This window comes from Bariatricus sp. HCP28S3_A4 (assembly GCF_052066395.1).
In the GTDB taxonomy this organism is placed as follows: domain Bacteria; phylum Bacillota; class Clostridia; order Lachnospirales; family Lachnospiraceae; genus Allocoprococcus.
The window spans coordinates 57,672-115,342 of sequence record NZ_JBQHSE010000007.1 but is presented as its reverse complement, the minus strand read 5'-3'; the positions used below and the strand labels follow the sequence as shown (position 1 = coordinate 115,342).

Annotated in this window: 52 protein-coding genes (2 of these 52 cut by a window edge); 39 read left to right on the top strand and 13 right to left on the bottom strand. The window is 44.8% G+C overall.

The window, feature by feature from the left end:
* Both ACTNBF_RS05685 and ACTNBF_RS05680 read left to right on the top strand, forming a co-directional pair.
* A protein-coding gene (locus ACTNBF_RS05685) for a 5-bromo-4-chloroindolyl phosphate hydrolysis family protein (RefSeq protein ID WP_441088886.1) crosses the window boundary here: on the top strand, nt 1-1,243 show its 3' portion. It extends 272 nt beyond the left edge of the window; only the last 1,243 of its 1,515 coding nucleotides appear in the window; its start codon lies beyond the left edge, outside the window; it ends in the stop codon at nt 1,241-1,243.
* 45 nt (nt 1,244-1,288) lie between these two features.
* Nucleotides 1,289-2,422: a toxic anion resistance protein gene (locus ACTNBF_RS05680; protein WP_427818984.1), complete on the top strand. Its 1,134-nt coding sequence runs from the start codon at nt 1,289-1,291 to the stop codon at nt 2,420-2,422.
* A gap of 97 nt (nt 2,423-2,519) precedes the next feature.
* On the opposite strand, the gene arcC is transcribed toward ACTNBF_RS05680, so the two are convergent.
* Both arcC and ACTNBF_RS05670 read right to left on the bottom strand, forming a co-directional pair.
* Nucleotides 2,520-3,449, bottom strand: coding sequence for a carbamate kinase (arcC, locus tag ACTNBF_RS05675; RefSeq protein WP_427818985.1), 930 nt, complete (start codon nt 3,447-3,449; stop codon nt 2,520-2,522).
* Between the two features lie 70 nt (nt 3,450-3,519).
* On the bottom strand, nt 3,520-4,071 hold the full coding sequence (locus ACTNBF_RS05670) for a prolyl-tRNA synthetase associated domain-containing protein (protein ID WP_427818986.1): 552 nt from the start codon (nt 4,069-4,071) through the stop codon (nt 3,520-3,522).
* Nucleotides 4,072-4,289: 218 nt separating this feature from the next.
* On the opposite strand from ACTNBF_RS05670, the gene ACTNBF_RS05665 reads away from it, so the two are divergent.
* From ACTNBF_RS05665 to xth, 7 genes are all read left to right on the top strand, one after another.
* Nucleotides 4,290-4,547, top strand: coding sequence for a PRC-barrel domain-containing protein (locus tag ACTNBF_RS05665; RefSeq protein ID WP_427806819.1), 258 nt, complete (start codon nt 4,290-4,292; stop codon nt 4,545-4,547).
* 29 nt (nt 4,548-4,576) lie between these two features.
* Nucleotides 4,577-5,293, top strand: a complete 717-nt coding sequence (locus ACTNBF_RS05660; RefSeq protein WP_441088885.1) for an NUDIX domain-containing protein — start codon at nt 4,577-4,579, stop codon at nt 5,291-5,293.
* Nucleotides 5,294-5,425: 132 nt separating this feature from the next.
* Nucleotides 5,426-5,875 carry a transcriptional regulator NrdR gene (gene nrdR / locus ACTNBF_RS05655; protein WP_427806761.1) on the top strand — a complete coding sequence of 150 codons (450 nt, stop codon included), beginning with the start codon at nt 5,426-5,428 and terminating at the stop codon, nt 5,873-5,875.
* Between the two features lie 48 nt (nt 5,876-5,923).
* On the top strand, nt 5,924-7,123 hold the full coding sequence (gene coaBC, locus ACTNBF_RS05650; RefSeq protein ID WP_441088884.1) for a bifunctional phosphopantothenoylcysteine decarboxylase/phosphopantothenate--cysteine ligase CoaBC: 1,200 nt from the start codon (nt 5,924-5,926) through the stop codon (nt 7,121-7,123).
* Between the two features lie 204 nt (nt 7,124-7,327).
* Entirely contained in the window at nt 7,328-7,972 is a 645-nt protein-coding gene (locus ACTNBF_RS05645) for an ECF transporter S component (protein ID WP_427806762.1), read from the top strand.
* Nucleotides 7,973-7,990: 18 nt separating this feature from the next.
* Nucleotides 7,991-8,803, top strand: coding sequence for a type III pantothenate kinase (locus ACTNBF_RS05640; protein ID WP_441088883.1), 813 nt, complete (start codon nt 7,991-7,993; stop codon nt 8,801-8,803).
* On the top strand, nt 8,803-9,555 hold the full coding sequence (gene xth / locus ACTNBF_RS05635; protein WP_441088882.1) for an exodeoxyribonuclease III: 753 nt from the start codon (nt 8,803-8,805) through the stop codon (nt 9,553-9,555). Before ACTNBF_RS05640 ends, xth begins: the two co-directional genes overlap by 1 nt.
* Before the next feature lie 68 nt (nt 9,556-9,623).
* On the opposite strand, the gene ymfI is transcribed toward xth, so the two are convergent.
* Entirely contained in the window at nt 9,624-10,358 is a 735-nt protein-coding gene (gene ymfI / locus ACTNBF_RS05630; RefSeq protein WP_441017845.1) for an elongation factor P 5-aminopentanone reductase, read from the bottom strand.
* A gap of 131 nt (nt 10,359-10,489) precedes the next feature.
* On the opposite strand from ymfI, the gene ACTNBF_RS05625 reads away from it, so the two are divergent.
* A complete protein-coding gene (locus ACTNBF_RS05625; RefSeq protein WP_427820287.1) occupies nt 10,490-11,029 on the top strand; it encodes an HD domain-containing protein in 540 nt (179 codons plus the stop codon).
* A 60-nt stretch (nt 11,030-11,089) separates the two neighbouring features.
* Here ACTNBF_RS05625 and ACTNBF_RS05620 read toward each other — a convergent pair whose 3' ends face one another.
* Together ACTNBF_RS05620 and ACTNBF_RS05615 are read right to left on the bottom strand one after the other, a co-directional pair.
* The gene (locus ACTNBF_RS05620) at nt 11,090-11,803 is read right to left on the bottom strand and encodes a GTP pyrophosphokinase (protein ID WP_427806768.1); all 714 of its coding nucleotides are present in this window, start codon (nt 11,801-11,803) and stop codon (nt 11,090-11,092) included.
* A gap of 80 nt (nt 11,804-11,883) precedes the next feature.
* On the bottom strand, nt 11,884-12,726 hold the full coding sequence (locus ACTNBF_RS05615) for a YitT family protein (protein ID WP_427806769.1): 843 nt from the start codon (nt 12,724-12,726) through the stop codon (nt 11,884-11,886).
* Nucleotides 12,727-12,960: 234 nt separating this feature from the next.
* Between ACTNBF_RS05615 and eno the strand changes: the two genes are divergently transcribed.
* On the top strand, nt 12,961-14,268 hold the full coding sequence (eno, locus tag ACTNBF_RS05610) for a phosphopyruvate hydratase (protein ID WP_427820288.1): 1,308 nt from the start codon (nt 12,961-12,963) through the stop codon (nt 14,266-14,268).
* A gap of 106 nt (nt 14,269-14,374) precedes the next feature.
* Here eno and hydF read toward each other — a convergent pair whose 3' ends face one another.
* From hydF to ACTNBF_RS05590, 4 genes are read right to left on the bottom strand one after another with little or no spacing between them, the layout of a single operon-like run.
* Entirely contained in the window at nt 14,375-15,616 is a 1,242-nt protein-coding gene (gene hydF, locus ACTNBF_RS05605; protein ID WP_441088881.1) for a [FeFe] hydrogenase H-cluster maturation GTPase HydF, read from the bottom strand.
* Nucleotides 15,617-15,642: 26 nt separating this feature from the next.
* The gene (gene hydG, locus ACTNBF_RS05600; RefSeq protein WP_427806772.1) at nt 15,643-17,064 is read right to left on the bottom strand and encodes a [FeFe] hydrogenase H-cluster radical SAM maturase HydG; all 1,422 of its coding nucleotides are present in this window, start codon (nt 17,062-17,064) and stop codon (nt 15,643-15,645) included.
* The gene (hydE, locus tag ACTNBF_RS05595) at nt 17,057-18,157 is read right to left on the bottom strand and encodes a [FeFe] hydrogenase H-cluster radical SAM maturase HydE (protein WP_427806773.1); all 1,101 of its coding nucleotides are present in this window, start codon (nt 18,155-18,157) and stop codon (nt 17,057-17,059) included. The genes hydG and hydE overlap by 8 nt, the downstream gene beginning before the upstream one ends.
* 14 nt (nt 18,158-18,171) lie before the next feature.
* A complete protein-coding gene (locus ACTNBF_RS05590) occupies nt 18,172-18,429 on the bottom strand; it encodes a TM1266 family iron-only hydrogenase system putative regulator (RefSeq protein WP_427806774.1) in 258 nt (85 codons plus the stop codon).
* A 252-nt stretch (nt 18,430-18,681) separates the two neighbouring features.
* On the opposite strand from ACTNBF_RS05590, the gene ACTNBF_RS05585 reads away from it, so the two are divergent.
* The 14 genes from ACTNBF_RS05585 to htpG all read left to right on the top strand — a co-directional run bounded on the left by ACTNBF_RS05585 (nt 18,682) and on the right by htpG (nt 39,356).
* Nucleotides 18,682-19,956, top strand: a complete 1,275-nt coding sequence (locus ACTNBF_RS05585; protein WP_441088880.1) for a glycosyl hydrolase family 18 protein — start codon at nt 18,682-18,684, stop codon at nt 19,954-19,956.
* A 105-nt stretch (nt 19,957-20,061) separates the two neighbouring features.
* Nucleotides 20,062-21,330, top strand: a complete 1,269-nt coding sequence (locus ACTNBF_RS05580; RefSeq protein WP_441088879.1) for a chloride channel protein — start codon at nt 20,062-20,064, stop codon at nt 21,328-21,330.
* A gap of 451 nt (nt 21,331-21,781) precedes the next feature.
* Nucleotides 21,782-23,113 carry an aspartate--tRNA(Asn) ligase gene (aspS, locus tag ACTNBF_RS05575; RefSeq protein ID WP_427806777.1) on the top strand — a complete coding sequence of 444 codons (1,332 nt, stop codon included), beginning with the start codon at nt 21,782-21,784 and terminating at the stop codon, nt 23,111-23,113.
* Nucleotides 23,114-23,191: 78 nt separating this feature from the next.
* The gene (gene gatC / locus ACTNBF_RS05570; protein WP_427806778.1) at nt 23,192-23,485 is read left to right on the top strand and encodes an Asp-tRNA(Asn)/Glu-tRNA(Gln) amidotransferase subunit GatC; all 294 of its coding nucleotides are present in this window, start codon (nt 23,192-23,194) and stop codon (nt 23,483-23,485) included.
* 13 nt (nt 23,486-23,498) lie between these two features.
* Complete coding sequence (gene gatA / locus ACTNBF_RS05565; protein WP_441088878.1) at nt 23,499-24,989, top strand: Asp-tRNA(Asn)/Glu-tRNA(Gln) amidotransferase subunit GatA; 1,491 nt, start codon at nt 23,499-23,501, stop codon at nt 24,987-24,989.
* Nucleotides 24,990-26,423: an Asp-tRNA(Asn)/Glu-tRNA(Gln) amidotransferase subunit GatB gene (gene gatB / locus ACTNBF_RS05560; RefSeq protein WP_427820293.1), complete on the top strand. Its 1,434-nt coding sequence runs from the start codon at nt 24,990-24,992 to the stop codon at nt 26,421-26,423.
* Nucleotides 26,424-26,646: 223 nt separating this feature from the next.
* On the top strand, nt 26,647-28,857 hold the full coding sequence (locus tag ACTNBF_RS05555) for a DUF7604 domain-containing protein (RefSeq protein WP_441088877.1): 2,211 nt from the start codon (nt 26,647-26,649) through the stop codon (nt 28,855-28,857).
* Nucleotides 28,857-29,369 carry a signal peptidase I gene (lepB, locus tag ACTNBF_RS05550; protein WP_427820295.1) on the top strand — a complete coding sequence of 171 codons (513 nt, stop codon included), beginning with the start codon at nt 28,857-28,859 and terminating at the stop codon, nt 29,367-29,369. Before ACTNBF_RS05555 ends, lepB begins: the two co-directional genes overlap by 1 nt.
* Nucleotides 29,370-29,577: 208 nt before the next feature.
* Entirely contained in the window at nt 29,578-30,651 is a 1,074-nt protein-coding gene (locus tag ACTNBF_RS05545) for a DUF7601 domain-containing protein (RefSeq protein WP_441088876.1), read from the top strand.
* Nucleotides 30,652-30,673: 22 nt separating this feature from the next.
* Nucleotides 30,674-31,501: a class B sortase gene (gene srtB / locus ACTNBF_RS05540; protein WP_427820297.1), complete on the top strand. Its 828-nt coding sequence runs from the start codon at nt 30,674-30,676 to the stop codon at nt 31,499-31,501.
* Entirely contained in the window at nt 31,485-32,147 is a 663-nt protein-coding gene (locus tag ACTNBF_RS05535; RefSeq protein ID WP_427820298.1) for a Spy0128 family protein, read from the top strand. The genes srtB and ACTNBF_RS05535 overlap by 17 nt, the downstream gene beginning before the upstream one ends.
* A 651-nt stretch (nt 32,148-32,798) precedes the next feature.
* The gene (locus ACTNBF_RS05530; protein ID WP_427806790.1) at nt 32,799-33,503 is read left to right on the top strand and encodes an ABC transporter ATP-binding protein; all 705 of its coding nucleotides are present in this window, start codon (nt 32,799-32,801) and stop codon (nt 33,501-33,503) included.
* Between the two features lie 39 nt (nt 33,504-33,542).
* Nucleotides 33,543-37,142, top strand: coding sequence for an FtsX-like permease family protein (locus tag ACTNBF_RS05525; protein ID WP_441088875.1), 3,600 nt, complete (start codon nt 33,543-33,545; stop codon nt 37,140-37,142).
* Nucleotides 37,143-37,292: 150 nt separating this feature from the next.
* Nucleotides 37,293-39,356 (top strand): molecular chaperone HtpG, encoded by a 2,064-nt coding sequence (gene htpG / locus ACTNBF_RS05520; protein WP_427806793.1) that lies wholly within the window; start codon nt 37,293-37,295, stop codon nt 39,354-39,356.
* Nucleotides 39,357-39,425: 69 nt separating this feature from the next.
* On the opposite strand, the gene ACTNBF_RS05515 is transcribed toward htpG, so the two are convergent.
* Nucleotides 39,426-39,929 (bottom strand): DUF5721 family protein, encoded by a 504-nt coding sequence (locus ACTNBF_RS05515; RefSeq protein WP_427806795.1) that lies wholly within the window; start codon nt 39,927-39,929, stop codon nt 39,426-39,428.
* A gap of 179 nt (nt 39,930-40,108) precedes the next feature.
* Here ACTNBF_RS05515 and rluF point away from each other — a divergent pair, with 179 nt between their 5' ends.
* From rluF to ACTNBF_RS05480, 7 genes are all read left to right on the top strand, one after another.
* Nucleotides 40,109-40,906, top strand: coding sequence for a 23S rRNA pseudouridine(2604) synthase RluF (gene rluF / locus ACTNBF_RS05510; RefSeq protein ID WP_441088874.1), 798 nt, complete (start codon nt 40,109-40,111; stop codon nt 40,904-40,906).
* Nucleotides 40,899-42,851, top strand: coding sequence for an NAD-dependent DNA ligase LigA (gene ligA / locus ACTNBF_RS05505; RefSeq protein ID WP_427820302.1), 1,953 nt, complete (start codon nt 40,899-40,901; stop codon nt 42,849-42,851). The genes rluF and ligA overlap by 8 nt, the downstream gene beginning before the upstream one ends.
* A 31-nt stretch (nt 42,852-42,882) precedes the next feature.
* Nucleotides 42,883-44,307 (top strand): ATP-dependent Clp protease ATP-binding subunit ClpX, encoded by a 1,425-nt coding sequence (gene clpX, locus ACTNBF_RS05500; protein WP_441024000.1) that lies wholly within the window; start codon nt 42,883-42,885, stop codon nt 44,305-44,307.
* Between the two features lie 88 nt (nt 44,308-44,395).
* Nucleotides 44,396-46,087: a S8 family peptidase gene (locus tag ACTNBF_RS05495; RefSeq protein ID WP_427806800.1), complete on the top strand. Its 1,692-nt coding sequence runs from the start codon at nt 44,396-44,398 to the stop codon at nt 46,085-46,087.
* Nucleotides 46,088-46,119: 32 nt separating this feature from the next.
* Nucleotides 46,120-46,407, top strand: a complete 288-nt coding sequence (locus tag ACTNBF_RS05490; RefSeq protein ID WP_427820303.1) for a hypothetical protein — start codon at nt 46,120-46,122, stop codon at nt 46,405-46,407.
* Nucleotides 46,408-46,410: 3 nt separating this feature from the next.
* Nucleotides 46,411-46,887, top strand: a complete 477-nt coding sequence (locus ACTNBF_RS05485; RefSeq protein WP_441017877.1) for a signal peptidase II — start codon at nt 46,411-46,413, stop codon at nt 46,885-46,887.
* Between the two features lie 116 nt (nt 46,888-47,003).
* Nucleotides 47,004-48,554, top strand: a complete 1,551-nt coding sequence (locus ACTNBF_RS05480; protein WP_427806803.1) for an L-glutamate gamma-semialdehyde dehydrogenase — start codon at nt 47,004-47,006, stop codon at nt 48,552-48,554.
* Between the two features lie 654 nt (nt 48,555-49,208).
* Here ACTNBF_RS05480 and ACTNBF_RS05475 read toward each other — a convergent pair.
* A complete protein-coding gene (locus ACTNBF_RS05475; RefSeq protein WP_441088873.1) occupies nt 49,209-50,066 on the bottom strand; it encodes a YitT family protein in 858 nt (285 codons plus the stop codon).
* 245 nt (nt 50,067-50,311) lie between these two features.
* On the opposite strand from ACTNBF_RS05475, the gene ACTNBF_RS05470 reads away from it, so the two are divergent.
* On the top strand, nt 50,312-51,259 hold the full coding sequence (locus tag ACTNBF_RS05470; RefSeq protein ID WP_441088872.1) for a D-2-hydroxyacid dehydrogenase: 948 nt from the start codon (nt 50,312-50,314) through the stop codon (nt 51,257-51,259).
* A 50-nt stretch (nt 51,260-51,309) separates the two neighbouring features.
* Here the strand turns inward: ACTNBF_RS05470 and pepT are convergent, their stop codons facing one another.
* Nucleotides 51,310-52,527 (bottom strand): peptidase T, encoded by a 1,218-nt coding sequence (gene pepT, locus ACTNBF_RS05465; protein WP_427806806.1) that lies wholly within the window; start codon nt 52,525-52,527, stop codon nt 51,310-51,312.
* A 248-nt stretch (nt 52,528-52,775) separates the two neighbouring features.
* Between pepT and ACTNBF_RS05460 the strand changes: the two genes are divergently transcribed.
* From ACTNBF_RS05460 to ACTNBF_RS05440, 5 genes are read left to right on the top strand one after another with little or no spacing between them, the layout of a single operon-like run.
* Nucleotides 52,776-52,928: a hypothetical protein gene (locus ACTNBF_RS05460; protein ID WP_427806807.1), complete on the top strand. Its 153-nt coding sequence runs from the start codon at nt 52,776-52,778 to the stop codon at nt 52,926-52,928.
* Complete coding sequence (locus ACTNBF_RS05455; protein ID WP_427806808.1) at nt 52,925-54,268, top strand: TrkH family potassium uptake protein; 1,344 nt, start codon at nt 52,925-52,927, stop codon at nt 54,266-54,268. Before ACTNBF_RS05460 ends, ACTNBF_RS05455 begins: the two co-directional genes overlap by 4 nt.
* Nucleotides 54,269-54,289: 21 nt before the next feature.
* Nucleotides 54,290-54,946 carry a potassium channel family protein gene (locus ACTNBF_RS05450; RefSeq protein WP_427806810.1) on the top strand — a complete coding sequence of 219 codons (657 nt, stop codon included), beginning with the start codon at nt 54,290-54,292 and terminating at the stop codon, nt 54,944-54,946.
* A 5-nt stretch (nt 54,947-54,951) separates the two neighbouring features.
* On the top strand, nt 54,952-56,025 hold the full coding sequence (locus ACTNBF_RS05445) for a sensor histidine kinase (RefSeq protein ID WP_441088871.1): 1,074 nt from the start codon (nt 54,952-54,954) through the stop codon (nt 56,023-56,025).
* Nucleotides 56,015-56,707, top strand: a complete 693-nt coding sequence (locus ACTNBF_RS05440) for a response regulator (RefSeq protein ID WP_427806812.1) — start codon at nt 56,015-56,017, stop codon at nt 56,705-56,707. The genes ACTNBF_RS05445 and ACTNBF_RS05440 overlap by 11 nt, the downstream gene beginning before the upstream one ends.
* A 219-nt stretch (nt 56,708-56,926) precedes the next feature.
* Here ACTNBF_RS05440 and ACTNBF_RS05435 read toward each other — a convergent pair whose 3' ends face one another.
* Nucleotides 56,927-57,304: a hypothetical protein gene (locus tag ACTNBF_RS05435; protein ID WP_427806813.1), complete on the bottom strand. Its 378-nt coding sequence runs from the start codon at nt 57,302-57,304 to the stop codon at nt 56,927-56,929.
* 273 nt (nt 57,305-57,577) lie between these two features.
* Between ACTNBF_RS05435 and ACTNBF_RS05430 the strand changes: the two genes are divergently transcribed.
* Nucleotides 57,578-57,671 carry the start of a citrate/2-methylcitrate synthase gene (locus ACTNBF_RS05430; protein ID WP_427820308.1) on the top strand. The gene runs 1,289 nt beyond the window's last position, so the window shows 94 of its 1,383 coding nt (coding positions 1-94); the start codon lies at nt 57,578-57,580; the stop codon falls past the right edge of the window.

Here is a 57,671-nt window from a genome sequence, read left to right as displayed (position 1 = left end):
TGATCAGGGTGCCGATTATCGCTATGAGACCGGAAACGCCGGGGCAGATTATCAATATGGTGCCGGAAATGCCGGGACAGGATATCAATATGGAAGTGGAAATGCCGGGACAGATTATCAATATGGGGCCGGAAATGCGGGAACTGAATATAATTATGGCCGTCAGAGCCAGCCATTTGAGACTCAGAACAGCAATGCAATGAAATATGAGAGTCGTTCCAAAAACCAGCCGGCTCTTTATGCATCGATGACCGGTGCACAGGCAGGAGGAATTCTTCTTTGTGCATTTGGGTATCCGGTTGCGGTCATTTCCGGGATTTTACTCCTTCTGGGAATTGCCGGACTGTTTCTGATCAAACCGGGTGAGGCGCTTGCGGTGCTTATCGTTTCACTTGTCTTTACAGGGGTATTTGGCGGGATGGCAGGTGCCGGAACCTCGATTTTGAAACGAATTGGAAGGTTTAAGAAATATATGAGTTTCCTTCAGGACAGAGAATACTGTGATATTAAAGAACTTGCGGAAAAGACGGGGAAAACGGCAAAGTATGTGGCAAAGGATCTCCGGAAGATGATCGAAAGCGGATGGTTCCGTCAGGGACATCTGGATGGTCAGAAGACTTGCCTGATGGTGACTGATCAGGCATATGACCAGTATTTGCAGTTGGAAGAACAGATGCGGGAGAAGGAGCGGGATGAGATTTATCGCGAACAGCAGAAAGAGAAAGAAGCCCGGATGCAAAAGGAAAAGCAGGATCAGGTAAAGCGTGAAACGGAAAAGGCCAGAGAAGGTCTGACTCCGGAGGTACGTGAGATCATTGAGCAGGGTGATGCATATATCCGGAAGATTCATGCGTGCAATGACGCGATTCCGGGTGAGGAGATATCAGCTAAAATCTCCAGAATGGAGATGGTCGTGGATCGGATTTTCGATCGTGTAGAACAAAATCCTGAGACGGTAGGAGATATCCGGAAGCTGATGGAATATTATCTTCCAACGACTGTTAAGCTGCTGGAGGCATATGAAGAGATGGACCGTCAGCCGGTAGGAGGAGAGAACATACAGACAGCAAAAGAGGAGATCGAAGCGACCCTTGATACGTTGAATCTTGCATTTGAGAAGCTGTTGGACAGCCTGTTTCAGGATACGGCATGGGATGTGTCTTCGGACATTTCTGTTTTGCATACCATGCTTGCGCAGGAAGGGCTGACAGAAGAAGAATGGAAACGGAAATCCGGGAAATAGCAAATAGACAAGGCAGAATGCAGAGGAAAATGGAGGTTTAGGAACATGAATGATGAATTCAAAACATTTGCACCGGCACCGGAATTAACGCTGGAGCCGTTTAAAGAAGAAATGCAGACACCGGTACCGGCACCTGAAAAACAAGAAATTATGGATGAATCAATTTTAACGGACGACGAGAGACGTACAGTCGATCAATTCGCAAGCCAGATCGATCTGACGAATTCTACGATGATTCTTCAGTATGGCGCCGGAACCCAGAAAAAGATGGCGGATTTTTCTGAGACTGCAATGGAGAATGTGAAGACGAAAGATCTGGGAGAGGTGGGGGATCTTCTTTCCGGTGTAGTAAAGGAACTTCGAAACTTTGACGAGGAGGAAGAAAAGGGATTTCTCGGAATTTTCAAGAAAACGTCCAATAAGATACAGTCCATGAAAGCGAAATACGCGAAAGCAGAGACGAATATCAATGAGATCTGTAAAGTTTTGGAGAATCATCAGGTCTTACTTCTAAAGGACATTGCGATTCTGGATAAAATGTATGAACTGAATCTTACGTATTTTAAAGAGCTTACCATGTACATCCTTGCGGGAAAGAAAAAGCTGCAGGAGGTTCGCACGACGAAACTGCAGGAGCTTGTTCAGAAAGCACAGATGTCAGGACTTGCGGAAGATGCGCAGGAGGCAAGAGATCTTGAGGCTATGTGCGGACGGTTTGAGAAGAAGATCCATGATCTGGAACTTACTCGGACGATTTCCCTTCAGACTGCTCCGCAGATCCGCCTTGTGCAGGGCAATGACACGTTAATGGTTGAGAAAATCCAATCTACGATCGTGAATACGATTCCGCTTTGGAAGAGTCAGATGGTGCTCGCACTTGGAGTAGAACATTCCGCTCAGGCAGCCGCTGCGCAGCGGGAAGTGACGGATATGACAAATGAGCTTCTCAGAAAGAACGCTGAGAAATTGAAGATGGCGACGATTGATACGGCAAAAGAATCCGAACGTGGAATTGTTGATATGGAAACCCTGAAAGCGACAAATGAATCTCTGATTTCAACGCTGGATGAAGTGATGAAGATTCAGCAGGAGGGACGCCAGAAACGTCATGAAGCGGAGCAGGAGATGCAGAGGCTTGAAAATGAGCTGAAAGGGAAGCTGCTTCAGCTGCAGGGATAGGTTGAAAAGATAACGATGAAAAGAACAGGAGCGCGAAAACGGAAATGAATAATCCGTTTTCGCGCTCCTGTTATAATGTCATGTATACGTGAGTGTTTTATTTGATCACAGTACCGGTACGTTCTTTTAATGCGTCGTTCAATGCTTCCATAGAAGTGATGATCGCACGTCGTCCCTCTCTTTTTTCGATGAAAGAAACAGAGGCCTGGAATTTCGGAAGCATATTGTAGACACCGAAATGTCCCTCGTCCATGTATTTCTTTGCGTCATCCAGAGAAATCACGCCAAGTTCCGTTTCCTTATCGGTACCACGATTGATGCATACTTTCTCTACGCTTGTCAGAATGATCAGCTCATCTGCGTCGATTTGTTCTGCAAGAAGTCCGGCAGTCAGGTCTTTTTCAATGACAGCACTGGCACCTTTTAAATGGTGTCCCTGTTTCAGTACCGGAATGCCACCGCCGCCGCCGGCAACTACGATCTGGCCTGCATCCAGGAGCGCATTTACGGCATCTGCTTCAACTACTTCTACCGGATTAGGAGAAGCAACGACACGCCGGAAGCCCTGACCTGGAACTTCAACGACATAATTTCCTTTCTTTCGCTCGATTGCAGCATCTTCTGCATCCATGATACGTCCGAGTACCTTGGTTGGCGTGTAGAAAGCTTCATCATAAGGATCAACAATGACCTGAGTCAAAACTGTACTGACGGTGCGGTAAATGCCCCGGTTCATCAGTTCTTCGCGGATGCCGTTCTGCAGGTCATATCCGATATATCCCTGAGACATAGCGGAGCAGACTGACATCGGAGAAGGGGTAAAATCTTCGTGGGATTTGCCGAATTCATTCATGGCGGTATGAATCATACCTACCTGTGGTGCATTGCTGTGTGTGATTGCAACATCGTATCCTGCTTCAACAAGAGCAGCAATCGATGCGGCAGCTTTTTTTACTGCAGCCTTCTGTTCCGGAAGTGTATTTCCGAGAGCACGATGACCCAGTGCAACGACAACTTTTTTCTTCATATAATATACCTCGTTTTTCTGAATTAGAGTATGTGAAAATTATAGTATCTTTTTTATTAAATTGCAATCCTTATAATGCGACTATATGATAAGAATGTCCCGTAGCTTTCACGAATTTCTGAAGAATATCGGAGGTTCGGAGCTTCAGACTGGAAGTGTTGATGCAGGGATGGCATCCGAGATATTCTTCTTTCAGTAAATCTTCATCAATCAGAAGATCGACCTGCTCTTCGACATCGTTCATCAGTCCGAGAACGCTGACGCTGCCCGGAGTAATGTCCAGAAATTCTTCCATGTATCGTGATTCCGCGAAGGAAAGGCGGGATACACCGAGCTGATGTGAGAGTACTTTTGTCTCAAAATGCTTGTCACCCGGCATCATCAAAAGAAAGAAAGTTGTTTTCTGGCGGTTGCATAGAAATAAATTCTTGCATACCCCGATCTGCAGTTCCTTCTCGATTTCCCGGCAGTCTTCAATGGTGTTGGCAATATCATGATCGACACCTTCATAGGGAATCTGCAGTTTGTCAAGAAAATCATAGACCCTTTCTTCTTTCGCCAGGCGTTTGGAACAATCCGGTTTGGAGGTGAAATGTATCTTACTGACATGAATGGTTTCCATAGTAAAGTCCTCCTGATGTAAAAATGATGAAATAATTGTATATGTGTAGTAAAATACTAGTGTACCGATAATTAATACTTATATCATAGCATGAAATCTGCAGTTTTCAAGAAAAAGCATGGAAGAATCAGGTCCGGAAGCCGGGAAACATCATATACTGGCAATAAGAAGAGTTCGGAGTGTGTGCCGTGAAAGAAAAATGTGACAAAGAAAACCGGATCCGGTTTTGCGAACTGAGAGAGAAGGAAGTAATCAACACCTGTAATGGGAGACGGCTGGGGTGTGTGACGGATATTATACTGGATAAGTGCTCCGGGACAGTGGAGGCTATCATAGTGCCGGGACCGGGGAAGGTGTGCGGGCTGTTTGGATATGATGCGGAATATATTATTCCGTTTGAATGTATCTGCAGAATCGGGCCCGATATCATTCTGGTAGAAATCTGCGAAGAGAAATTTTTAAAAACGTGTAAATAAGAAAAGAAAAAGAAGGAGAGGAATTGAAAATGGCAGCATTTTTGGAGAACATTGCCCCATTCAGGGGAAACGGAAAGAAGAATGATAAGGGGCAGGATCTGGAAGAATTTCTGGAAGAATATGATCCATATAAATATAAGAACCCCTGTGTGACAACGGATGCGGTTGTATTTTCCTGGTCGGATAAGGGAGAGGAATCGAAAGGGCCGAACCTGGATTCTGTATGGAAGGTTCTGATGATCAGGAGAGGGAATCATCCGTGCATCGGATGGTGGGCTCTCCCGGGAGGGTTCATTAATCTCAGAGAGAATCTGAGAGATACGGCAAAACGGGAGTTAATGGAGGAGACCGGTGTGGACGACCTGCCCATGGAACAGATCGCGGTGTATGGAAATGCGAACCGGGATCCGCGAGCGCGTGTGATCACCTCTGCATATATGTCTGTTGTGGAGGAAACCAAAGTGACGGTGCATGCAGGAGATGATGCGGATGCGGCTCTGTGGTGCGAGATTTACTGTGAAAGCGGCGCCTGGGAAAATGTAGAAGACGGAGGGAGGAAAAGAAGCCATTTCCTCAGATTGGAGAATAAGGCATATGAACTGGAACTTACGGCTGTGGTAGAAGAGGATTTAAAAGGGGACATTGTGCAGGAAAGAGACTTCCAAGTCATGGATACAAATCAGATAGCCTGCGACCATGCGGCAATCATTGTACAGGCATGGCAGATTCTGAAAAGCAGGCTGTAAGTATTTCCTGGAATTTTGTTTGACAAGAAAATAGTCTACATTTATACTATTAATATTGAGGAAAAGGTCGCCACACGGGACCATAGCGTTTTCCGGGGTGTGTGGGGAGAGAAAGAGACAGGAGGATAGAAGATGAAGTGTCCATATTGTGGTAACATTGATACCAGAGTTATTGATTCAAGACCGGCTGATGACGGGACATCGATCAGGAGAAGACGTTCCTGCGATGCCTGCAGCAAGAGGTTTACAACGTATGAGAAAGTGGAGACGATTCCGCTGATCATCATTAAGAAAGACAATACCAGGGAACAGTATGACCGTGCGAAGATTGAAGGCGGTGTTTTAAGGGCATGCTATAAGAGACCGGTGCCGACTTCTGAGATCCAGAAGACGATCGACACGATCGAGACCGATATTTTCAGCCGGGAAGAGAAGGAAATTCCGAGCAGTGTGATCGGCGAGATCGTGATGGGACATCTGAAAGAACTGGATGCGGTTGCTTACGTCAGATTTGCATCTGTTTACAGAGAGTTTAAAGATGTAAATACATTTATGGCGGAACTGAAGAAAATTCTGGAATAATGTGTTCTGGAAGCGGACAAGTAAACAGACGAAGGAGTGTACACTTTGATGGAGCAAAAGAAGACAGTTGTACTTGGAGTGACGGGCGGAATCGCCGCGTATAAGACAGCGTCGCTGGCAAGTATGCTGGTTAAGAACGGGTATGATGTGCAGGTACTCATGACGAGGAATGCAACGAATTTCATCAATCCGATTGTATTTGAGACTTTGACGAAGCATAAGTGTCTGATCGATACATTTGACCGGAACTTCGAGTACAGCGTGGAGCATGTCGCACTCGCCAGTGTGGCAGATTTGGTAATGATTGCCCCGGCGACTGCGAATGTGATCGGGAAACTGGCTCACGGAATTGCAGATGATATGTTGACCACGACTGTGATGGCTTGCCGACGATGCCCGAAATTCATTGCGCCTGCGATGAATTCGGAGATGTATCTGAATCCGGTAGTGCAGGATAATCTCGCGATCCTGAAAAAATACGGATATGAAGTGATCGAGCCTTCCGAGGGACATCTTGCATGTGGAACGAGTGGAATAGGGAAAATGCCAGAACCGGAAGAACTTTATGAATATATTTATCATGAGCTGGCATGGGAAAAGGATATGATTGGGAAGAAGGTTCTTGTTACGGCAGGGCCGACGCAGGAGGCCATTGACCCGGTACGGTATATCACCAACCATTCTTCAGGAAAGATGGGATATGCGGTGGCGAAAGTCTGTGCCGCAAGAGGAGCTGATGTCACACTGGTGAGCGGACCGACTTCTATTCCAAAGCCGATGTTTGTGAACGTGCTTCCGGTCACGACGGCAAAAGAGATGTTTGAAGCAGTCAGGAGAGAATCTGAAGATGCCGATATTGTCTGCAAGGCGGCCGCGGTTGCGGATTATCGCCCGAAGTATGTGAATGATCAAAAAATGAAGAAATCCGGTGAGCAGATGGTTCTGGAACTGGAGAAAACGGATGATATTCTGAAATACCTTGGAGAACATAAAAAACCGGGACAGTTTCTGTGTGGATTTTCTATGGAAACAGAGAACATGGTTGAGAATTCCAGAGCAAAACTGGAAAAGAAAAATCTGGATATGATAGCGGCAAACAATCTCAGGGATGCCGGAGCCGGTTTTCAAGGTGACACGAACAGGATGACTCTGATTACCAGAGAAAACGAGACTGCACTGCCTCTTCTGAGTAAGGAAGAGACGGCGGCGCGGATTCTGGATATGATTCTGGATCAGATGAATTCATAAATAAAAATCATGGTAACTGTTCAGAGCCAACCTCGAAAACACTTCGTGTTTCCTCAGTGTGGCGTATCCGCCAAATAGATTTGTACAAAAAAGTGCTCACGAATGCAAGCATTCATAGCCCTTTTTTGACAAATCTGCTTGGCTCTGAACAGTTACAAATCATGTATTGTATCTCAAAATGAGAATAATAACAGGAGGAAAACAATGAAAAACAACAAAGAAAAAAAGGGTACTCGTTGGATGGTAAGTGTTGCACTGATGGCTGCAATCATAATTGTGTTGGCAAATACGCCGCTTGGTATGATTCAGCTTCCTATTATAAAGGCAACAACCGTACATATACCGGTGATTATCGGGGCGATTCTTTTCGGACCGCTTGCAGGAGCGATTCTGGGCGGTGTTTTCGGGATTTGTTCGCTGATCAGCAATACAATGGCACCGACACTGCTGTCGTTTGCGTTTTCACCGTTTCTTGCCTCGAATCTGGCAGGAGTGCTTAAAGCACTCTGGATTTCTGTCGGATGCCGTATTTTGATCGGTGTTGCGGCAGGATGGCTTTGGATTCTTTTCAGAAAAATCAAATTAAACACATATGTGGCTCTTGCCATTACGGGATTTGCTGGATCTATGGTAAATACGATCATGGTGATGGGGAGTATCTACTTCCTGTTGGCGCAGCAGTATGCTGAAGCGAAAGAAGTAGCGGTTACGGCGGTATTTGGGCTGATTATGGGAACGGTGACTGCATCGGGAATTCCGGAGGCACTTGCTGCTGCTGTCCTTGTCGCTGTCATCGGAAAGGTATTGATGCGCTTGACGGCATCTTCTCAGACACAGAGTGGAAGATAGTAAAGGGGATACACAAAAATGATTCTTGCAATAGATATTGGAAATACAAATATTGTTCTGGGATGTATTGACAACAATAAGACATATTTTATTGAGAGACTTTCTACAATCAAGACGAAGATGGAGCTGGAATATGCGATTGATATCAAGATGGTTCTGGATCTTCATGGAATTGATGCAAGGAAGCTGGAAGGCGCTATTGTCAGTTCCGTTGTGCCCCAGATAACAAATGTAGTTAAAGAAGCAACAGAAAAGATTCTCAAGAAAAAAACATTGGTCGTTGGTCCTGGAGTAAAAACAGGACTCAATATTATGATGGACAATCCGGCTCAGCTTGGAAGTGACCTCGTCGCGGATGCGGTTGCCGGAATAGACGGGTATGAGCCGCCGCTGATTATTTTCGATCTTGGAACGGCGAACACGGTCTGTGTTGTGGATTCGAATAAGAATTATATCGGGGGTATGATCTACCCCGGAATTTATACATCATTAAATGCGTTGACTGCAAATGCATCACAGCTCAGTGGAATCAGTCTGGAAGCTCCGAAACGGATCATTGGAAAAAATACAGTGGAGTGTATGAAAAGTGGTGTGATCTATTCCAATGCCGCATGTATGGACGGTATCATTGAACGACTGGAAGAGGAACTCGGGCAGCCTGCAACGGTCATTGCAACGGGAGGACTTGCAAAGAAGATCGTTCCGCATTGCAGAAAAAAGATTATACTGGATGATGAGCTCCTTCTGAAAGGATTACTCGTTATTTATAATAAAAATTCTCAGGGAGAATTTGCGTGGAAAACTGAGGAAAAAGGGAAGAGGAGACAGTAATGAAATTTATCTCTTGGAATGTGAATGGAATCCGTGCATGCGTACAGAAGGGGTTCATGGATTTTTTTAAGGAGGCAGATGCGGATATCTTCTGCCTTCAGGAAACGAAGATGCAGGAAGGACAGCTGGAGTTGGAACTGCCGGGATATCATCAGTATTGGAATTATGCTATGCGCAAAGGGTATTCGGGGACAGCTGTTTTTACGAAAAAAGAGCCGATCAGCGTCTCTTACGGAATTGGAATTGAGAAACACGATCAGGAAGGACGTGTTATTACACTGGAATTTGAGGATTATTATTTTATAACTGTGTACACGCCGAATTCTCAGAATGAGCTAGCGAGACTCCCCTATCGAATGGAGTGGGAGGACGCTTTTCTAACATATCTGAAGAAACTGGAAGAGAAGAAGCCGGTTGTGTTTTGCGGAGACTTGAACGTGGCGCATCAGGAGATTGATTTGAAAAATCCGAAGACAAACCGGAAAAATGCCGGCTTTACGGATGAGGAAAGAGCAAAATTTTCAGCACTTCTTGAGAATGGTTTTGTAGATACATTCCGTTATTTTTATCCGGAGGTGGAGGGAATTTATTCCTGGTGGTCCTACCGGTTTAAAGCAAGAGAGAAGAATGCAGGATGGCGTATTGATTATTTTTGTGTATCGGATTGCCTGAAAGAGCGGCTTAGGGATGCAAAGATATTGACTGATGTTTTTGGATCAGATCATTGTCCGATTGAACTGGATATGGAATAAATGATGATAAGATAAAACGGGTTGTGAACACGATTGGTGTTTCAACCCGTTTTACATATGCAGATCTTTTAGATATATCCGCCGTCCAGACCGATGATCTGGCCGGTCATGTATTCCGGTGCGTGGGCAATATCCCATGCGAGCTGAGCCACTTCTTCCGGAGAGCCAAAACGTCCGGCGGGAATTTCCTCAGCAAATGCAAGCTTTTCTTCTTCGCTTAAAAGATCATTCATGGAAGTGTCAATTGCACCGCAGGCAATGGCATTGACCTGAATGTTGCTCGGTGCGAGTTCCTTTGCAAGTGCTCGGGTCAGACCGTTTACACCTGATTTCGCGGCAGAATAGGCGGCTTCGCATGATGCACCAACGGTTCCCCACATGGAGGAAATATTGATGATACGTCCATGCTTCACTGAGATCATATGCGGAAGTGCGCCACGGCAGCAATAGAATACAGAAGAAAGGTCTGTCTGAATCATGTGATTCCATTCTTCGTTTGTCATATCAGAAAGCAATCCCATGTAAGCAATTCCGGCATTGTTGATCAGAACATCAAGACCGTCGCAGGACAGGGAGACGGCATCGAAGATTCCTTTGACATCGTCGGGATTTCCGACATCTCCGGTTACAATTTCACAGGAACCATAAGGCATCTCTTCGATTTGGGCACGTACCTGATGAAGAGCTTTCCATGATTTTCGGCAATTTAAGAAAACATGATATCCACCGGCGGCAAATCGGAGTGCACATGCTCTGCCGATTCCACGTGAAGCACCGGTTACAAGAACAGTTTTTTTGGTCATAAATTAGCGCTCCTTTGTAACATTTATAAAAAAAGGTTATTATAATTATACACGTTATTTCTTGTTATTTAAAGTGCAAGATGATATGATAAAGAAAAGATCGTAATATTGTGATATGCGAGGAGGAGAATATGGTAGACAGAGCCATTGAATTCGCAACGAAAGTACATGACGGGCAGTTTCGAAAGGGGACGAAACGCCCGTATATCGTGCATCCGATCGAAGTGGGGGATATCGTTTCGTCTATGACGCGCGATGAAGAGGTTATCAGTGCAGCAATTTTGCATGATACGGTTGAAGACTGCAAGGATGTAACGGTGGAGAAGATTGCGGAGATGTTTTCGGCCCGAGTTGCATTTTTTGTAGCACAGGAGAGTGAGGACAAATCCCGTTCCTGGGAAGAAAGAAAGGGAGCAACGATTGAGCGTATCCGAACAGCTCCGAGAGAAGTTCAGATGATCGGACTTGCGGACAAGCTCTCCAATATGCGTGATATTGACAGGGATTATCCGCTCTGTGGTGAGGAACTATGGAACAGGTTTCGTATGAAAGACAAGCAGATGATCGGATGGTATTATAAGGGAATTCGAGATGCGCTGAAAGAACAGTTTGAGGGGGAACCGGTTTATATGGAGTATTGTAGGTTGATCGATAAGAATTTTGGATCATAATAGTAATCTGAGAAAAAGGCATTCCGTAGAGGAGTGCCTTTTTCCATGGAAAATGTGTGCTTAAATGTCTTTGACATCGCCAATTAAATCCTTGATCTCTTCCATATGCCGGTCTGTCAGATTGACAGTCTCTGCACATCTGCGCAGTTCGTCCTCAATGGAGGCGATATCTACCAAAGAACTGATATCCTTTTTGTAGTGAAGCTGGTGATCGAGACTTGCCCAGAAATCCATTCCAATGGTACGGATCTGAATCTCAGCACGCATTGCAGCCTTTCCTTCTGAGAAGAACACCGGGATCTCCACGATCATGTGGTAGCTTCGGTAACCGTTATCCTTTGGCTTTTGTATGTAGTCCTTGATCTTAAGAACTGTGATATCATCCTGTGATGAAATCAGATTGGCCATCGTATAAATATCGCCGATGAATGGACAAATCACTCGAATACCGGCAACATCATCCAGATTTTTCACGATGCTTTCTTCCGTAAACGGAAGGTTTTTCCGACGCAGCTTTTCATAGATACTTGCCGGAGTTTTGATGCGGGATTTAATAGAAGAAATCGGATTTCTCTGATTTGCAACGGAAAATTCATCATTCAGGACTTCAAGTTTTGTCTGAATTTCCCGGATCGCACAACGATATTTCATCATCAAAGAATTGAAATTCTTATTGTTGCGGATAAAATCTTCCGGACTTACTGCATTCAGCCATTGCTTCTCCAGTGTTGTCGGATGGGAAGACACTGGAATTGTTTCTGTCGCTTTTTCCATAAAACAACCCTCTTTATAAATTTCTAGTGGGAACCCCCGTCAGGTCTTTTGACCTTTCCCATCTATATTCTAACATATTTTTAAATGGCATGAAAGCCTTTTCCTATGATTTCACTGGTATTGGAAATCAGGATAAATGCAGATGGATCTTCTTTCTTGATAAAATTCCTCAGTTTAATTGCCTGCTGGCGATTCAGTGCAGTAAGAATAATGTATTTTTCTGAACCAGAAAATGCACCCCGCGCATCACAGATTGTTGCGCCGCGGTGAAGTTGATTGACAATAAAATCGCAGATCGGATCCGGCTTAGCGCAGACAACGTTAAAATATTTTGAAAGATTCAGACTTTCGATAAAGTTGTCCACCAGGAATGACCGGATCGAAAGACCGAAAAGGGAGTAAAGTCCGGTTTTCATACCAAAGACAAAGAAACCGAGTACTGTTATGGCAATATCGGAAACGATCAGAGCTTTGCCGATATTGATGCTGGAATACTTCTTAACGATCATTGCAATGATATCTGTGCCTCCGCTTGAAGCACCGATATTAAAGAGAATAGCTGAGCCGAATGCCGGCAGTGCGATCGCGAACATAACTTCGAGCATCGGTTCATCCGTAAAGGGGTGTGACATAGGATAGACCCTTTCTAACAGTGACAACGTAACAGAAAGAAGAATACTGCAATAGGCAGTTTTCGCAACAAATTGTTTTCCGAGGATCACTGCACCCAGAACCAGAAGCAGCATATTAGTTATAAAAGAAAAATCGGCAGCTGAAATTAGTCCGGTTTTCGCGACCAGTACAGCGAGACCGGTGATTCCGCCAAAAGTGAAATTGTTGGTAAATTTAAAGAAATAGGTCCCCACTGCCATGATTAGTGTAGCGCCTGTCATCATGGCAAAATTTTTAAAACTCTTATCCATTTGCTCATTCCCCAAGATTATAATATTTGAAAGACCGCGTAAAATCAGCATTACGGCTCATTCCAAACGAATTGTAACGCGGCAAATTTTGAAAGTCAACTGTTTTGAATCAAGTTTATGAAGTATACAATTATACATAAAAACAAAGAAAAATCAGGTATTTTCTGGGAATAAAATGCGGGCATGAGATGAATCCACAGCGGATATACTATCTTTCAAAAGGAGGAAAAAAACATGGATCAGTATTTACCTATTACGGATGTATACGCCAGAGAAATTCTGGATTCGCGTGGGAATCCGACTGTTGAGGTGGAAGTACTTGCAGGGGAACAGTTTCACGGCAGGGCATCGGTACCTTCCGGTGCATCAACGGGAAAATATGAGGCAATCGAGCTGCGGGACGGACAGAGAAGATATCAGGGACTTGGAGTTAAGAAAGCTGTGGAGCATGTCAATGACAGAATCGCCCGTGAAGTAGAAGGAATGAATGTGTTTGAACAGGCGAGAATCGATCAGGTCCTTTTGAAACTGGATGGGACAGATAACAAGATTAATCTGGGCGCAAATGCAATGCTGGGGGTATCACTTGCGGTGGCAAGGGCTGCTTCAAAGGCCTTAAGGATTCCGCTGTTTCGTTATCTTGGAGGAGTGGGTGCTAAACAGATGCCGGTGCCTATGATGAATATTCTGAACGGGGGACGCCACGCAGATAATACGATCGACATCCAGGAATTTATGATCATGCCGGTGGGAGCATATAGTTTTGAACAAGGACTTCAGATGTGTTCGGAAATATATCAGGCGCTTAGATCTTTGCTAAATAAGCAGGGATATCAGACATCGGTCGGGGATGAAGGTGGATTTGCGCCCAATCTTCCGGATGCCGGTGATGCACTGCAATTTATTATAGAGGCGATTGACAAAGCCGGATATAAACCAAAAGAAGAGATTGTGATTGCTTTGGACGCAGCGGCCAGTGAGTTATATGACAAAAAGAGAAAACGTTATGTTTTTGAAGGAGAAGGAAAAATGCACGGACATCGTGTGGAACGTTCTTCTGAGGAAATGATTGAGTATTTTGAAGAACTGGCTGATCGGTTCCCGATCCTTTCAATCGAAGATGCACTGGACGAGGAAGATTGGGAAGGCTGGGAACTTTTGACTACAAGGCTGGGGCTGGAGATGCAGCTTGTAGGAGATGATCTTTTTGTTACAAACGTAAAAAGACTGAATGCGGGAATCCTCAAAGAGATTGCCAATGCGATTCTTATTAAAGTGAATCAGATTGGTACTTTGACAGAGGCAGTTGATGCGATTGAGATGGCAAAAAGGTCGGGATATCAGGCAATTATTTCACACAGATCCGGGGAAACTGAAGATCCCTTCATTGCGGATCTTGCTGTTGCCTTTAACACAGGGCAGATTAAGACTGGCGCACCGTGCCGATCTGAGCGTGTGGCAAAATATAATCAGCTTCTCAGAATCGAAGAAAGGCTGGGAGAAATCGCAAAATATGAAAATCCCTTTGTGAGATTCTCGTAGAAGGAATATTGTGAATAAAAAAGTTTCGGAAGAATGTATATAACAACATGTCATCCGAAACTTTTATACGTTAGACAGGTGAATCCAAGGTTAGGGTATGCCTTTTTTACACGATATCCGGAAATGGCTCGAGGCTCCTGTCCAGGATTCCATTCATATAGGCGATGGCGATGCCGTAGTTTGTCATTGGAATTTGCTGATCCTCTGCACATTTCAGACGATACTTCATTTCCCTCTCGCTGAGTGTACAGCCACCGCAATGGACGATCAAAGCATAAGGGGACAGATCGGCCGGAAATTCGGTTCCGCTTGTGAAAACGAATTCCAGTTCCTTGCCGGTATAATTCCGGATCCAGCGCGGTAGTTTCACCGTACCGATATCTTCGCACTGCCGATGGTGCGTACAGCCCTCAGAAACCAGTATTTTATCACCATCTTTCAGACGCTCCAGCATGCGGGCACCTTGGACATTGGATTCCAGATTGCCCTTGTATCTTGCAAACAGGATGGAAAATGAAGTAAGATGTATATTTTCCGGGGTGTCCGCCGATACCTGTTTAAATGCCTGACTGTCCGTAATGACCATGCGAGGTTTCTTCCCTAGAGAAGCAAGTGTTTCTTTCAACTCCGTTTCCCTGGTGACAACGGAGACGGCACCGGCTTCCAGAATGTCACGGATTGTCTGCTGCTGAGGAAGAATCAACCTTCCTTTGGGGGCTGCAGAATCAATCGGAACCACCAGAACAACAACATCATTTGGTTTTAACAGATCGCCGACAATTTTCAATGTCATATTCTCGGCAGGCACCTGTTTTGCAATCATTTCCTTCAGCTCATAAATGTTCTTGCCGGTAGCTGCACTGACAGAGATACAGTTCTGTTCGGTCAGCCACCCGTCAGGAATCGGAGTGTCAGCAATCGCTTTGATGAATTCTGATGAACTTAAAGTTTCTATCGTGTCTATTTTGTTTCTTGCAACCACGTATGGAATTCCTTTTTCCCGTATCCGCCTCAGAATTGCAATATCTTCGGCAGTCATTGGAAAGGACGCATCTGTAACCAGAACAGCAATATCTGTTTTGTTCAGAATCTGATAAGATTTCTGGATACGAAGCTGGCCCAGTTCACCTTCGTCATCAAGACCGGGAGTATCGATCATAACAACCGGGCCCAAAGGCAGTAGTTCCATGGCTTTCAGCACCGGATCAGTGGTAGTCCCGGCGATATCAGAGACAATCGCCAGACTCTGACCGGTTATTGCGTTGATCAGGCTGGATTTCCCTGCATTTCGTTTTCCGAAGATCCCGATATGGATCCGCTCAGCTGAAGGAGTTGTATTTAATCCCATAATAGCCTCCTTATTTTCGATTTCAATTAGAATCTAAAGTCATTTCCTGTTCCGTTTTCAATTGCTTCCAGATGTTCGATCACTTTGGCGCGAACTTTGTCGTTTGGAATATTTGCCAGCTCTTTTTGAAGGATTGCATCACCGACTGCTTTGGTTTCAGGTGAAGCGTAGTCTACCAGATATTCTTTTAAGGTCATCAGAGCATTCGGATGGCAGCAGTTCTGAATCTGCTGGCTTTTGCAGAGTGACATGAAGCGGTCGCCGGTACGGCCTTCTCGATAGCAGGCGGTGCAGAAGCTCGGAATATAATCCATGTCCATCAGCCACTTCACGACCTGGTCGAGTGTACGTGTATCGCTGACATCAAACTGCGCGGAAGACTCTTCGTCCGGCTCCGGTTCGGCATAGCCGCCGACGCTGGTCTTGGAACCGCCGCTGATCTGGGAAATGCCAAGATGCAGTACGCGCTCACGACATTTCTGGCTCTCGCGGGTGGATACGATCATGCCGGTGTATGGAACTGCGATGCGGATGCAGGCTACGATCTTGGCGAAGGTATCATCATCGATTCCGTTAGTGAATGCAGAAGCATCAATGTCATCTGCGTTTCTCAGACGAGGAACACTGATGGTATGCGGGCCGACTCCGAAGACCGCTTCCAGATGTTCTGCATGCATCAGAAGACCCGCAAATTCGTAACGATATTTATCGAGACCGAACAGCACGCCGAGCCCTACATCATCAATGCCTCCTTCCATGGCGCGATCCATAGCTTCTGTGTGATAATCGTAATCATGTTTCGGCCCTGTCGGATGAAGCTCCAGATAGCTTTCTTTATGATAGGTTTCCTGGAACAGGATGTAGGTTCCGATTCCTGCTTCCTTAAGTTTGCGGTAGTTTTCAACTGTCGTGGCGGCAATATTTACATTGACGCGGCGGATCGCTCCGTTTTTGTGCTTAATACTGTAAATCGTCTTGATACTTTCCAGAATATATTCGATTGGATTGTTCTTCGGATCTTCACCGGCCTCCAGCGCCAGCCGTTTGTGTCCCATATCCTGAAGCGCGATAACTTCCTTACGGATTTCGTCCTGTGTCAGTTTTTTACGTGGAATATGTTTGTTTTTCATGTGATAAGGGCAATAGGTACATCCGTTAATACAGTAGTTGGAAAGATAGAGCGGAGCAAACATAACAATTCGATTGCCATAAAAATCTTTCTTTATTTGCTCGGCGAGATGGTAGATTTCCTGGTTCTTCTCATCATTCTCGCAGGCGAGAAGAACGGATGCTTCCCGGTGGGAAAGCCCCTTGCGAAGCTTCGCCTTCTCTATGATCCGGTCGATTAATTCAAGATTGTTTTTATTTTCATCAGCGTACTGGAGTGTCTCCATAATTTCCTCATGGCTAATAAATTCATCTGCTTTTTTTGATGCTGGATTATACATTTTCGTTTCCTCCTGTGAAATCTTTTAAATTTAATTCCTGATTATGATCCTGGATCGTGACCAGGGAATCGCCTCTTGTGGTCACGATATGATAGCCGATTTCTTCCATTTCCTGTGTCAAAATGGCAAGGCCTTCTGCTGCTTCATCCCCCATGCAGCGTTTGTTATCATATAGACTGTAATTCTTTCGGTTCTCCTGCGGTGACAGATTCGGCATCACAACATTGGCACCCGCGAGAATCCCCATTTTTCTGCCCTCCGGATGGATGGTTGCGAGTGCTGTTGTAGACGGCAGAAGTGTCTTTGGCAGCATCAGCCGGAGCAGTCCGAGCATAAATAAAGTGAGCTCAAGAGTGCCGGCTTTCTCCATGGCGAATGGTGTGGCATGATGGGGAATAAACGGTCCAATCCCAACCATATGAGGATTCAGTTGCTTTAGAAACAACATATCCTCGGCCAGGTATTCGGCAGTCTGCCCCGGTGAGCCGACCATGAAACCACTCCCTACCTGATAACCTGTTTCCTGCAGTGCGAAAAGACACTTTTGTCTGCGAATGGCGGACAATGAGGCGGGATGGAGCATCCGGTAATGATTGGCATTGTAGGTTTCATGACGGAGCAGATAGCGGTCTGCACCCATGTCATGGAACAGCTTGTAGCTCTCTCGGGATTTTTCACCAATGGAGAGTGTGAGCGCACAGTCCGGAAAACGAGTTTTGATTGCCCGGATGAGTACGGCCATCCGCTTGTCCGTGAACCATGCATCTTCGCCTCCCTGCAGGACAAAGGTACGAAAACCAAGACGGTAACCGGTCTGACAGCAATCCAGTATTTCGTCTTCGGTAAGACGATACCGGGCAACAGAAGCATTGCTGCAGCGAATTCCGCAGTAATAACAGTCATTTCTGCAGTAATTGGTAAATTCAATCAGTCCCCGGATATATACATCATGACCATAATACTGATGGCGTACAGCCCGTGCCCGCTCAAATAGAAACTCTGCAAGCTTTGGGGTACGGCCATTGATCAAAGCGATCCATTCGGTTTGGTTCAGATTCCCGGTTTCTTCTAATTTTGTAATGAGTTCTCTCATGAATGGTTCTCCGGTTATTTTGTTTTTGCATAAATTGTCTTTGTACTGATGCCGGGCAGCATTCCGATCTTTCCGGAAAGTGCGCTGATGATATCATTCGGTGCATCCATGGCGATGCTGATAATGGAAATATTTTTTTCCCGATAGGGAATGCCCATTCTTCCGACAATGTAGGAACCGTATTCGCTTAAAAGTGCGTTCAGTTGTTCTACGGATTCGTGGCTGGAAACAATAATTCCGATCAGAGCGATTCGTGAGTCTGCTTCAGACATATGAGTAAAACCTCCTTTCTCGAGACAAATGTGTGACGATGCTATAAATTGTACACGTTTGGCGATAAAGACAGAAAGAATTTCCTCAAAAATGTTGTCAGAATAAAGAAATGAAAATGTATGAAATAATTCGGATAAATGCGCCTTTTTGCTCAGGTTCAACCCTTTGCAATCAGAACGTGTAACTGGGTATAGTATATCATGTTTCCTGCATAAAATCAAAGGAAACAGAGAGCATTCAGGAAAAAGAGTATGGAAATTTATGTAGTAAAGCCACAGGATACGATTTACAGAATCGCACAAAGATATGGGGTGTCTCCGGCGAGACTTGCGTATGATAACCAGACAGCCGGTCAGGAATATCTGGTGCCGGGGCAGGCACTTCTGATTCTTTATCCGGAGATCATACATACCGTAAGGGCGGGAGAGACGACCGGAACGATTGCCTCCATGTATCAGATCAGTGAAAAGCAGCTGTATAGAAATAATCCGTACCTGTTGGATCGAACCTATCTGATCACAGGTCAGCAGTTGATTATCTCATATGAGGACCAGAACAGTCCGGAAAAAAAGGTCAGCGGATATGTGTACCCGTATGTGGCAGGATATATCCTGAGAGAAACATTATTATATATAGATGAAATTATGATATTTTCATATGGATTTACAGAAGATGGAGAGCTGGTGCCGCCGCAAGTGAAAGAAGACTGGATCCTAAGAGAGACAAAAAAATTCGGGGTTCAGCCGTTTCTGGTGCTGACTCCCTTTTCGGAAGCGGGAGTTTTCAACAATCAGCTGATCAAGATTGTGACTGAAAATGCAGAAATGCAGAACACATTGATTGCAAACATTCTGGTTGTCGTGCAGGAAAAAGGATATGCAGGAGTGGATGTTGACTTTGAATATATTCTGCCGGAAGATAAAGAAGGATATGTTAAGTTCGTGGAACATCTGCAAAATGTAATGGCGGAAAACGGATATTCCGTTTCTGTTGCGCTTGCCCCTAAAACATCTGCTGACCAGAAAGGACTGCTCTATGAAGGTATGGATTACAGACGTCTTGGGGCGGCAGCGGATACGGTTTTTCTCATGACGTATGAATGGGGATACATGTATGGTCCGCCAATGGCGGTTGCACCTTTAAACAAAGTGCGGGAAGTTGTGGAGTATGCAGTCACAGAGATTCCGCGTGAGAAGATCATGATGGGGATTCCGAACTATGGGTACGACTGGGAACACCCTTATAAGCGTGGTGAAACACGGGCGGAACTGATTGGAAATGTGGAAGCGGTACGTATTGCTTCGGAAAATGGGGCTGAGATTCAATATGACGAAAAGGTCCAAAGTCCGTATTTCACATACTGGTCCGGAGGAAAACAGCATGAGGTATGGTTCGAAGATGTGCGCAGTATTCGTGCTAAAATGGAGCTTGTCAGAGAAAAGGGGATAAGAGGGTTCGGATACTGGAATCTGATGCGAAGCTTCAGGGCCAATTGGCTGCTGGTGAATCAGGGGGAGAAAGAATAGAAAAGGGTAAAACAGGATAAAACAGATTTGCAGTAGCCCAATAAAAAGAGTATACTTAATAATTATAGTGAATGGACTGTTACAAAGGAAGAGGGAGAGATAAACATGGGAGAAAAAATGAATGAAATGCTGGAAATCTGGAAAAACCAGCTGACAGTTCTTGTAAAATGGATACTGATGTCGCTCGTGACCGGAGGAGTGGTGGGAACGATCGCCAGTATCTTTTCCTACGCAGTTTCATGGGCGACCGCATTTCGGATGGCGCATTTCTGGGTGATCTTCGGCCTGCCACTTGGAGGACTTTTGATCGTGTGGCTGTATAAAAAGGCCGGAGAAGAGAAAAACACCGGAACAAATCTGGTACTTTCCGTTATCCGTTCGCAGGATGAAGATGTACCGATCCGTGTTGCGCCGTTGATTTTGATTTCAACGGTAATCACACATTTTTTCGGAGGGTCTTCCGGACGAGAAGGAGCGGCTCTTCAGTTCGGCGCCAGTGTGGGCGGCTGGATCGGAAGGCGTCTTCACTTGAATGAAAGTGATGAAAAGATCATCATCCTTTCGGGCATGAGTGCGGCTTTTGCGGCATTATTCGGTACGCCGATGGCAGCCGCAATCTTCCCGATGGAAGTTGTGAGTGTGGGGATTATGTATTACTCAGCACTGGTTCCCTGTATGTTTGCATCATTTACGGCTCAGTATGTTGCACTCCTCTTCAAAGTAAGGACGCTGGCACATCCATATCCCGTCGAAGATGTACCTGATTTTTATAGTTTTCAGACCCTCAAATTTCTCATTCTTGCGATTGCGTTTGCCTTGGCCGGAGTTCTGTTTTGTGTCATGCTCCATACCTGCGAACACAAATTTAAAGAATGGTTTGCGAATCCTTATCTGAGAATCGTGGCAGGTGCGGCAGCGGTCATTGCACTTCGGTTCCTTTTGGGAACAGAGGACTATCTTGGACTTGGTGGAGGCGTGATCCAGGCAAGCTTTAAGGGGGGCGTATCACCGGAGAAATTCCTTCTGAAAATGATCTTTACCTGTCTGACTCTATGTGTGGGATTTAAGGGCGGTGAGATCGTTCCGTCGTTATTCATCGGTGCGACTCTGGGATCGGCCATGTCGGCACTTCTTGCACTTCCTCCGGATATCTGTGCGGCGTGTGGAATGGTCGGCGTATTCTGCGCTGTTACAAATAGCCCGATCAGTTCTATGCTGATTGCTTTTGAAATGTTTGGATTTACTGGAATGCCATTTTACTGTAGCGTAGTGGCTGTGAGCTATCTGGTGTCAGGATATTATAGTCTGTACAAGGAACAGCGGATTGTGTATTCCAAGACAGAAAATAAATATGTGGACAGACATACAAAATAAGAGTGAAAAATAGAGAAAACTCGGTTTTTTTGAAAAATACCCTTGAAAAATGAAAATGATTGTGATATTATTTGAAAAAATTTATTTTGCAATGCGATGAAAGAGACTCTTGCTTCTGGAACTTGACAGGAATACGGCGTCACCGACTGAGAGCGCTGTTTGAGGAATGAGGCGAAGGGAACACTCCGGAGCAGACTGGCTGAATGCGGAATGATCAGTGAATGGAGAAAAGGCTTCATATAAAAAGAATTTCAGTAAGTCAGTACGTAAGTGCACGTTACGCACATGAAGTTGGGCTTCCAAGGAGGGAAGTTAATGCGGGTGGTACCGCGGATATGGATATCCGTCCCGGAATACATTGTATTCCGGGACTTTTTATATGCAAAATCAGGAAAAAGGATCCGGAATATCGCCAGGACGGCAAGAAAAGTGATTGAGGAGGATTTAAACCATGGAATTTATGACAGGTGTAAAAGAAAAAGAAACACTGGAGCTCGGACAGCTTCTGGAAGAAGATATGCTGGGGAAAAAGGTTCGTGTAAATGGCGCAGTTCATACGGTACGTGATATGGGAACCGTTGCATTCGTTGTATTGAGAAAAAGAGACGGGCTTCTTCAATGTGTCTATGAGGAGGGAAGTTCTGATTTTGATTTAAAAGAAATCCGTGAAGCAGCTACAGTGGAAGTGACCGGAACGCTTCAGGCATCCGAGAAGGCACCGAATGGTGTAGAACTTAAGATGGAAGAGATTCGTATTCTGAGTACACCCAAAGAGCCGTTACCACTTCAGGTTTCCAAATGGAAACTGAATACATCTCTGGAGGCAAAGCTGAATTATCGTTCTATTTCACTGAGAAATGTAAGAGAGCGGGCAAAATTTAAAATACAGGAAGGAATCGTAAGAGGTTTCCGCGAATTTTTGTATAAACAAGGGTTTACCGAAATTCATACTCCGAAGATCGGAGCAAAAGGAGCAGAGGGAGGTTCGAACTTGTTCCGGTTGGATTATTTCCACAGACCGGCAGTTCTGGAGCAGAGCCCACAGCTCTATAAACAGATGATGGTCGGTGTATTTGACCGGGTATTTGAAACCGGACCGGTATTCCGCGCGGAGAAGCACAATACGAAGCGGCATTTGAATGAATACACCAGTTTGGACTTTGAGATGGGGTATATTGACAGCTTTGAGGATATCATGGCAATGGAAACAGGTTTCCTTCAGTATACGATGAAGCTTCTGGAAAAAGAATATGCAAAGGAACTGAAGATTCTGGGAGTGGAACTTCCGAATGTAGATCAGATTCCGGCTGTACGTTTCGATGAGGTCAAGCAGCTTGTCTCTGAAAAATATAACCGCCGTATCCGCAATCCGTTCGATCTGGAGCCGGAGGAAGAGCATTTGATCGGACAGTATGCAAAAGAAGAATGGGGAAGTGATTTTGTTTTTGTTACCTATTATCCGTCCAAGAAGCGCCCGTTTTATGCGATGGACGATCCGGAAGATGAGAGATTTACGCTCAGCTTCGATCTCCTGTTCCGTGGTCTTGAGATTACGACAGGAGGACAGAGAATCCATGATTATGATATGCTTCTTGCAAAACTGGAAAAACGTGGAATGACCGAGGAGGGGCTGGAGACATATCTGGATACTTTTAAACACGGCATGCCACCGCATGGAGGACTTGGTATTGGAATGGAACGTTTGACTATGCAGCTTCTGGGAGAGGATAATGTCAGGGAAACCACACTCTTCCCGAGAGATTTGAGCAGACTTACGCCTTAACGGAAGAACGTGTGGCTACAAGATACGCTTCTAAAATGATATAAAATCAGAATTTAATAAGTGAAGGAGAATCAGAAAATGGCAAACAAAATTTCCGACGAGACAATCGAATATGTTGGAATTCTGGCGAAGCTGGAGCTTTCCGAAGAAGAAAAAGAGCAGGCTAAATCCGACATGGAAACAATGCTGGATTATATAGATACTTTAAATGAACTGGATACCGAGGGGATCGAGCCGATGTCCCATGTATTCCCGATCCATAATGTGTTCCGTGAAGATACGGTGGAAAACGGAGACGACCATGAGGCCATGCTGTCAAATGCACCGCAGCAGAAAGAGCAGAGCTACAAAGTACCGAAAACATTTGCATAGGAGGAGAACGTAAATGGATATCTTGAGTATGACAGCACTTGAGCTTGGAAGAAAAATAAAAGCGAAAGAGATCACTGTGAAAGAAGCGGTAGAAGCGTGTCTGAAACAGATTGATAAAGTTGAAGATAAAGTAAATAGTTTTGTGACAATAGATAGAGAAAAAGCATTTAATAGAGCGGAAGAGGTTCAGAGAGGAATCGAGGACGGGACTTACACCGGACCGCTTGCAGGAGTCCCGGTGGCAATCAAGGACAATATGTGTACGAAAGGAATGCTTACCACATGCAGTTCCAGAATCCTGGAGAATTTCAATCCTACCTATACGGCAGAGGCGGTTCTGAATCTGGAGAAGGCGGGGGCAGTCATCATCGGAAAGACCAACATGGATGAATTTGCCATGGGAAGTACAACGGAAACTTCCTATTATGGTGAGACGAAGAATCCATGGAATCTGGAACATGTCCCGGGAGGATCTTCCGGTGGTTCCTGTGCGGCAGTAGCGGCGATGGAGGTTCCCTATGCACTGGGATCTGATACCGGCGGCTCGATCCGTCAGCCAAGTTCTTATTGCGGAGTTGTGGGAATTAAGCCGACATACGGAACGGTTTCTCGTTATGGACTCATTGCTTACGGTTCCTCTCTGGATCAGATCGGACCGATCGCAAGAGACGTAAGTGACTGTGCAGCCATTCTGGAGACGATCGCATCGCATGATGTGAAAGACAGTACTTCTATGGAAAGAACAGATACGGATTTCACCAGTGCACTGGTAAATGATGTAAAAGGGATGAGAATCGGTATCCCACAGGATTATTTCGGTGAAGGACTGGATCCGGAAGTGGCAGAACCGATTCTGGAAGCTGCGAAAGTGCTGGGGGCAGCCGGTGCCAGTGTGGAACGATTTGATCTGGGGCTTGTAAAATATGCAATTCCGGCTTATTATGTCATCGCTTCTGCGGAAGCAAGCTCCAATCTTGCGCGATTTGACGGTGTAAAATACGGATACAGAACGGCAGACTATGAGGAGCTTCATGGAATGTATAAAAAAACCCGGTCTGAAGGGTTTGGACCGGAGGTAAAGCGCCGTATCATGCTGGGGTCTTTCGTATTAAGCTCCGGATATTATGACGCCTACTATTTGAAAGCACTAAAAACAAAAGCACTGATTAAAAAGGCCTTTGATCAGGCATTTACCAAATATGATATGATCCTTGCACCGGCAGCTCCGACTACGGCTCCGAAACTGGGATCGTCTCTTAGCGATCCACTTAAGATGTATCTGGGAGATATTTACACAATTTCGGTCAACCTGGCAGGACTTCCGGGGATCAGTATTCCGGTGGGACGTGATTCCAAAGGACTTCCGGTAGGGATGCAGCTGATCGGGGACTGTTTCCAGGAGAAAAAACTATTCCGTGTGGCGTATACGTATGAATGTCTGACTCAAAAGAAATGGATTTCTGATTATGATAAAACACAGACCGCAGGAAAGGAGGAAGCGTAAATGTCAAAACAATATGAGACAGTGATCGGACTTGAGGTCCATGTAGAATTAGCGACAAAAACAAAAATCTTCTGTTCCTGCAGTACGGAGTTCGGAGGAGCGCCGAATACCCATACATGTCCGGTCTGCACCGGTATGCCGGGGGCACTTCCGGTACTGAACAGACAGGTCGTTGAATATGCGATGGCGGTCGGCCTTGCGGCAAACTGTAAGATCACGCAGGTCTGCAAATTTGACCGGAAGAATTATTTCTATCCGGATAATCCGCAGAATTATCAGATTTCGCAGCTCTATCTCCCGATCGCAAGAGATGGATATGTAGAAATTGAAGTGGGCGATACGAAGAAAAAAGTCCGCATTCATGAAATGCATATGGAAGAAGATGCCGGAAAACTGATCCATGATGAATGGGAGGATTGTTCTCTTGTGGATTATAATCGAAGCGGTGTGCCGCTGATCGAAATCGTATCAGAGCCGGATATGCGTTCAGCAGAAGAAGTCATTGCCTATCTGGAGAAGCTGAGAATGATCTGCCAGTATCTGGGGGCATCGGACTGCAAGCTTCAGGAAGGTTCCATGAGAGCTGATGTAAACTTATCGGTTCGTGAAGTCGGATCAAAAGAATTCGGAACCCGAACCGAGATGAAGAACCTGAATTCCTTCAAAGCAATCAGTCGTGCGATTGAAGGCGAGCGTGCAAGACAGATCGAACTTCTGGAAGAAGGCAAGAAAGTGATTCAGGAAACCAGAAGATGGGATGACAATAAAGAATATTCTTATGCAATGCGATCCAAAGAAGATGCGCAGGATTACCGCTATTTCCCGGAACCGGATCTGGTGCCGATCGTGATCAGTGATGAGTGGATCGAAAATGTGAAAGCTCGTCAGCCGGAACTGCGTACAGAAAAACTGGAGCGTTATAAGAGAGAATATGATATTCCGCAGTATGATGCCGAGATCATTACCGGAAGTAAAAAAATGGCGGATATCTTCGAGGCAACAACCGCGATCTGCGGAAAACCGAAGAAAGTATCCAACTGGCTTATGGTTGAGACCATGCGTCTTCTGAATGAAAACGGACAGGAACCGGCAGATATCCGTTTTTCACCGGAGAATCTGGCGAAACTCATCAACCTTGCAGATGCCGGAACGATTAATAGTTCTGTGGCAAAAGAAGTATTTGAAAAAGTATTTGCCGAAGATGTCGATCCGGAAAAATATGTAGAAGAGAACGGATTAAAAACGGTGAACGATGAAGGTGCACTTCGGGAAATTGCAGCGCAGGTAATTGCAGCGAACCCAAAAGCAGTAGAGGATTACAAGGGTGGAAAAGAAAAGGCACTGGGGGCACTTGTCGGTCAGATCATGAAAGCCATGAAGGGAAAAGCGAATCCGGGAATGGTGAATCAGATGCTTCGGGATATGCTGAAATAAGGGACATAAATTCATATTTTAGAACAAGAAAGAGCAGGAAAGTTACTTTTTGGAGTTACTTTCCTGTTTTTTATTTCTTTTCGTATGCCGATAAATAAAAATTTGTTGTCATATTTTTTGTATTGAAAGAATATATTTCAGATATGGATAATCACTGCAGGAAAATCTTCTGCGGTGGAGAAACAAAAGGTTTCAATGTAAGTGGCAAAAGGAGGATCAGAAAATGGGTAATGGAAGAACCCGTACACATTCCGTACTGGCGAGAGCAGCAGCCGTGCTGTTGGCGTTTCTTATGGGAAGTGGGATCCCGTCGGCATCGGTACATGCTGACGGACAGGAAGCTGCGAAAGAAAAAGAGGTGACATCAGGACAACAATTATCTGGAGAAACGCAGGATTCATCCCCGGAACATCATAAGTTTATCCGATATAACGGTGATGACAGCTACACTCTGACACTTAATGTAAAGGGAATGTATGATTCTGAGAAAGTGACACCGAAACTGGATGTACTTCTGATTGTGGACCGATCCGGAAGTATGGATGAAAAATACGGAAGTGGAAACAGCGCACCTACAAGGATGGAAAAATTGCAGGAGGTTGTGACAGGTACGAAGGGTCTGTCTCAGGCAATTCTTGGGAATGATGAGATCGATGCACGGATGGCGGTTGTTGCCTATAGTGGAAAGAAGGGCAGCAAATATGAAAAAGATGCTGCATATAATGATGCAGTATCCATTATACCGAATGATTGGACAACGGATCAAAATGTGGTAAATGTAAATGTCAACGCGATCGAAGCAGATGGAGGAACGAACTGTCAGGCAGGACTTCTCACCGGAGAGGAAGTATTGGAATATGCAAGAGAGGATGCGCAGAAAATCGTGATTTTCCTATCCGATGGCCTGCCCACATTCCGTTACAATGAAAGCGGCTTAACGGTAGGAGAAGGAAATGCTGACTCAAATGGGGAGAATGCGGAAGCGGCTTATCAACAGGCAGCCCAATTGTCCGGACTGTCCGGATTTTACTCGATCGGTATCTCAACAGACAGTTCGTCCAGTTTCCTGAATACACTGAAAGATAAACCGGGAGCAGAAAAGAAAGCGTATTATTCTGCGGCAAATGCCGATGGCCTGGTGAGCGCGTTTCAATCAATCATTTCAGATATTACGGAATATACCTGCCGTAATGTTACGATTGAAGATACGCTGAGTGTGTATGTAGAAGCGGAGGATCCATTTCAGCCGGTAATCAAAGTGACCGATAAAAATGGCAGTGAAGTAACGGAAGTGGTGTTCAAAGGAGAGCAAATTTCTGTGAGCGATTTAATCCGTGTTTCTTACCAACCGGAAATGAAAAAAGTAACAGCCGTTTTCCGGGAAGGATATGTACTCGACCAGGATTATACCTATTCGGTCAGTTTCGATGTGAAGCCGACACAGCTTGCATATGATACCTATGCAGACATGGGATATAATGCGGTCGGAAGCGCGAGAAGTGACGCACCGGGAAATGATACAAGCTCCGGAAAAGATGGATTCTATTCGAATGCGGAAGGAGAAAACGGGCCGACTCTGATTTATACATTTGGAAAGAGTGATGATGCAGCCGTTTCCTGTGCCTCGTATGTGGAAAAGCCGGTCATTCAGGTAAGTGCGCTTACCATTCCGGTTGAAAAGAAATGGGAAAATGTTTCCGAAGAAGATGTACTGCCTCAGGAAGTGACCGTGAATCTCTATCAGGATGACGGAACAGATGCGTATCGGACGGTAACATTAACCGGGCAGGAAGAATGGAAAGGATCCTTCTGTAATGTGGCAAAGGGCCATACATACACGGTCAAAGAAACCGATGTGACCGGATTTGAGAGCAGGGTCGAAGGAGATGAAAAGAATGGGTTCATTGTCACAAATACCAGACTTCCGGATCTTGTTATAAATAAAGAAGTAACCGGGAAAATGGGAGATAAGACGAAAGCGTTTACCATGGTTATACAGATCAAAGATAAAAACGGAAAAGAGGTAAATGGAACATTCTCTTATATCGGAGGACAGAAAACGGATGTCAAGGATGCCAATACGGCAGTACAGGATGGCTTGCTCACTTTTACAAACGGAACAGCGGCAATCGAATTAAAACACGGTCAGCAGATCACCTTGAAGCAGCTTCCTCTGGGAGGAACATTTACGGTAGAAGAATCAGATGAGGGAGCAGCGGGATATAGTGTTTCTTATAATGGCGACTGGACAGAAGAGGCATCGGGCACTCTGGATAAAGACGCACTTGTAGAAGTGGTCAATCAAAAAGATGCGGTCCCGGTGACCGGTATCGTGGAAACTCAGGGTGGTTCGATTTTGGTCTCCGGAATAGCAGGACTTGCGTTTGTTGAAGGAATCTGTGCGTTGACCCTTCGCAGAAGGAGAAGAAGCTGATGGAGTCGGAGAGCAGGAAACCTTCGCTTTGGGAGGATGTACGGTATCTGTTTGTAAAAATAGGGCTGTTGGCCCTGGTAGTGGTGGTGATGGTTACCTGCTTTTTCGGAATCTTTCGTTCGGGTGATAACTCCATGAAGCCGGCAGTTAAGGACGGAGACCTTGTCATAACATGGCGGATTCAGAAAGACTATCAGGCAGGAGATGTCATTGTTCTGGAGAACGATGATAAAAAAGAAATACGCCGAGTAATCGCAGTTGAAGGAGATACAGTGGATTTTACGGAAGATGGAATGGCAATCAACGGATATCTGCAGGTGGAAAGTGACATTTACACAGAGACCCTTCCATATGCAGAAGGGTTCGCATTCCCGTTAACAGTGCAGGAAGGTGAGGTGTTTGTACTTGCCGATCACCGGGAAAATGCGACGGACAGCCGAATCTATGGACCGGTATCCATTGAGCGGACCTATGGAAAAGTCATGACGGTCATTCGGCAGAGAGGGATATAAACGCAGCCCCTTCATGGCTGTGGTTATATAAAAATTAAAGTAACTGTTCAGAGCCAACCTCGAAAACACTTCGTGTTTCCTCAGTGTGGTGTATCCGCCAAATAGATTTGTGCAAAAAAGTGTACACGAATGCAAGCATTCAACGCCCTTTTTTGACAAATCTGCTTGCCTCTGAACAGTTACAAATAAAAAAGAGGAGGAAAAAGACATGATCAAAATGAAACGATTAAGAGCATTGCTTCTTACAGGTGTGATGACAGTAACGATGGCCTGCGGAGGAACCGTAATGGCTGATGAAGGAAAATCACAGGATACGGTGCCGGAAGTGGAGGCAGAAATCACAAAAGTGTTGGAATTTGCAGAAGGTGTCAGTGTGCCGAATGCAAGATTTCAATTTGAAATTACAAAAGTGACCGAAGATGCACCGGATGCAACAATAGAGGATATTACATATTCATCAGATGATGAGACGGGTGATGTGGCAGGCGGAAAATACAGTATCGCAAAGGATAGTAATATTGTATTTGGAACATTTCCGCATGCAGGAGAGTATGTGTATACTGTGACAGAAAAAGCAGATACTTATAAAGAAGCAGAAAATGAAGATATGATCTACTCAGATGCTTCCTATGAATTACATGTATACGTAATCAATGCTGATGACGGACTTACTGTTGACAAAATCACTGCAGAAAAGAACGGTAAGAAAATAGATTGTATTGAGTTCATCAATACATTTATCAAAAATAATCAGAAGCTTACGATCAGCAAGGAAACGGTCGGCGCATATGCGGATAAGACAAAAGACTTTACATTTAAAATAAAATTCATTAAATCTGCCACAGCTGGAGAAGAGACTTCGTACACCGGAAAAATCGGTAATGAAGAAGTGGTTTGTGTTGTTGATGAGGAAAAAGAGTTTGAGCTTCATGACGGTGAGAGCCTGGTGTTTGAAAATCTGCCGGCCGGAACCAGATATGTGGTAACAGAGGTTGGAGCGGAAGACGGCTATACACCGAGTGTGACCGTAGTAGAAAACGGAGTAAAAACGGTTGATGGCAAAACGGCCAAGGAAACGGATTCCCTGACATCCGTTGCTGGTAATCAGACATCCAATCTGGTAGGTGAGAATACCAATACTGCATCATTTACCAACACATATAAAGATGTTGCAATTACAGGAATTGTGGTAAATTCACTTCCGTTTGCAGTTATGATCGCAGCATTTGCAGCTGTGTTGGGAGTGCTGGCAGTTATGAAGAGTCGCAGGAGCTGCCGTTAAACAGGAGTGATCGTTTCAGAACATGGGGAAGTGTAACAGAAGTGGGACGAACGCGGTGAAAGAAAAAAGTCTTCTATATGATATCGGGAAACGAATTGTCCGGTGGATGGACGGCATGGTGAATCTGACCGTGTTCGTCCTCTTCCTCATGCTGGCAGCATATGGATGTTATGCTATCTGGGATTCGAATCAGATTTATTCAGAGGCCGATAAGAAACAATATGAAACATACAAACCGGAAGGGGACAATTCAGAGTCTTTTGCAGAACTGCAGAAACTGAACCCGGAGGTCATTGCGTGGCTCACGATTTATGGAACAAACATTGATTATCCGGTGGCGCAGACAGATGACAACCAGAAATATGTCAATGTGAATGCCAAAGGAGAATTCTCACTTGCCGGCAGCTTGTTTCTGGATTATCGAAACACATCGGATTTTTCGGATTTCTGCAATATCATTTACGGACATCATATGGAAAAAAAGGCGATGTTCGGAGAACTGGAGAATTTTACGGAGGAAACTTTTTTTAAAGAGCATCGATATGGAAGTCTGTATGTAAACGGAAGGGAGAAAGAGCTTGAGTTTGCTGCAATCTTAAAGGACGATGCATATAATAATGTGATATACAATCCTACGATTGGACAAGAAGAAAAAAAGCAGGAATTTCTTACATATATTAAGTTGCATGCTATGCATTCAAACGATATGGAGCTTTCGGAAAATGATCAGATCCTTTTACTTTCGACATGCACGCCGGAAGGGACAAACGGAAGATTCATCCTGGTGGCAAAGATTGACAACGAAATGAATGCTGGCAAAGGAGAGAAAGAAGATGGAAAAAAGAAATAGAAAGCGGAGAATAAAATTTTGGGTGACATTGTGCTGTGTTCTGGTATTTCAGAACATAACAGTAAGGGCTGCCGAGCAGTCCGCTGAGGTGACGGTTCCGGTGGAACAGGTATTTACGACGGAACAGATAGTTCCCGCAGATTTGAATCGCAGCTTTTCTTATCAAATGCAAGCAGTGGAGCCGTTAGACCCAATGCCGGAAGGAAGTGAAAACGGAAGGCTGGAGTTCAGGCTGAAAGACAATCAGCAGGTTCAGCTCGGACCGATCCGATATCAGCATGGCGGAGTATATGAATATGAAATCCGTCAGATTATTGCAACGAAAGAACAGAACTATTCATATGATGAACAGATCTATCATGTCAGTGTGTATGTGAAGAACACCACTGACGAGAAGATGGTCTGTCAGATCATTGTCGAGAATGAGAAAGGAGAAAAAACAGACGGGGTTATTTTCAGAAACAGTTATCAGGGAAAAACACCCGGAAAACCTTCAAATGTAAAAACGGGAGATGAAAAACAGCGGTTTTGGTGGATGCTTATTGCAGGAATGTCATGGATAAGCGCGTTCGCTGCTGTGGGCTTTGCCAGAAAGAGAAGAGTGAATGTACCGGCAGGAATTCGGAGGGAAAAAAGTGAATTATAAATTGTTAAGGAACTTCCGGAAACGGAACGGATTTACACAACTTGTGGGACGGAAGTAGAGAAAAGGTGTAAAGCTTTTGATTATTCAATAAAGGCTTTACACCTTAGATGTTGTCCGTCATTCATAAATGGTTAAGAAAGTCAAAAATTAGTTGTAATAACGAAAAAACAGCCTGCAGTACATAATCGGGGGAAATACTGCAAACTGTTTTTTCTTAATAATTTCATTAAAGGAGAAATGAAAATAAAAAGTATCAAAATACTGAAAACGTCATATTAAATTATCTGCGTCCCTTTTATGGGTGGGGCAATTGTGACTGACTTAGGATGCCGCCCCGCTCAAGGAACTTTCTAAACTAGTAAGTTATCTTCAAGTTGCTATTATAATACCATGAGGTATTAGAGAAGTAAATTCGCAAAAAAGACAAATGCACTAAAAAAGAGAGAATAAAATTGTGCAAAATCACGTCAAAAAGGCAAAATCCACAAAAGAAAAAGAAGGCGAGAAAAAAATGAAGGAAAAAATGCTGAAGAAGGTATTGGTGAACAATTCTATCTTTATAAAACGTCTCTTTGATTTTTGATATACATGTGGTATCATTAAAGATATTTAAAGCTACATTATAAGCGGATGAAGCAAGAGGAGATTTTTATGAGTGCATTTGTTGAACTGAAGGAAGTGCGGAAGATTTATAAGATGGGGGAAATTGAAATTGCTGCTGCGGACGGGATTGATTTTACGATCAATAAAGGAGAATTTGCAGTTGTTGTAGGACCAAGCGGGGCTGGTAAGACGACGGTTCTTAATATCCTTGGCGGAATGGATACGGCGACAAGCGGTGAAGTGTGGATTGACGGCGCGGATGTGGCATCTTATAATGCGCGTCAGCTCACAGCGTACCGACGGGCTGATATCGGTTTTGTTTTTCAGTTTTATAATCTGATTCCAAACCTGACTGCACTTGAGAATGTAGAGCTGGCTTTACAGATCTGTAAGAATCCTCTTGATGCGGCAACGGTGCTTCAGGATGTGGGATTGGGAGACCGCTTAAACAATTTCCCGGCTCAGTTATCCGGAGGAGAACAACAGAGAGTTTCGATCGCGAGAGCACTTGCGAAGAATCCGAAACTTCTGCTTTGTGATGAGCCGACAGGGGCTTTGGATTATAATACAGGAAAAGCAATTCTGAAGCTTCTGCAGGACACCTGCCGCGAACGGGGAATGACGGTGATCCTGATCACGCACAATTCGGCGATCACACCGATGGCAGATCGGGTTATTAAAATGAAAAACGGAAAGGTAGATTCGATGACCGAGAATCCAAACCCGGTATCGGTAGAAACGATAGAATGGTAGAGTAGAATGAAAAAGAATATATTACGCAAAGATTTTTTCATGGAAATCAGGAAATCGAGGGGGCGTTTTATTTCAATATTTTTCATTGTTGCACTTGGAGTTGCATTTTATTCCGGTATACGTTCATCGCAGCCCAGTATGCTGATTTCCGGAGATGCCTATTTTGATAGAGAAGAACTGATGGACATCAAGGTTATAGGTACGATGGGATTGACGGACGAGGATATTCAGGCGATTTCAGAAGTAAAAGGAATTGCGGAGGCGGAAGGAAGCTACAGTAAGGATGTCCTGTGCCCGACAGGAGAGAATGAGAAGGTCGTACATGTTATGGCGGCACAGGAGAATTTCAACACTGTTCAGGTTGTGGAAGGAAGAATGCCTGAAAAGGAAGGGGAATGTCTTCTGGATGAGGATTTTGTCGCGTATGGAGATTATCAGGTAGGCGATCGAATTACATTTCGCTCCGGAGATGATTCGGAACTTTCGGAATCCCTGACGTGTGATACATTTACGATTGTAGGGATTGGGAACAGTCCGCTTTACATATCATTCGGCAGGGGAAACAGTCTAATCGGAAACGGTGAGGTCAGCGGGTTTGTAGTAGTTGACAAGTCGTCGTTCAATCTGGATGTATATACAGAAGCTTATGTGCGGGTGAGCGATGCGGAGGATGCAGTGGCGTTTACGAAGGAATATGAAGATCTCACGGATGCCGCAAAAGCTGCAATCGAAGAAATTGAAGAAGAGCGCTGTAAGGCACGGCGTGAGGAAGTCCTGGAAGAAGCAAATTCAGAGATTGCAGATGCCGAGAAAGAGTTGGATGACAAATCGGAAGAACTGGATGCGGCAAAGCGGGAACTGGAGGATGCTCGCAGTACAGCCGCGAAGAAGCTGGCTGATGCAAAAAAGGAGCTGGAGGACGGCGAGGCACTTCTTACGCAGTCACGAAAGCAGATCGAAGACGGTAAGAAACAAATCGAAGATGCGAAATCCGAACTGAATCGTCAGCAGAGTACCTTAGATGAGGCAAAGAAGGAATATGAGAGCGGATATGCAGAATTTTCCGAAAAGGAGAAGGAATTAGACGAAGCGGAAGCGGAGTATCAGAAAAACTATGATCAGTATATGCCGCTGATCACTTCCGGGAAGGAAGAGATCGCCAATGGAAAAGAGCAGATTGAAGCCGGACGTGAGCAGATCGAAGAAGGAATCCTGCAGATTGATACCGGTATCGAACAGTTTCAGCAGGCAGCAGATGGTCTGGAGCAGATCGACTCGGCACTTGAAACATTGGATAAGCTGGTACAGATTGGGCAAAGCCTTTATGAAAAGATTTCTGCGGTTCCTGAGGAGGAACGTTCAGAACTGCAGAACAAACTCGTAGAGATTTACGAGGGAATGCTGGAGAAGAAAGAGGCACTGGAAGAACAGAAGAATGAAATTCTTGTTCAGCTGCAGGTGGCCGGAGTAGAAAATGAGGAGCAGATTCCTGCAAAAATAGAGGAGCTGCAGCAGCAGAGAGAGGAACTGATCCAGAAACGAAGTGAGCTGGATGCGACCGAGAAGGAACTCCTGGAAAAAGAAGAAGAACTTCTGAAGCAGGAGCAGCAGCTTATTGAAGCTGGGCAGGCTCTGGAATCGGGGAAAAAGCAGCTCGAGGATGGAAGAAAAGAACTGTTAGATGCAAAGCAGCAGATCGAAGACGGGCAGAGACAGCTGGATGCCGCATGGACACTGATCCGTGAAAAAGAGGAAAGCCTTAATCAGGGAAAAAAAGAAATTGTTTCGGCTGAGAAAGAACTGTCCGAAGGAAAATCCGAGTACGCCAAAGCGGCAGCGGATGCCGTGCAGCAGATTGAAGACGGTGAAAATCAGATCCGTGAAGGCGAAGAAAAATTGATTGAGGCGAAGCAGCAGATTGCGGATGCAAAAGCTGAGATTGCGAAGGTGGAAGAGCCGAAATGGTACATTCAGAACCGGAGTGAAGCAATGGCTGAATATGACGGCTATGGAGAAAATGCGGATCGTATGCGCTCGATCGGAGAGGTTTTCCCATTCTTGTTCTTCCTGGTCGCTGCGTTGATTAGCTTGACAACGATGACCAGGATGGTGGAGGAACAGCGTATCCAGATCGGCACGATGAAAGCACTCGGATACGGGAAATTGGCCATAGCTAAAAAGTATATTTTCTATGCACTTTCCGCGACACTTGGCGGAAGTATCGTGGGCGTCCTGATCGGTGAGAAGGTGTTCCCACTGGTTATCATTTATGCATATAAGATCCTGTATAAACATTTGCCGGATATTCTGCTCCCCTATCATTTGAGCTACGCGGTTCAGGCGACAGGAATTGCTGTGATCTGTACGCTTGCGGCGACGATCGGTTCCTGCTATAAGGAACTCGCATCTCATCCGGCTGCGCTCATGAGACCGCCGGCACCGAAACAGGGCAAACGGATCCTTCTGGAAAGAATCGGATGGTTCTGGAGAAGACTTAGTTTTACATGGAAATCATCGATCAGAAATCTGATCCGCTATAAGAAACGGTTCTTTATGACCATTTTCGGTATCGGAGGATGTATGGCACTTCTTCTGGTCGGCTTTGGCCTTAAGGATTGCATTTACGAGATCGTAGACCTTCAATATGAAAAGATACAGTTTTATGATGCGACTGCATATATGAATGATACGATCGATAAAGAAGAAAAAAATCAGATCCTTGACGAATTGGAAGCAGATTCGGCGCTGGATGATTTTACACAGGTGAGGATGCAGAAACTGAAAGTGAAATCGGAAAGCGCTGAATCAAGCGTGTATCTTGTGGTACCGGAAAGTGAAGAAGAACTGAAAAGCTTTCTTAGCTTCCACAGCAGAACCAGTGATGAAACATATACACTTGCCGAAGATAAAGTGATTCTTACCGAAAAGATGTCTCAGATCCTTGCGGTGAATGTGGGAGATACCATCACGATCAAAGATGACGACAAAGGAGAACGTGAAGTTGTGATCGGCGCTATATGTGAGAACTATATGGGACATTATCTCTATTTGAGCAATGATACCTATGAAGAGCTTTATGGGGCACCGCCGAAATATAATAGCATCCTTCTTCGTATGAAGGACGGACAGGAAGACTCGATCGAGGAAACGGGCAGGACGCTGCTGGAATTTGATGATGTGTTAAATGTGAGTTACAGCAAGAGCATCGAAAGCAGGCTGGATGATATGCTTCGAAGTCTGAATCTGGTCATCATCGTGTTGATCGTTTCTGCGGGAATGCTTGCGTTTGTGGTGCTGTATAATCTGAATAATATCAATATCACAGAGCGAAGGCGTGAACTGGCTACACTGAAAGTTTTGGGATTTTATGATATCGAAGTCGCATCTTATGTATACAGAGAGAATGTGATGCTGACCTTCTTGGGAGCATTGGTGGGAATGGGACTTGGAAATCTCATGCACAGATTTGTGATCGTAACCGTTGAAGTCAATGAAGCGATGTTCGGAAGAGAAATTCACCCAATCAGCTATCTGTACAGCTTCCTGTTTACCGTGGCATTCTCTATGTTCGTGAACTGGATCATGTTCTACAAACTGAAAAAGATTGATATGGTGGAATCTTTGAAGAGCGTAGAATAGAAAGTTTAGAAAAAGTTTATATTTTTCACAAAATTATTAGCACTCATTCAAAATGAGTGCTAATTTTCTATTGACATTTGGATTTTAGGGTATTAAGATATCTGATAGATGTGAAAAAGAAAAAAATATTTAACATAAGGAGTGGTACAAATGGCAGCAAAAAAAGGCAGTCTTTCAATTAGCAGCGAAAATATTTTCCCGATCATTAAGAAATGGGTGTATTCCGATCATGATATTTTCGCACGTGAACTTGTTTCCAACGGATGTGATGCGATTACTAAACTGAAAAAACTGGATATGATGGGCGAATATGAAATGCCGGAAGATTATAAAGCAAAGATCCAGGTTATCGTAAATCCGGAAGAGAAAACATTGAAATTCATCGATAACGGACTTGGTATGACCGCGGATGAGGTGGAAGAGTATATCACACAGATCGCTTTCTCCGGCGCAACGCAGTTCCTTGAAAAGTATAAGGACAAGACGACAGAGGATGACATGATCGGTCACTTTGGCCTTGGATTCTATTCCGCATTCATGGTTGCGGACGAAGTACAAATCGATACACTTTCTTATAAAGAAGGCGCAGTACCGGTACACTGGGTAAGTGATGGCGGAACAGAGTATGAGATGGAAGACGGCAATAAAGAGGGAGTTGGAACGGAGATTACCTTATTGCTTAATGAAGACAGCCTTCAGTTTGCCAATGAATACCGTATGCGTGAAGTGCTGGAGAAATATTGCTCCTTCATGCCGGTAGAGATCTATCTTTCAAAAGAAAATGCAGAGACAGAATATGAGACGATTCCGGAAGAAGAACTTCTGGATACCGATGAGGTCGTTGAACATATCCATGAAGATGCAAAGATGGAAGAAAAAGAAAATGAGAACGGCGAAAAAGAAATGGTAGAAGTTTCACCGGCAAAGGATAAAGTTAAGATTGTGAAGCGTCCGGTTCCGATAAATGATACACAGCCGCTCTGGACCAAACATCCGAATGAATGCACGAAAGATGATTATATCGAATTCTACCGCAAAGTATTTATGGATTACAAGGAGCCTCTGTTCTGGATCCATCTGAACATGGACTATCCGTTTAATCTGAAAGGTATTCTGTACTTCCCGAAGATCAATACAGAATATGATTCCATCGAAGGAACCATCAAACTGTATAACAACCAGGTATTTATCGCAGACAATATCAAGGAAGTGATTCCGGAATTCCTGATGGTATTAAAGGGCGTGATCGATTGCCCGGATCTTCCGCTGAACGTATCAAGAAGTGCACTGCAGAATGATGGATTTGTACAGAAGATCGCAGAATACATTTCCAAGAAAGTGGCAGACAAATTGTCCGGAATGTGCAAGACTGATAAGGAAACTTATGAAAAATACTGGGATGATATCAGTCCGTTCATCAAATTCGGCTGCCTGAAGGATGAGAAATTCTGTGATAAGATGAAAGATTACATCCTCTTCAAGAATCTGGATCACAACTATCTGACACTCAAAGAATGTATTGAGAAGAACGGCGGCACGATTGTAGAGCCGAATGAGAATAAAGAAGATGAGAACGAGGATGCAAACACCGTTACAGAGGATATGAAGACAACCATCTACTATGTAACGGATGAACAGCAGCAGAGCCAGTATATCAACATGTTCAAGAAAGAAGGACTGGATGCAGTGATTCTGTCCCACAACATTGATTCTCCGTTCATCACACAGCTGGAGCAGAGAAATGAGCATGTGCGGTTCCAGAGAATCGATGCAGAACTGACCGATCATTTCAAAGAAGAAGTGGCAGAAGACGAAAAGGATGCATTTAAGGAAAAAACGGACAGCCTGATGGAAATCTTCCGGAAAGCGCTTGGAAAAGATAAACTGAATGTGAAAGTGGAAAAGATGAAAGATGAAAATGTCGCTTCCATGATCACCCTTTCTGAGCAGTCACGCCGTATGCAGGAAATGATGAAGATGTATGGCATGGCAGGAATGGATCCGTCCATGTTCGGAGATGATTCTACATTGATCCTGAATGCAAATCATCCGCTGGTTCAGTATGTGGTGGATCATAAAGACGGTGAAAATACAGAACTGTTCTGCAAACAGCTTTACGATCTGGCGATGATTGCGCATAAACCACTGAATCCGGAGGAAATGACGGAATTTGTAAAACGAAGCAATGAGATAATGTTAATGCTTACAAAATAGAATACTGCAGATCATAAAAACGGGGGTCTCCTGATGTGCGATGTCATTTAGGGACCCCTTTCTTATGTGTTAAGACAAGATTTCAAAGGGGATATCCTGTTTTGTAAAGATACGCTGGACCATTTTGTCCCAGGCCTGCTCCAGCGATTTGTCCATCGTGAACAGCTTCATAGAGGTGCCTGTCGTACAGGTAAGGGATGTGCCGTTGAATTTGAAATTGAGATACAGTCCCTGTACATCAGCCGGGGAAAAAGGAAGCTCTTCCCGCTCAAGAAGATGGGCGATATTCGGTGAAGAAAGCGATAATACAAGCTTGAAGCCAAGCGGAGTTCGCTTCCCTTTGATCAAGGAAAAACAAAATTCCCTTACTTCTTTCCAGAGCGCAAAATTCCGTTCGATCTGAACAGGTTCGTCGGTTATGTCCTGATGGAAAAAATCTTTTTTCAGATGTCCGTCAAACTGAAATGTACAGAATGTGACGATCTCACCCTCAATGAAGAGAAACGAATCGAAACCGGAATGCAGAAGCAGTCCATTCATGCATTTTTTAGTGTCAAGTGAAAAGATCAGCATGAAATACCTCCTGAAATGTGTAATGATATCATTATGTATAGCTAAGTATAGCATACCGGAATGGGAAATGCATCAATTGACTTTTCTTAATAAAGACAGTACAATGAGAATGCTAAGGTTTCGGGAGCACGAAAGGTACACCGATCCGTAAGTATTTGTATGACCTCCTGGGTCAGAAAATGGGGTTAAAAGTGACAAATAAGATCGAACAGCAATTTAAGAACAGGGAAAATGCAGGTGCTGTGCGCCTGAATAAATACTTGAGTGAATCCGGCGTATGTTCCAGAAGAGAAGCGGACAAGCTGATAGAACAGGGGCGTGTGACCGTAGACGGGAAAAGAGCGGTTCCGGGTACGAAGGTGATGCAAGGACAGGAAGTGAGAATCGGGAAGAAGGTCATCTCCCGTCAGGAAGAAATGGTCGTTCTGGCCGTCAATAAGCCGCGAGGCATCGTATGCACGGAGGAGCGAAGAGAGAGAGACAGTATCGTCCGTTTTTTGAACTATCCCATCCGAATCACCTACGTCGGAAGATTGGATAAGGATTCGGAGGGTCTGCTCCTGATGACCAATAACGGCGATATCATCAATAAGATGATGCGTGCGGGAAATCATCATGAAAAGGAATATAAGGTTACGGTGAATAAGCCGGTGACGGAGGAGTTTTTGAGAAAGATGGCCTCTGGAGTCCCGATCCTGGATACGGTGACAAGACCTTGCGTGGTGGACAAGATTGGAAAGTATAAATTCCGGATTATCCTGACCCAGGGCCTGAACCGGCAGATCCGGAGGATGTGCGAAGCGCTGGGATACGAAGTGAAAGAACTAATCCGAACCCGTGTCATGAATATTGAGCTGGGAGACTTAAAACCCGGTCAGTATCGTAAGGTGACGGATCAGGAGCTGAATGAACTCTATGAACAGATCAGAAACTCATCCAATGTGACGGTGCACCAGGAGGATAGAATAGATGGATAAAAAGAAAAGAATGCAGGAATTGGTAGAACTGCTGAATCGGGCAGGGAAAGCGTATTATCAGGAATCCCGCGAAATCATGAGCAATTTTGAATATGATGCACTGTATGATGAGCTGAAAGGCCTGGAAGAAGAACTGGGCATCGTGCTTGCTTCCAGTCCGACGATCCATGTGGGATATGAGGTGCTCAGTGAGCTCCCGAAAGAACGCCACGAGTCACCGATGCTTTCACTGGACAAGACAAAAGAGGTCTCCAGACTGAAGGAATTTGTGGGAAACCAGAAAGCGGTGATCTCCTGGAAGATGGACGGGTTGACGATTGTTCTGACCTATCGCGGCGGAACACTTTATAAAGCAGTTACCCGGGGAAATGGAGAGATCGGAGAGGTTATTACCAACAATGCCCGTGTCTTTAAAAATATCCCGCTTCATATTTCCTATAAGGGGGAATTGATCCTGAGAGGGGAGGCTGTAATCGGCTACCGGGATTTTGAAAGGATCAATGAGACAATTGAAGATGTGGATGCGAAATATAAGAATCCGAGGAATCTCTGCAGTGGTTCAGTGAGACAGCTTAATAATGAGATTACAGCTAAGAGAAATGTGAAGTTTTACGCATTTACGCTGGTGAAAGCCGAGGGAGTGGATTTCCATAATTCCAGAGCATACCAGCTTGACTGGCTGGCGGATCAGGGATTTGAAGTGGTAGAACACTATCCGGTGACTGCGGACGAACTGGAAGAAAGAGTGGCTTATTTTGCAGAGAAAATCAAAGAAAATGATTTTCCATCGGATGGTCTGGTTCTGGTATATGATGACATTGCATATGGACAGTCTCTGGGAAGAACAGCGAAGTTCCCGAGGGATTCCTTTGCATTCAAATGGGCGGATGAGATCAAAGAGACCCATCTGCTTGAAATCGAGTGGAGCCCGTCGAGAACAGGGCTGATCAACCCGGTTGCGATCTTTGAACCGGTGGAACTGGAAGGAACCACGGTAAGCCGGGCCAGTGTCCATAATTTGAGCATTATGGAGGAACTGGAGCTGGGAATCGGAGATACGATCGAAGTGTACAAGGCCAATATGATCATTCCGCAGATTGCACGGAACCTGACGAGGAGCGGCAGGATCGAAATCCCACGGACTTGTCCGGTCTGTGGAGGAGAGACGAGGGTACGGCAGATGAATGATGCCAAGTCACTTTATTGCACGAATCCGGAATGTCAGGCAAAACGGATCAAAGCGTTTGCACTTCTTACAAGCAGGGACGCACTGAATGTAGAAGGACTTTCCGAGGCAACACTGGAGAAATTCATCGCCAGAGGGTTCATTCATAAATATACGGATATTTTCCATCTGGACCGGTATCAGGAAGAGATTCAGTCGATGGAGGGATTTGGAGAAAAATCCTACGCGAATCTGATACAGAGTATCGAAAAAGCAAGGGAAACAACGCTTCCTAAGGTGATCTACTCATTGGGGATCGCGGGAGTAGGACTTGCGAATGCGAAACTGATCTGCCGGGAATCGGACTACGATGTCACAAAACTGATGAATGCGACAGAAGAGGAACTTTCTGAGATTGCGGGTGTGGGGCCTGTGATCGCGAAGGCGTTTACGGAGTATTTTTCATCGGAAGAGAAGAAACAGGCGTTTCTGGAACTTATGCAGGAGTTGAAGATTCAGGAAGAACCAAGAAATGAAGAACAGCAGTTTGCCGGAATGAATTTTGTAATCACCGGAAGTGTGAATCACTTTGCAAATAGAAATGAAGTGAAGGAACTGATTGAACAGAGGGGCGGGAAGGTTACCGGTTCGGTAACAGGAAAGACAAATTATCTGATCAACAATGATGTGAATTCGACATCTTCCAAGAATAAAAAAGCGAGGGAGCTGAAAGTTCCGATCATTTCGGAAGAAGAATTCATGAAGCTTGCAGGACTGTAAGACGACGTCAGAAGCAAAGGAGGACAAGAAAATGTCAGAACATGATGATTTGAATAAGAACAACCTGGAACAGGCTTCTGGTTCGAATGATAATAAAAAGAAGAACGACGGATACGAAAGGTATTGTTTTATCTGCCGCCGTCCTGAGAGTGTTGCCGGGAAAATGATCGATCTGCCGACGAATATCTGTGTCTGTGCAGACTGTATGCAGAAGAGCTTTGATGCGATGAACAACAGTGGCTTCGATTACACGCAGTTTATGAATATGCCGGGAGGACCGATGATGGGATTCGGCGATTTGGAAAATCAGATGCCGAAGCAGCAGAAAGTGAAAAAGAAAAAGCCGGAGGAGAAGCGGGAACCGATCCTGAACATCCGGGATATTCCGGCTCCCCATAAGATCAAAGCAAAACTGGATGAATATGTGGTCGGACAAGAGCATGCAAAGAAAGCAATCTCGGTTGCAGTTTACAATCACTACAAACGGGTTGCGACGGATACCATGGACGAGATTGAGATTGAAAAATCCAACATGCTGATGATCGGACCGACCGGTTCCGGGAAAACCTATCTGGTCAAAACACTGGCAAAGCTGCTGGATGTGCCGCTTGCGATCACCGATGCGACTTCGCTGACTGAAGCGGGATATATCGGAGATGATATTGAGAGCGTGGTATCCAAGCTTCTCGCGGCAGCGGACAATGATGTGGATAAGGCGGAACAGGGAATTATTTTCATTGATGAGATTGATAAAATCGCGAAAAAGAAGAATACCAGCCAGAGGGATGTCAGCGGAGAATCTGTACAGCAGGGAATGCTGAAACTCCTGGAAGGCAGTGAGGTCGAAGTCCCGGTCGGGGCAAACAGTAAAAATGCCATGGTACCGCTGACTACGGTGAATACAAAGAATATTTTATTCATCTGCGGAGGGGCATTCCCGGATCTTGAGAAGATTATTAAAGAACGCTTGACGAAGAATTCTTCAATCGGATTCGGGGCGGACTTGAAAGACAAATATGACCAGGATAAGACTATTCTGGAAAAGGTGACGACGGATGATCTGCGGAATTTCGGCATGATCCCGGAATTTCTGGGACGTCTTCCGATTGTGTTCACGCTTCAGGGACTTAATGAAGAAATGCTGGTGAAAATTCTGAAAGAACCGAAAAATGCCATTCTGAAACAATATCAGAAGCTGCTCGCGCTGGATGAGGTGAAGCTGGATTTTGATGAAGATTCGCTTCATGCTATTGCAAGAAAGGCAATGAAGAAGGATACAGGAGCCAGGGCGCTGAGGGCGATCATTGAAGAATTTATGCTGGACATCATGTATGAGATTCCGAAGGATGACAGCATCGGCCAGGTGACGATCACACAGGCATACATAGAAGGAACGGGCGGGCCGATCATCCGGCTGCGTGGTCAGGAGGTGCCTCTTCTGGAGTCACAGGCGTAGAGTAACGCAATAATCGGCAGAATATTCTGCGGCATATCTGAGAATCATACCTCATATATTTTGAAAAAAGTATATGAGGTATTGTTATATGCCGGATCGGGAAATCTGCAGAAGGCGGGTGCTGTCGGAGGATTACAGAGATTTCATTCTCAGCGGGAGTAAGGGATTCCGGGAAGAATTCTCTGAGGAGGACCTCTGCCGGATTCCGCTTGAATATACGTTCCAGATTGCATTTCTGGAAAATGAAGGAGAAAACGGAAGATCCCTTTACCGTTTCCCTTATTATTCTATCCCCAAGTGCTATACGCTTCTGGATATGGAAGTGCTGGAACAGGTGGGCGTGTCACGGGTGCAGAGCCTTCCGGGGCTGGAACTGTATGGTGAAGGGGTTCTGATCGGATTTATTGATACCGGGATCCGGTATGAAGATATGGTGTTCCGTAATCTGGACGGTTCGACGAGAATCATTGCAATCTGGGATCAGACGATACAAAGCGGAAAATTGCCGGAATATCTCCCATACGGCAGTGAATATACGAGAGATATGATCGATGAAGCACTTCGGTCAGAACATCCGCTGGAAATCGTTCCGACAATGGATACAAACGGACACGGCACCTTTGTGGCCAGTGTGGCGTGCGGCAGTGCCGATGCAGAAAATGTATTTATGGGGATGGCTCCGGAAGCGGATATTGCAGTGGTGAAATTAAAAGAGGCCAAGCAGTATTTGCGGGATTTTTACTTTATTCATTCCGATGCGCCGTGCTATCAGGAGAACGATATTATGGCGGCGGTCTATTATCTCAGAATGCTTGCCGCAGGCAGGCGGCAGCCACTGATCCTTTGCATTCCGCTCGGAACCAATCTGGGAGGACACAGTGGTGCCACACCACTTGCATCTTATCTGGAAGTGCTTTCAAGCGCTTCTTTGACGGCTATCGTGACGGGAGGTGGAAATGAGGCGGATAAACGGCATCATTTTCTGGGGACTCTGAGCGATGAACGGGCAGAAGATGTAGAAGTCAGTGTGGGAGAGGGAGTACGCGGATTCGTCATGGAGATATGGACGGAGATTCCCAATATTCTGGCGGTCACGATTCTTTCTCCAACCGGGGATCAGAGTGGGCGGATACCGGTCAGAAGCGGGATTGGAAGTTACAATTTTGTGTTTGAGAAGACGAGACTGAATGTAAGCTACCGTATTTTGGCGGAAAATACGAATTCTGAATTGATTTTCCTGCAATTTGAACAGCCTCTGACCGGAATTTGGAGGATTCGAATCGAGGCAGTTCAGGCAGGTGACGGACGTTTTCACATCTGGCTTCCGGTGGAGGAATTTCTGGAAGGCGAAGTGTTCTTTCTTCGCTCCAATCCGGATTATACGATCACATCACCGGGAGATGCGGTTTCTGTGGCGACTGTGGCATACTATAATGGAAATGAGAATGGTGTTGCGGTCAGTTCGGGAAGAGGATATACTAGACTTGAACGGGTAAAACCTGATTTTGCGGCACCGGGAATCCGTGTGCCGGGAGTGAATCTGAGAGGACAGATCTCACTGCGGTCCGGTTCCAGCGTGGCGGTCGGCATCACCGCCGGTGTGGAGGCACTTCTGATGGAATGGCTTGTGAGAATCGGAGAAATACCGGATTCCATGCAGATCAGGAACCTTTTGATCCTTGGAGCAGACCGCGAGGAAGGAAGAACGTATCCGAACAGAGAATGGGGATACGGAACATTGAATCTGTATCATACCTTTGAACAGATACGGAGATTTTAGATGAATTGAAAATCGGGAAAGGAGAACAAAAGATGGATGATTTTTTTAGTACTTTAGGAAAGCGTATTTCCGACACGGTTGATGAATTTGGAAAGAAAGCGGAGGATACTCTGGAGATCCAGAAGCTGAAAGGAGATATCTATTCGCTGAAACGTGAGAACAGCCGGGATTTTGCGGATATCGGGAAAAAGGTGTATGAGCATTTTAAAAATGCAGAAGAAGTTGGAGAAGAATATCTTTCTTTTTGTGAAGAAATCGAAAAACGGGAAGAAAAGATTCAGGAATTGAATCGAACTATTTCACGTATCAAAGGAGAGTAGAGCATGGCAGTCTTGTGTTTTCTTATTATCGTGACTGTTGCAGGGGTGGACCTGGGGGTGAAACAGTATATAGAAAAACATGTAAAGTCAAATGAAGAACGGAATATTCTGCAGAAAAGAGGGATACTCCGGAAGGTTCATAACAAAGGAATGATCATGAATCGTCTGGAGCGTTATCCGCTGTTCGTTCAGCTCGCATCTGTTTTTGCTCTGGGAATCATGATGCTCTGGCAGGCATTTCTGCTCAAGAAACCGGGATGCCGGATGGAAAAAGCGGGTGTTGCGCTTATGCTCGGAGGGGCAGTAAGCAACACATACGACCGCGTGAAAAGACGGTATGTGGTCGATTATCTGGCAATCAGGACACCACATAAAAAACTGACGGATATTACGTTCAATCTTGCAGATCTCGCAATTGTCGGCGGCGCGCTCGTAATGCTTATAGGATTTTTGACCTCTGAAAAGCAATCATCATTCTGAAAAAATTCATTTTTGAACATATTTCAGAATAATTTCATAATATATTTGATTGACGCGAGAAATATTTATTGCTACAATGATTTGTATAATAGTATACAATCAGGAGGTATGAAAGAATGCTGAAAGGATTTAAGAATGCCGCAGAATTAGATTTCTCACTTGAAGAAAATAAAAAGAAAATGGAAGAGGCATTTCAGCAGATTGATGCTGAAAAGGGCAGTGTATATCCGCTGATCATCGGTGGAGAAAGAATTGAGACAGAGAAGAAGATTACTTCTTTATCTCCTGCAACGAAAGAAGTGCTTGGATACGCATGTTCCTGCAGCCAGGAGCTTGCAGAAAAAGCGATTCTTGCAGCGAACGAAGCGTTTAAGACATGGAGTGTGACTCCGGTAGAAGAGAGAATCCGCTGCCTGAGAAGACTTGCTGTATTATTGGATGAGAACCGTTTCATCATTGACGCATGGAATGTGGAAGAAAGTGGAAAGAACTGGGGCGAAGCTGACGGAGAGCTCTGTGAACAGCTTGATTTCATTAATTCTTATGTAATGCATATGGCAGAACTGGATAAAGGTCTGGAACTTGTACCGACCGATGAATATACAAAATGTATCTACATCCCGATCGGTGTCGGTGTGGCTGTTCCGCCGTGGAACTTCCCGTTATCACTTCTCGGGGGTATGGTTGCGGCGGCAGTTGTGACAGGTAATACGATCGTATGTAAGCCGTCTTCCGACACACCGATCGTTGCTTACAAGTTTATCGAGCTTTGCGAAAAAGCAGGAATTCCGGCAGGCGTTGTGAACTATATCCCCGGATCAGGATCTGAGATCGGAGATTACATTGTAGAACATCCGCTGACCAGATTTATTAATTTCACAGGATCCAAAGCAGTAGGATGCCGTATCAACGAACATGCAGCAAAGATTTCCGAAGGACAGAAATGGATCAAACGTGTCGTTGCCGAGATGGGCGGAAAGAACGCTATTATCGTTGACTCAACAGCAAATATCAAGAAAGCTGCAAAGGGAATTGCAAACGCGGCATTCTCTTTCCAGGGACAGAAGTGTTCTGCGTGCTCAAGAGCAATCGTTATGAGCGATGTATACGATGAACTTGTTGATGCAGTAGTAGAAGAAGCAAAAGCACTCAAAGAAGCTCAGGCTTCCGGAAGAAGCAATGCTCCGATGGGACCGGTTATCAACCAGGCTTCCTTCGACAGAATCAAAGGCTACATTGAAGTGGCACGCGGAGAAGGAAACATCGTATTCGGTGGTACATACAGTGACGCAGAAGGATACTACATCGATCCGACTGTTGTACGTGACATTAAGAGAGATGCAAGAATTGCAAACGAAGAAATCTTCGGACCGGTGCTTGCAGTGATCAAAGTGGATTCTTTCGACGAAGCACTCGACATCGCAAACCAGACTGAATATGGTCTGACAGGTTCCGTATACAGCGAAACCCGCGAAAACATCATGAAAGCAAAAGTACAGTTCCAGGTAGGCAACCTGTACTTCAACAGAAAATCAACGGCAGCAGTCGTACTTCAGCATCCATTCGGAGGATTTAATATGTCCGGAACCGATGCTAAGACAGGAACAAGCGATTATTTGACAAACTTCCTGAATCTGAAGTCTATTACAGAGGATTTAATGTCGTAGGGGAGTGAGCGCCGTCGAAACGAAGTGGGAAAGTCCGCGCCGTCGAAACGAGGTTCGGGGATGGGATGCTCCGATGCTTCGGGGCCTTCGACTTCATGCACAAAAATCTAAGAGTCTGAGACAGTCGACCAATGGGTCTCCTGCCTCAGACTCTATTTTTTTGGCATGAATTCTGACGGACCCCTCCGCTTAACCTCCGCATCCCACCCCCGAACCTCGTTTCGACGGCGCTCACTCAAGACGGAAGTAGGTTGAGCGTTTGTACGTTACTCCCTCATAACGCTACTCTTATCTTAGGTGGGGGGAGGGTTCAAGATTATTTTTCGGTGTACTAGGTTGAATGATTCATTCAGATTATAGGAACTCATTCCCGTCCAGAACATGCGCTAAGCGCCCTTGCGGCGCGCAGCCGCATAAAATTGCGAATGTGTGAAACATTTGAGGGAGCGGCAAGGAGAGGGGCAATCGCGGAGGTTAAGTGGAAGCGACCGGAGAATACATGAGCCAAGATGTTAGAAAAACCGGCAGGAGGGGCGTTCCCCGACTGCCGGTTTTCCTTACAGATTGGCACATGGAGTCGCAGGCGCTGGAACGTCGCAGCGATTGCCCCCTCTCTTTGCCGCGGACCCCAAATCCTCCACCCCACAATTTTACCTACTCTTCCTTAAATCCTTCCCCCACCACTTCATTTGATTCCATGATCACCAGAAATGCCTTTTTATCAATTTCTTTTACGAGCTTACGAATCCCGTACATTTGTTTATTATTGCATGCGCACATGACCACATCTTTTTGATGTTTGGAATAGCTTCCGATTCCCTTGAGGATCGTGGAGCCGCGGCCAAGGATTTCATCGATTTTCGCGCACACTTCCGGGCCGTGTTCGGTTACGATCAGAGTAACTTTTCCACGGTCGATACCATACATGGTCTTATCTACAACGATAGACATCAGGTAACTCACGATTACACCGTAGATCAGGCTGTCCATGTCTCTGGATACGAGAACGGTTCCCAGAAGTACGATGAATGCGTCCATGGCGAATGTAATGTTGCCGATCGTCAGATGAGGATTCAGTACCCGGATGGACATCATAATAAAGTCAGAGCCTCCGGTAGAAGAATCCCGCATGTAGATCATGGCGTAACCCAGTCCGGAGAGGACACCGCAGCAGATGGCAGCGAGAAGCCGGTCACCTGTGTAGGTAGGAAACAGAGGTGCAATTACGTCGATGATAAATGAGGTAATAAAAATGGTACGAACCGAACGCAGAAAAAAGCTTCGCCCCAGGATACGGAAGGTAAATAATGCAACCGGGATGTTGAGCAGCAAAGCAGTTGTACCGATTGGCCAGCCGAAAAGGTGATAGAAGATCAGAGCGATTCCGTTAAAGCCGACCATGGGAAATTTTGCGGCAGCAGCAAAGTTGTAAACCCCGATTGCGATTAGAATTCCACCGGCAATATCCACCAGAATATCAATGGCGAGATTCATGTTTTTCTTTTTATTCATGACAATTCCTCCTATGCAAACACCTAGAATGAAGGGAATATTCCGAGGTATATTTAGATTATAACCAAAAAAAACATCTGCAAATTATATCATGACCCCAGAGGGAAAATATAATCCGCAAATGCTCTTATTGACTCAATTATACAATCAAAAATGTGAAAATGTCAACACTTCCGACAGGAAAATGTGTTATTATAATAAGTATAGTAACAGGATAAAGAAAGATTGCAGGAGGAAACTTGAATATGAAAATCGTATTTCTGGACGTAAAAACAATAGGAGATGACATTGATTTATCCAGTTATGATGCATTGGGTGAAGTTGTAAAATATGGTTTTACTAAATCGGAAGAGGTGCCTAACCGGGTTCGGGATGCGGATGTGATCATTCTGAACAAAGTGCAGATCAATGAGCAGACCATCGGTGAAGCTGAGAAATTGAAACTGGTCTGCGTGACAGCGACAGGAACCAATAATCTGGATAAGGAGTACCTGGAAAAGCGAGGAATAGCCTGGAGAAATGTGGCCGGATATTCTACGGAGACGGTGGCGCAGCATACATTTGCGATGCTTCTTTATCTGCTGGAAAAGATGCGGTATTACGACGATTACGTGAAGGAAGAACGCTATGTGAATGACACGATCTTTACACATTTTGCAGAGCATTTTCATGAGATTTCGGGGAAAACGTGGGGGATCATCGGACTTGGCAATATCGGGAGAAGAGTGGCCGGGATCGCGGAGGCTTTCGGGGCGAGGGTTATCTATTGTTCACCTTCCGGTGCCGCTCCTCAGGAAGGCTATCATCAGGTTGATTTTGAAACGCTTCTTGGGGAATCGGATATTGTTTCAGTACATGCGCCTTTAAATGAATATACGGAGGGGCTTATGGATGCAGAGGCATTCCGGAAGATGAAAAAGAGCAGCATTTTTCTGAATCTGGGGCGTGGGCCGATCGTGAGGGAACAGGATTTGTGCGATGCTCTGGAAAATGAGGAGATTGCTGCGGCAGGACTGGATGTGCTCTGCAAAGAACCGATGAGTGAAAATAATCCGCTTCTCAAGATCAAGGACAGCCGGAAGCTTCTGATCACGCCGCATGTGGCATGGGCCAGTGTGGAAGCGCGGACGAAACTGATGAATATTATTCTCGGACAGATCAGGGAATGGCAGAACGAAATGGAAATACGTTAAGGAATATATATTAAGAAAAACGCGCCGATGATGGCGCGTTTTCGCTGTTCCTATTTTGCATAAATCTTAACAAGTTCTAATACAATGTCGGTCGCTTGATCCATACCTTCTACGGTAATGTGCTCATATGGTCCGTGATATGCATGACCGCCGGTTCCAAGGTTCGGGCACGGCAGGCCTTTGAAGCTGAGCTGGCAGCCGTCTGTGCCGCCCCGGATCGGGAGAATCTGCGGGGCAACATTCGCATTTACACATGCTTGTTTTGCATTTTCAATTAAGTGCATGCAGCCTGCAATGATTTCGGACATATTTTTATACTGTTCGGTAATGGTCAGTTTGACGGTTCCCTCGCCCCATTTGGCGTTCAGATCCTTCTCGATCAGACGAAGGGTATTTTTGCGCATCTCAAAGTAGTCCTTATCGTGATCGCGAATAATGTAATGAAGTTCTGCGCTCGTAACATCACCGGACATGTTTGTAAGATGGAAGAAGCCCTCGTAATCTTCTGTTCCGCGCGGGGTTTCGCATCCTGGAAGCATCTGGTTGATCTCCATGGCAACAAGGCATGCATTGATCATGGTGTCCTTGCTGGATCCGGGATGGACGCCAAAACCGGTGATTTCAAAATCGGCTTTGCATGCATTGAAATTTTCATATTGAATCTCGCCTTCGGAATCTCCGTCCAGTGTGTAGGCAAAATCGGCTCCGAATTTTTCTACATCAAAATGTGCAGTTCCGGCACCGACTTCCTCATCGGGGGTAAATGCGATACAGATGGTTCCGTGAGGAATATTTTCTTTGATCAGGCGCTCAGCCATGGTCATAATCTCTGCAATGCCCGCTTTGTCATCCGCGCCAAGTACGGTTGTGCCGTCTGTTGTGATCAGGGTGCGACCTTTCAGCGAAGGTAAATGAGGAAAATCTTTAACAGACAGCGTACGTCCGCTGGTCCCGAGCGCCAGATCACCTCCGTCATAGTTTTCATGTACAATCGGTTTGATATCGTGATCACAGTAATCGGAAACAGTATCCATATGTGCAATAAAGCCGATCTTAGGTTTGCTCTCCAGACCCGGTGTCGCGGGAATCGTGCCGTAAACATAGCAGTATTCAGTTACGTGGGCATCCGCAATGCCGATTGCAAGCATTTCATCTTTCAACAGATCTGCCAGCTCAAACTGACATTTGCTGGAAGGAGAAGTTGTGCTGTTTTCATCACTGGGTGTGCGGATCGCAGCGTAGGTTAAAAATCTTTCATAAGCTCTCATAGTATTCCGTCCCTTCTGTTTTACTGGTTCTTGAATTTTATTATACGATTAATAAAAAGGCTAGTCAAGGCTGTTGCTGTGGATGAAAATACAGATTGTCTTAATGCAATATAGAATGATTACCAACATAAAATTAACGCATTCCGAAGAATCTTTTCACAATCTTAACACATGGCAGTGTATCATGTATGTAACCTGTTATTCGGGAAATACTGGTTATAAGTGAGTGAAGTTGGGGCGGTGAGAGTATGTTTCCGGTAATTGCTGTTGCTGTGGTTCTTCTGCTGGCAGGATTTCTTTTCTTTTTTGGAATGCGTCTGATGAAAAAGCTGGATTCATTTCTTGATACGCTGAATACGCTGAAAGAGAAAGAGAATACGCAAGGGGAAGAAATACAATGAAGTTTTTTTATAAAAAGTTGACGCAGACACAGATGATTGTGTTTGGATATATGTTGATTATTCTGGCTGGGAGCATTTTGTTGATGCTCCCGGTTTCTTCGCGGGATGCAGTATGGACATCATTTGCGGACTCACTGTTTACATCGACCTCTGCTGCATGTGTGACAGGGCTTGTGGTGGTTGATACCTGGCAGCACTGGTCGCTTTTCGGACAAGTGATCATCCTTATCCTGATCCAGATTGGTGGTATGGGATTTATGACATTGGGTGTTTATATGGCGATTCTGCTTCGGAGAAAGATCGGGTTGAGAACAAGGGGAATCTTGCAGGAAAGTATCAACAGCCTGCAGATTGGAGGAATCGTTAAGCTTGCCAAGAAAATAATCAAAGGAACTGCATTTTTTGAAATAGCCGGAGCACTCATCCTTATGATTCGTTTTGTGCCGGAATTTGGGGTCTGGCGTGGAATCTGGTATGGAATCTTTCATTCGGTTTCGGCGTTTTGTAATGCCGGATTTGATCTGATGGGGTGCACGGGAGCATATAATTCTCTGACCAGATACTCAGGCGACTGGCTTGTCAACCTAACGGTTATGACACTGATCGTAGTCGGAGGAATCGGATTCTTTGTATGGGATGATTTGTCAGTCCATAAGTTTGAGTGGAAACGATTTCGTTTACATACAAAAATTGTAATTTCTACAACAGTCGCTTTGATTTTGACAGGCGCAGTATTGTTTTTCATAATGGAGCGTCATAATGTATTGAGCGGGATTCCCTTGGGAGAACAGATCTGGTGTTCTTTTTTTAATTCGATCACAGCGCGTACTGCCGGATTTAATACAACAGATACGGGGGCGTTGACCGAAGGAAGCAGGTTTGTGACGATGGTGCTGATGTTTATCGGAGGAAGTCCGGGATCCACAGCAGGCGGAATCAAGACATCGACCCTTGTGGTACTGTTGGTGTTTGTTCGGGCAAATCTCCGTCAGGAATCAGGATGTAATGTTTTTAACAGACGATTGGATGATGGGGCGATCCGCAAAGCCAGTGTCGTTCTTTGTACTAATTTGTTTCTTTCAATCATAGCAGTGACGTATATTATGGCGAGACAGCCGGTATTTGCTTTTTCAGAGGCACTGTTTGAAGTGCTTTCGGCAATTGGAACCGTAGGAATGTCGACCGGTATTACCAGAGGGGTGTGCCAGAGTTCCAGACTGGTACTTATTTTTCTGATGTTCTGCGGAAGAATCGGCAGTCTGACATTTGCACTGTCACTGAGAGGACATAAACATGATGCACCGGTGAAACTTCCGGTGGAACAGATTACGATTGGATAATGGGGAAAAGGAGAAGGGAATATGAAATCGGTTTTGATTATCGGATTGGGAAGATTTGGCCATCATCTGTGTGCGGATATGGTAAAACTTGGTAATGAAGTAATGATTATTGATCGGGATGAGGCAAAGACAGAGGATCTTCTTTCCATAGCGACATCGGTAAAAGTGGGAGATTGTACAAATGAAGAGGTTTTAAGAAGTCTGGGAGTCGGGAATTTTGATATTTGCTTTGTATGTATCGGTTCTAATTTTCAGAGTAGTCTGGAGATTACCAGCCTGGTGAAAGAGCTGGGGGCGAAACATGTGGTCAGTAAAGCAAACCGGGATATTCATGCTAAATTCCTGCTACGAAACGGAGCGGACGAGGTGTTTTATCCGGACCGCGATATTGCAGAACGTCTGGCAGTAAAATACAGTGCAAATCATGTGTTTGATTATTTTGAACTCAGTAAGGATTATTCAATATTTGAGATTCAGCCTAAAAAAGAGTGGATCGGACATACCATAGGTGAAGCGAATATTCGGGCTAAATATCATGTTAATATTTTCGGTATTCGTGCGGGAAGTGAACTGGTTGTATTGCCGAGAACAGATTACATTATGAAAGCAGATGACCATTTAATGGTGGTCGGACTTACAAAAGATATTGACAGGTTACTTGCCAGTATGGGAAAATAGTAAGCATGAATAGAAAAAAAGAAGTAATAAAGTATGCAGGGCGATCTATCGGAATCCTGCTGCTTGCTACAGGATTTTCTATCGTGCTTGCAGAAGCGGGAATCGGAAAAGAAAATGTACTCATGATCTACATTGTGGGTGTGCTTCTGGTCACAGTCTGTACGACCGGGTATTTTTATGGTGCACTGGCTGCAGTTCTTAGTGTATTGATGTTCAATTATTTCTTTACGATTCCTGTACATACATTTGCGATTATGAATCAGAATGATGTTGTGTTGATGGTCTTCTTTCTGGTGGCGGCATTTATATCATCGAGTCTAACGGTGCGCTTCAGAAAACAGATGAAGATCACAGAAGACACAAAAGCGCAGATGGAGCGAGAACGGCTGAAGAGCAGTATGCTTCGAAGTATTTCACACGATTTCAGAACACCACTTACCGGCATTCTGGGGGATGCCGGACTTTTGGTTGAGGCGGAAGAAATGGATGCCGGTATGAGAAAGGAACTGGCGGGAGAGATACAGGAGCAGGCAGTCTGGCTTATGAAGACGATGGAGAATATCCTGAGTATGACTAAGATTGAGAGCGGTCAGTCCTTTATCACAAAACAGCCGGAAGTAGTGGATGACATCATTTATGAGGCGGCAACGCATGTCATCGGCCTGCGTGATAAGAGGCAGTTTGAAGTAAAACTGCCAGATGAACTGGTCGTGGCCTCTATGGATGGAAGGATGATGGTACAGGTGATCATTAATCTTCTTGACAACGCCATGAAGCATACAGTTGAGGGAGACCGGATTTGGATCACGGTTTCCTATGAAAAAGAAAAAATGTTTTTTGCTGTCGAGGATGAAGGAGAGGGAATTTCGGAAGAAATACTACCAAATATTTTCGACGAATTTATTACACAGGGAGCAGGCAGAGAAGATGGTAAACGCGGCATCGGTCTCGGGCTTGCTATTTGTCGTGCTGTTATTGAAGCACACGGAGGGGAAATTTACGCAGAAAACCGAAAGAAAGGCGGAGCACGTTTTGTGTTCTGGCTGAATGCAGAGCAGGTGAATACGGATGGAAGATAAACGACATATTTTACTCGTTGAGGATGATAAATACATCATTAATTTTATTTCAATGAGTCTAAAGAAAGAAAATTATGGCTTTTATATCGCCAAGACGGTTGAGGAGGCAATCAGTCTTTTTTATGCAAATCGTCCGGATATGGTTATTCTTGATCTGGGACTTCCGGATGGAGACGGCATGGATGTACTGAAAGCAGTCCGGGAGATCTCACAGATTCCAATTATTGTGGTCAGTGCCCGTCAGGAAGAACAGCAGAAGATTGAGGCACTGGATATGGGGGCAGATGATTATGTGACAAAGCCATTTTATATGGGAGAGCTGATGGCGAGAATTCGGGTTGGCCTTCGAAAAAGTTCTGTTCAGCAGCAGGAAGAAACTGATCCTGTTTTTGTATGTGATTACCTGACGGTGGATAGGGAAAAGCATCTGGTCATGATTGACGGTGATGAAGTGCATTTGACGCCATTGGAATATAAGATCCTGAATCTTCTGATCGAAAACCGGGGAAAGGTTCTGACACACCGGTATATTCTGAGTGAGATATGGGGAAGCAGTCAAGGAGTTGAGTCAGGAAATCTCAGGGTGTTTATGGCGGCTCTGAGAAGAAAGATTGAGAAAGAGCCGACAAATCCGCAGTTTATTCTGACAGAAGTCGGAGTTGGATATCGGTTTAAGGGATAGCGTGTATCGAAAAAACTCTTTTTTTGTAGTATAGTATCGAAATATGTCAAAATGCTCCAATACGGAGCATTTTGTGCTATAGTTGTAATATAAAAAGATGCATCACGAAATCCAATCAAAGGAGATAAATCTTATTCAATTCTGATAGACGTTTCTAATAAATAATCTAAAATGAAAGTGAAATCTCCGATAAAGAGATGGCACTTTCTGTCTTTTGCATCAGCGGATCATGTAAGCAAGAGCAGCTAAAATGATAAGGACAACGACAAAAACAGTGGCATACAACCACTCGTTGCTGAGAAAACGTTTTCCGGCAGAACTGTTTTTCGATGTCTGATCTGGATCGGAAGTCTTGCTGTCTGATTTCATGTAATCCTGAACCGTTTTCGAAAATGGGAGGGTTCTTGTTTTATTTACTTCCAGGTAATCGATACTCTCTTCATCATCCAGTTCGGATAACTTTGATAGTACATCTTTATAGGCATCATTTCCAAGGTCCGAAGGTAGATCAGGAAAATCACCGTCACAGGTTACTTCAAAATCGTTGTCAAATATTTCTGCATTATCATTCTGGATCTTTTTGGTTTCTTCATTCATATTAACACCTCCTCCAGTGTTTTTATTCTAATATGTTTCTGGAAAAGACACAAGAGATATTAAAAAAATTCACAGAAAGTTCGTGGGTGAAAACAAGATAATATGCCGGAAAAATCCGTTGCGATTGCAGAAAGACAATGATTTTAGCTGCGTTTTCTGATAAAAAATTAAAATTATGCATAAAAATAGCATGGAAATTGCAAAAAGTGATTGTATTCTTATGAAGTTTCGTGTAGAATAATAAGAAATTTTGTTTAAACAGGAGGTACGTATATGGCAGAGAATGAAATGATGGATATGGAAGAACCAAGTATACTGAAAAAAGATATGGAAGTCCTTACAGAAGAATTGATGAAGATGCATCATA

What these genes read in the sequence shown, in the direction of transcription:
- ACTNBF_RS05680 (WP_427818984.1), top strand. Translation starts at nt 1,289, where the DNA reads ATGAATGATGAATTCAAAACATTTGCACCGGCACCGGAATTAACGCTG.
- arcC (WP_427818985.1), bottom strand. Translation starts at nt 3,449, where the DNA reads ATGAAGAAAAAAGTTGTCGTTGCACTGGGTCATCGTGCTCTCGGAAAT.
- ACTNBF_RS05670 (WP_427818986.1), bottom strand. Translation starts at nt 4,071, where the DNA reads ATGGAAACCATTCATGTCAGTAAGATACATTTCACCTCCAAACCGGAT.
- ACTNBF_RS05660 (WP_441088885.1), top strand. Translation starts at nt 4,577, where the DNA reads ATGGCAGCATTTTTGGAGAACATTGCCCCATTCAGGGGAAACGGAAAG.
- nrdR (WP_427806761.1), top strand. Translation starts at nt 5,426, where the DNA reads ATGAAGTGTCCATATTGTGGTAACATTGATACCAGAGTTATTGATTCA.
- coaBC (WP_441088884.1), top strand. Translation starts at nt 5,924, where the DNA reads ATGGAGCAAAAGAAGACAGTTGTACTTGGAGTGACGGGCGGAATCGCC.
- ACTNBF_RS05645 (WP_427806762.1), top strand. Translation starts at nt 7,328, where the DNA reads ATGAAAAACAACAAAGAAAAAAAGGGTACTCGTTGGATGGTAAGTGTT.
- ACTNBF_RS05640 (WP_441088883.1), top strand. Translation starts at nt 7,991, where the DNA reads ATGATTCTTGCAATAGATATTGGAAATACAAATATTGTTCTGGGATGT.
- xth (WP_441088882.1), top strand. Translation starts at nt 8,803, where the DNA reads ATGAAATTTATCTCTTGGAATGTGAATGGAATCCGTGCATGCGTACAG.
- ymfI (WP_441017845.1), bottom strand. Translation starts at nt 10,358, where the DNA reads ATGACCAAAAAAACTGTTCTTGTAACCGGTGCTTCACGTGGAATCGGC.
- ACTNBF_RS05625 (WP_427820287.1), top strand. Translation starts at nt 10,490, where the DNA reads ATGGTAGACAGAGCCATTGAATTCGCAACGAAAGTACATGACGGGCAG.
- ACTNBF_RS05620 (WP_427806768.1), bottom strand. Translation starts at nt 11,803, where the DNA reads ATGGAAAAAGCGACAGAAACAATTCCAGTGTCTTCCCATCCGACAACA.
- ACTNBF_RS05615 (WP_427806769.1), bottom strand. Translation starts at nt 12,726, where the DNA reads ATGGATAAGAGTTTTAAAAATTTTGCCATGATGACAGGCGCTACACTA.
- eno (WP_427820288.1), top strand. Translation starts at nt 12,961, where the DNA reads ATGGATCAGTATTTACCTATTACGGATGTATACGCCAGAGAAATTCTG.
- hydF (WP_441088881.1), bottom strand. Translation starts at nt 15,616, where the DNA reads ATGGGATTAAATACAACTCCTTCAGCTGAGCGGATCCATATCGGGATC.
- hydG (WP_427806772.1), bottom strand. Translation starts at nt 17,064, where the DNA reads ATGTATAATCCAGCATCAAAAAAAGCAGATGAATTTATTAGCCATGAG.
- hydE (WP_427806773.1), bottom strand. Translation starts at nt 18,157, where the DNA reads ATGAGAGAACTCATTACAAAATTAGAAGAAACCGGGAATCTGAACCAA.
- ACTNBF_RS05590 (WP_427806774.1), bottom strand. Translation starts at nt 18,429, where the DNA reads ATGTCTGAAGCAGACTCACGAATCGCTCTGATCGGAATTATTGTTTCC.
- ACTNBF_RS05585 (WP_441088880.1), top strand. Translation starts at nt 18,682, where the DNA reads ATGGAAATTTATGTAGTAAAGCCACAGGATACGATTTACAGAATCGCA.
- ACTNBF_RS05580 (WP_441088879.1), top strand. Translation starts at nt 20,062, where the DNA reads ATGGGAGAAAAAATGAATGAAATGCTGGAAATCTGGAAAAACCAGCTG.
- aspS (WP_427806777.1), top strand. Translation starts at nt 21,782, where the DNA reads ATGGAATTTATGACAGGTGTAAAAGAAAAAGAAACACTGGAGCTCGGA.
- gatC (WP_427806778.1), top strand. Translation starts at nt 23,192, where the DNA reads ATGGCAAACAAAATTTCCGACGAGACAATCGAATATGTTGGAATTCTG.
- gatA (WP_441088878.1), top strand. Translation starts at nt 23,499, where the DNA reads ATGGATATCTTGAGTATGACAGCACTTGAGCTTGGAAGAAAAATAAAA.
- gatB (WP_427820293.1), top strand. Translation starts at nt 24,990, where the DNA reads ATGTCAAAACAATATGAGACAGTGATCGGACTTGAGGTCCATGTAGAA.
- ACTNBF_RS05555 (WP_441088877.1), top strand. Translation starts at nt 26,647, where the DNA reads ATGGGTAATGGAAGAACCCGTACACATTCCGTACTGGCGAGAGCAGCA.
- lepB (WP_427820295.1), top strand. Translation starts at nt 28,857, where the DNA reads ATGGAGTCGGAGAGCAGGAAACCTTCGCTTTGGGAGGATGTACGGTAT.
- ACTNBF_RS05545 (WP_441088876.1), top strand. Translation starts at nt 29,578, where the DNA reads ATGATCAAAATGAAACGATTAAGAGCATTGCTTCTTACAGGTGTGATG.
- srtB (WP_427820297.1), top strand. Translation starts at nt 30,674, where the DNA reads ATGGGGAAGTGTAACAGAAGTGGGACGAACGCGGTGAAAGAAAAAAGT.
- ACTNBF_RS05535 (WP_427820298.1), top strand. Translation starts at nt 31,485, where the DNA reads ATGGAAAAAAGAAATAGAAAGCGGAGAATAAAATTTTGGGTGACATTG.
- ACTNBF_RS05530 (WP_427806790.1), top strand. Translation starts at nt 32,799, where the DNA reads ATGAGTGCATTTGTTGAACTGAAGGAAGTGCGGAAGATTTATAAGATG.
- ACTNBF_RS05525 (WP_441088875.1), top strand. Translation starts at nt 33,543, where the DNA reads ATGGAAATCAGGAAATCGAGGGGGCGTTTTATTTCAATATTTTTCATT.
- htpG (WP_427806793.1), top strand. Translation starts at nt 37,293, where the DNA reads ATGGCAGCAAAAAAAGGCAGTCTTTCAATTAGCAGCGAAAATATTTTC.
- ACTNBF_RS05515 (WP_427806795.1), bottom strand. Translation starts at nt 39,929, where the DNA reads ATGCTGATCTTTTCACTTGACACTAAAAAATGCATGAATGGACTGCTT.
- rluF (WP_441088874.1), top strand. Translation starts at nt 40,109, where the DNA reads ATGGGGTTAAAAGTGACAAATAAGATCGAACAGCAATTTAAGAACAGG.
- ligA (WP_427820302.1), top strand. Translation starts at nt 40,899, where the DNA reads ATGGATAAAAAGAAAAGAATGCAGGAATTGGTAGAACTGCTGAATCGG.
- clpX (WP_441024000.1), top strand. Translation starts at nt 42,883, where the DNA reads ATGTCAGAACATGATGATTTGAATAAGAACAACCTGGAACAGGCTTCT.
- ACTNBF_RS05495 (WP_427806800.1), top strand. Translation starts at nt 44,396, where the DNA reads ATGCCGGATCGGGAAATCTGCAGAAGGCGGGTGCTGTCGGAGGATTAC.
- ACTNBF_RS05490 (WP_427820303.1), top strand. Translation starts at nt 46,120, where the DNA reads ATGGATGATTTTTTTAGTACTTTAGGAAAGCGTATTTCCGACACGGTT.
- ACTNBF_RS05485 (WP_441017877.1), top strand. Translation starts at nt 46,411, where the DNA reads ATGGCAGTCTTGTGTTTTCTTATTATCGTGACTGTTGCAGGGGTGGAC.
- ACTNBF_RS05480 (WP_427806803.1), top strand. Translation starts at nt 47,004, where the DNA reads ATGCTGAAAGGATTTAAGAATGCCGCAGAATTAGATTTCTCACTTGAA.
- ACTNBF_RS05475 (WP_441088873.1), bottom strand. Translation starts at nt 50,066, where the DNA reads ATGAATAAAAAGAAAAACATGAATCTCGCCATTGATATTCTGGTGGAT.
- ACTNBF_RS05470 (WP_441088872.1), top strand. Translation starts at nt 50,312, where the DNA reads ATGAAAATCGTATTTCTGGACGTAAAAACAATAGGAGATGACATTGAT.
- pepT (WP_427806806.1), bottom strand. Translation starts at nt 52,527, where the DNA reads ATGAGAGCTTATGAAAGATTTTTAACCTACGCTGCGATCCGCACACCC.
- ACTNBF_RS05460 (WP_427806807.1), top strand. Translation starts at nt 52,776, where the DNA reads ATGTTTCCGGTAATTGCTGTTGCTGTGGTTCTTCTGCTGGCAGGATTT.
- ACTNBF_RS05455 (WP_427806808.1), top strand. Translation starts at nt 52,925, where the DNA reads ATGAAGTTTTTTTATAAAAAGTTGACGCAGACACAGATGATTGTGTTT.
- ACTNBF_RS05450 (WP_427806810.1), top strand. Translation starts at nt 54,290, where the DNA reads ATGAAATCGGTTTTGATTATCGGATTGGGAAGATTTGGCCATCATCTG.
- ACTNBF_RS05445 (WP_441088871.1), top strand. Translation starts at nt 54,952, where the DNA reads ATGAATAGAAAAAAAGAAGTAATAAAGTATGCAGGGCGATCTATCGGA.
- ACTNBF_RS05440 (WP_427806812.1), top strand. Translation starts at nt 56,015, where the DNA reads ATGGAAGATAAACGACATATTTTACTCGTTGAGGATGATAAATACATC.
- ACTNBF_RS05435 (WP_427806813.1), bottom strand. Translation starts at nt 57,304, where the DNA reads ATGAATGAAGAAACCAAAAAGATCCAGAATGATAATGCAGAAATATTT.